At 70.6% G+C, this 54,216-nt stretch carries 49 protein-coding genes and 1 pseudogene; 22 read left to right on the top strand and 28 right to left on the bottom strand.

The features are described 5' to 3' along the window. Window positions 1-715 precede the first annotated feature (715 nt). On the top strand, window positions 716-1,789 hold the full coding sequence (locus tag H1D24_RS37230; RefSeq protein ID WP_309484586.1) for a TauD/TfdA family dioxygenase: 1,074 nt from the start codon (window positions 716-718) through the stop codon (window positions 1,787-1,789). A gap of 102 nt (window positions 1,790-1,891) precedes the next feature. Here the strand turns inward: H1D24_RS37230 and H1D24_RS37225 are convergent. The 5 genes and pseudogenes from H1D24_RS37225 to H1D24_RS37205 all read right to left on the bottom strand — a co-directional run. Beyond that, window positions 1,892-2,392: pseudogene (locus H1D24_RS37225) on the bottom strand (RNA-guided endonuclease TnpB family protein); the annotation flags it as partial. 232 nt (window positions 2,393-2,624) lie between these two features. Next, on the bottom strand, window positions 2,625-3,788 hold the full coding sequence (locus H1D24_RS37220; protein ID WP_181662162.1) for a hypothetical protein: 1,164 nt from the start codon (window positions 3,786-3,788) through the stop codon (window positions 2,625-2,627). Next, window positions 3,785-4,996, bottom strand: coding sequence for a Dabb family protein (locus H1D24_RS37215; protein ID WP_181662161.1), 1,212 nt, complete (start codon window positions 4,994-4,996; stop codon window positions 3,785-3,787). Before H1D24_RS37215 ends, H1D24_RS37220 begins: the two co-directional genes overlap by 4 nt. Before the next feature lie 21 nt (window positions 4,997-5,017). Beyond that, entirely contained in the window at window positions 5,018-5,542 is a 525-nt protein-coding gene (locus H1D24_RS37210) for an aromatic-ring-hydroxylating dioxygenase subunit beta (RefSeq protein ID WP_181662160.1), read from the bottom strand. Then, entirely contained in the window at window positions 5,539-6,891 is a 1,353-nt protein-coding gene (locus tag H1D24_RS37205; RefSeq protein ID WP_181662159.1) for an aromatic ring-hydroxylating oxygenase subunit alpha, read from the bottom strand. The genes H1D24_RS37210 and H1D24_RS37205 overlap by 4 nt, the downstream gene beginning before the upstream one ends. 175 nt (window positions 6,892-7,066) lie before the next feature. Between H1D24_RS37205 and fdxA the strand changes: the two genes are divergently transcribed. The 3 genes from fdxA (at window position 7,067) to H1D24_RS37190 (ending at window position 9,455) form a co-directional block, all read left to right on the top strand. Further along, window positions 7,067-7,414 (top strand): ferredoxin, encoded by a 348-nt coding sequence (gene fdxA / locus H1D24_RS37200; protein ID WP_220137663.1) that lies wholly within the window; start codon window positions 7,067-7,069, stop codon window positions 7,412-7,414. Next, the gene (locus H1D24_RS37195; protein WP_181662158.1) at window positions 7,411-8,409 is read left to right on the top strand and encodes an NAD(P)/FAD-dependent oxidoreductase; all 999 of its coding nucleotides are present in this window, start codon (window positions 7,411-7,413) and stop codon (window positions 8,407-8,409) included. Before fdxA ends, H1D24_RS37195 begins: the two co-directional genes overlap by 4 nt. 260 nt (window positions 8,410-8,669) lie before the next feature. Next, window positions 8,670-9,455 (top strand): IclR family transcriptional regulator, encoded by a 786-nt coding sequence (locus H1D24_RS37190; RefSeq protein WP_181662157.1) that lies wholly within the window; start codon window positions 8,670-8,672, stop codon window positions 9,453-9,455. A gap of 280 nt (window positions 9,456-9,735) precedes the next feature. Here the strand turns inward: H1D24_RS37190 and H1D24_RS43830 are convergent, their stop codons facing one another. The 6 genes from H1D24_RS43830 to H1D24_RS37160 form a co-directional block, all read right to left on the bottom strand. After that, window positions 9,736-10,092 (bottom strand): cupin domain-containing protein, encoded by a 357-nt coding sequence (locus H1D24_RS43830; RefSeq protein ID WP_181662156.1) that lies wholly within the window; start codon window positions 10,090-10,092, stop codon window positions 9,736-9,738. Further along, window positions 10,089-10,862 carry an HpcH/HpaI aldolase family protein gene (locus tag H1D24_RS37180; protein WP_181662155.1) on the bottom strand — a complete coding sequence of 258 codons (774 nt, stop codon included), beginning with the start codon at window positions 10,860-10,862 and terminating at the stop codon, window positions 10,089-10,091. The genes H1D24_RS43830 and H1D24_RS37180 overlap by 4 nt, the downstream gene beginning before the upstream one ends. 27 nt (window positions 10,863-10,889) lie before the next feature. Beyond that, on the bottom strand, window positions 10,890-12,053 hold the full coding sequence (locus H1D24_RS37175) for an amidohydrolase family protein (protein WP_181662154.1): 1,164 nt from the start codon (window positions 12,051-12,053) through the stop codon (window positions 10,890-10,892). A gap of 27 nt (window positions 12,054-12,080) precedes the next feature. After that, on the bottom strand, window positions 12,081-12,944 hold the full coding sequence (locus H1D24_RS37170) for a fumarylacetoacetate hydrolase family protein (protein ID WP_181662153.1): 864 nt from the start codon (window positions 12,942-12,944) through the stop codon (window positions 12,081-12,083). Between the two features lie 157 nt (window positions 12,945-13,101). Then, window positions 13,102-13,497: a nuclear transport factor 2 family protein gene (locus tag H1D24_RS37165; protein WP_181662152.1), complete on the bottom strand. Its 396-nt coding sequence runs from the start codon at window positions 13,495-13,497 to the stop codon at window positions 13,102-13,104. After that, complete coding sequence (locus H1D24_RS37160) at window positions 13,482-13,934, bottom strand: VOC family protein (RefSeq protein ID WP_309484585.1); 453 nt, start codon at window positions 13,932-13,934, stop codon at window positions 13,482-13,484. The genes H1D24_RS37165 and H1D24_RS37160 overlap by 16 nt, the downstream gene beginning before the upstream one ends. Before the next feature lie 188 nt (window positions 13,935-14,122). On the opposite strand from H1D24_RS37160, the gene H1D24_RS37155 reads away from it, so the two are divergent. Continuing rightward, window positions 14,123-15,157: an aldo/keto reductase gene (locus H1D24_RS37155; protein ID WP_181662150.1), complete on the top strand. Its 1,035-nt coding sequence runs from the start codon at window positions 14,123-14,125 to the stop codon at window positions 15,155-15,157. 80 nt (window positions 15,158-15,237) lie between these two features. On the opposite strand, the gene H1D24_RS37150 is transcribed toward H1D24_RS37155, so the two are convergent. From H1D24_RS37150 to H1D24_RS37110, 9 genes are all read right to left on the bottom strand, one after another. Next, window positions 15,238-16,152 carry an ABC transporter permease gene (locus H1D24_RS37150; RefSeq protein WP_181662149.1) on the bottom strand — a complete coding sequence of 305 codons (915 nt, stop codon included), beginning with the start codon at window positions 16,150-16,152 and terminating at the stop codon, window positions 15,238-15,240. Then, window positions 16,149-17,327, bottom strand: a complete 1,179-nt coding sequence (locus H1D24_RS37145) for an ABC transporter permease (RefSeq protein ID WP_181662148.1) — start codon at window positions 17,325-17,327, stop codon at window positions 16,149-16,151. Before H1D24_RS37145 ends, H1D24_RS37150 begins: the two co-directional genes overlap by 4 nt. Next, window positions 17,324-18,880, bottom strand: coding sequence for an ABC transporter ATP-binding protein (locus tag H1D24_RS37140; RefSeq protein WP_181662147.1), 1,557 nt, complete (start codon window positions 18,878-18,880; stop codon window positions 17,324-17,326). Before H1D24_RS37140 ends, H1D24_RS37145 begins: the two co-directional genes overlap by 4 nt. Before the next feature lie 34 nt (window positions 18,881-18,914). After that, on the bottom strand, window positions 18,915-20,009 hold the full coding sequence (locus tag H1D24_RS37135; protein WP_181662146.1) for a BMP family ABC transporter substrate-binding protein: 1,095 nt from the start codon (window positions 20,007-20,009) through the stop codon (window positions 18,915-18,917). 102 nt (window positions 20,010-20,111) lie between these two features. Next, the gene (locus H1D24_RS37130; RefSeq protein ID WP_181662145.1) at window positions 20,112-20,780 is read right to left on the bottom strand and encodes a flavin reductase family protein; all 669 of its coding nucleotides are present in this window, start codon (window positions 20,778-20,780) and stop codon (window positions 20,112-20,114) included. After that, window positions 20,777-22,174, bottom strand: a complete 1,398-nt coding sequence (locus tag H1D24_RS37125; protein ID WP_181662144.1) for an amidohydrolase family protein — start codon at window positions 22,172-22,174, stop codon at window positions 20,777-20,779. The genes H1D24_RS37130 and H1D24_RS37125 overlap by 4 nt, the downstream gene beginning before the upstream one ends. Continuing rightward, on the bottom strand, window positions 22,171-23,193 hold the full coding sequence (locus H1D24_RS37120) for an alcohol dehydrogenase catalytic domain-containing protein (RefSeq protein ID WP_181662143.1): 1,023 nt from the start codon (window positions 23,191-23,193) through the stop codon (window positions 22,171-22,173). The genes H1D24_RS37125 and H1D24_RS37120 overlap by 4 nt, the downstream gene beginning before the upstream one ends. Before the next feature lie 318 nt (window positions 23,194-23,511). Further along, window positions 23,512-24,711, bottom strand: a complete 1,200-nt coding sequence (locus H1D24_RS37115; RefSeq protein WP_181662142.1) for a PucR family transcriptional regulator — start codon at window positions 24,709-24,711, stop codon at window positions 23,512-23,514. Window positions 24,712-24,722: 11 nt separating this feature from the next. Then, window positions 24,723-26,171, bottom strand: a complete 1,449-nt coding sequence (locus H1D24_RS37110; RefSeq protein ID WP_181662141.1) for an aldehyde dehydrogenase family protein — start codon at window positions 26,169-26,171, stop codon at window positions 24,723-24,725. A gap of 73 nt (window positions 26,172-26,244) precedes the next feature. Here H1D24_RS37110 and H1D24_RS37105 point away from each other — a divergent pair, with 73 nt between their 5' ends. Together H1D24_RS37105 and H1D24_RS37100 are read left to right on the top strand one after the other, a co-directional pair. Beyond that, the gene (locus H1D24_RS37105; protein WP_309484584.1) at window positions 26,245-27,327 is read left to right on the top strand and encodes an NAD(P)-dependent alcohol dehydrogenase; all 1,083 of its coding nucleotides are present in this window, start codon (window positions 26,245-26,247) and stop codon (window positions 27,325-27,327) included. A gap of 131 nt (window positions 27,328-27,458) precedes the next feature. Beyond that, window positions 27,459-29,660 (top strand): cytochrome P450/oxidoreductase, encoded by a 2,202-nt coding sequence (locus H1D24_RS37100; protein ID WP_181662140.1) that lies wholly within the window; start codon window positions 27,459-27,461, stop codon window positions 29,658-29,660. Between the two features lie 154 nt (window positions 29,661-29,814). Here the strand turns inward: H1D24_RS37100 and H1D24_RS37095 are convergent, their stop codons facing one another. Next, window positions 29,815-30,561 carry a sulfite exporter TauE/SafE family protein gene (locus tag H1D24_RS37095; protein WP_181662139.1) on the bottom strand — a complete coding sequence of 249 codons (747 nt, stop codon included), beginning with the start codon at window positions 30,559-30,561 and terminating at the stop codon, window positions 29,815-29,817. Window positions 30,562-30,700: 139 nt separating this feature from the next. Between H1D24_RS37095 and H1D24_RS37090 the strand changes: the two genes are divergently transcribed. Next, the gene (locus H1D24_RS37090) at window positions 30,701-31,843 is read left to right on the top strand and encodes an acetamidase/formamidase family protein (RefSeq protein ID WP_181662138.1); all 1,143 of its coding nucleotides are present in this window, start codon (window positions 30,701-30,703) and stop codon (window positions 31,841-31,843) included. A 354-nt stretch (window positions 31,844-32,197) separates the two neighbouring features. On the opposite strand, the gene H1D24_RS37085 is transcribed toward H1D24_RS37090, so the two are convergent. Then, on the bottom strand, window positions 32,198-33,469 hold the full coding sequence (locus H1D24_RS37085; protein ID WP_220137662.1) for a DUF3500 domain-containing protein: 1,272 nt from the start codon (window positions 33,467-33,469) through the stop codon (window positions 32,198-32,200). Between the two features lie 2 nt (window positions 33,470-33,471). Next, window positions 33,472-34,167 (bottom strand): FadR/GntR family transcriptional regulator, encoded by a 696-nt coding sequence (locus H1D24_RS37080; RefSeq protein ID WP_181662137.1) that lies wholly within the window; start codon window positions 34,165-34,167, stop codon window positions 33,472-33,474. A gap of 70 nt (window positions 34,168-34,237) precedes the next feature. Between H1D24_RS37080 and H1D24_RS37075 the strand changes: the two genes are divergently transcribed. Next, window positions 34,238-35,119 (top strand): fumarylacetoacetate hydrolase family protein, encoded by an 882-nt coding sequence (locus H1D24_RS37075; RefSeq protein ID WP_181662136.1) that lies wholly within the window; start codon window positions 34,238-34,240, stop codon window positions 35,117-35,119. Between the two features lie 333 nt (window positions 35,120-35,452). Then, complete coding sequence (locus tag H1D24_RS37070; protein WP_181662135.1) at window positions 35,453-36,049, top strand: TetR/AcrR family transcriptional regulator; 597 nt, start codon at window positions 35,453-35,455, stop codon at window positions 36,047-36,049. Between the two features lie 36 nt (window positions 36,050-36,085). Here H1D24_RS37070 and H1D24_RS37065 read toward each other — a convergent pair whose 3' ends face one another. The 3 genes from H1D24_RS37065 to H1D24_RS37055 are packed head-to-tail and all read right to left on the bottom strand — an operon-like array spanning window position 36,086 to window position 38,794. Beyond that, the gene (locus tag H1D24_RS37065; RefSeq protein WP_181662134.1) at window positions 36,086-36,526 is read right to left on the bottom strand and encodes a nuclear transport factor 2 family protein; all 441 of its coding nucleotides are present in this window, start codon (window positions 36,524-36,526) and stop codon (window positions 36,086-36,088) included. Then, a complete protein-coding gene (locus H1D24_RS43825; RefSeq protein ID WP_181662133.1) occupies window positions 36,523-37,485 on the bottom strand; it encodes a PDR/VanB family oxidoreductase in 963 nt (320 codons plus the stop codon). Before H1D24_RS43825 ends, H1D24_RS37065 begins: the two co-directional genes overlap by 4 nt. 7 nt (window positions 37,486-37,492) lie before the next feature. After that, the gene (locus H1D24_RS37055; protein ID WP_181662132.1) at window positions 37,493-38,794 is read right to left on the bottom strand and encodes a Rieske 2Fe-2S domain-containing protein; all 1,302 of its coding nucleotides are present in this window, start codon (window positions 38,792-38,794) and stop codon (window positions 37,493-37,495) included. Window positions 38,795-39,250: 456 nt separating this feature from the next. Between H1D24_RS37055 and H1D24_RS37050 the strand changes: the two genes are divergently transcribed. The 9 genes from H1D24_RS37050 (at window position 39,251) to H1D24_RS37010 (ending at window position 48,390) form a co-directional block, all read left to right on the top strand. After that, window positions 39,251-40,921, top strand: a complete 1,671-nt coding sequence (locus H1D24_RS37050; protein WP_181662131.1) for a GMC family oxidoreductase — start codon at window positions 39,251-39,253, stop codon at window positions 40,919-40,921. Next, window positions 40,918-41,340 carry a GlcG/HbpS family heme-binding protein gene (locus tag H1D24_RS37045; RefSeq protein ID WP_181662130.1) on the top strand — a complete coding sequence of 141 codons (423 nt, stop codon included), beginning with the start codon at window positions 40,918-40,920 and terminating at the stop codon, window positions 41,338-41,340. The genes H1D24_RS37050 and H1D24_RS37045 overlap by 4 nt, the downstream gene beginning before the upstream one ends. A gap of 38 nt (window positions 41,341-41,378) precedes the next feature. Beyond that, window positions 41,379-42,455 carry an amidohydrolase family protein gene (locus tag H1D24_RS37040; protein ID WP_181662129.1) on the top strand — a complete coding sequence of 359 codons (1,077 nt, stop codon included), beginning with the start codon at window positions 41,379-41,381 and terminating at the stop codon, window positions 42,453-42,455. Further along, window positions 42,452-42,850, top strand: a complete 399-nt coding sequence (locus H1D24_RS37035; RefSeq protein ID WP_181662128.1) for a metal-sulfur cluster assembly factor — start codon at window positions 42,452-42,454, stop codon at window positions 42,848-42,850. Before H1D24_RS37040 ends, H1D24_RS37035 begins: the two co-directional genes overlap by 4 nt. Then, window positions 42,840-43,850 (top strand): alpha/beta hydrolase fold domain-containing protein, encoded by a 1,011-nt coding sequence (locus H1D24_RS37030; protein ID WP_309484583.1) that lies wholly within the window; start codon window positions 42,840-42,842, stop codon window positions 43,848-43,850. The genes H1D24_RS37035 and H1D24_RS37030 overlap by 11 nt, the downstream gene beginning before the upstream one ends. Next, the gene (locus H1D24_RS37025) at window positions 43,843-44,289 is read left to right on the top strand and encodes a DoxX family membrane protein (protein WP_181662127.1); all 447 of its coding nucleotides are present in this window, start codon (window positions 43,843-43,845) and stop codon (window positions 44,287-44,289) included. Before H1D24_RS37030 ends, H1D24_RS37025 begins: the two co-directional genes overlap by 8 nt. A gap of 293 nt (window positions 44,290-44,582) precedes the next feature. After that, entirely contained in the window at window positions 44,583-45,467 is an 885-nt protein-coding gene (locus H1D24_RS37020; protein ID WP_181662126.1) for an FAD binding domain-containing protein, read from the top strand. Then, entirely contained in the window at window positions 45,464-45,991 is a 528-nt protein-coding gene (locus H1D24_RS43820; RefSeq protein WP_181662125.1) for a (2Fe-2S)-binding protein, read from the top strand. The genes H1D24_RS37020 and H1D24_RS43820 overlap by 4 nt, the downstream gene beginning before the upstream one ends. Next, window positions 45,991-48,390 carry a xanthine dehydrogenase family protein molybdopterin-binding subunit gene (locus H1D24_RS37010; protein ID WP_181662124.1) on the top strand — a complete coding sequence of 800 codons (2,400 nt, stop codon included), beginning with the start codon at window positions 45,991-45,993 and terminating at the stop codon, window positions 48,388-48,390. The genes H1D24_RS43820 and H1D24_RS37010 overlap by 1 nt, the downstream gene beginning before the upstream one ends. Before the next feature lie 152 nt (window positions 48,391-48,542). Here H1D24_RS37010 and H1D24_RS37005 read toward each other — a convergent pair whose 3' ends face one another. Together H1D24_RS37005 and H1D24_RS37000 are read right to left on the bottom strand one after the other, a co-directional pair. After that, window positions 48,543-51,440: a SpoIIE family protein phosphatase gene (locus H1D24_RS37005; protein WP_309484582.1), complete on the bottom strand. Its 2,898-nt coding sequence runs from the start codon at window positions 51,438-51,440 to the stop codon at window positions 48,543-48,545. Window positions 51,441-51,589: 149 nt separating this feature from the next. After that, window positions 51,590-52,174 carry a helix-turn-helix domain-containing protein gene (locus tag H1D24_RS37000; RefSeq protein WP_181662123.1) on the bottom strand — a complete coding sequence of 195 codons (585 nt, stop codon included), beginning with the start codon at window positions 52,172-52,174 and terminating at the stop codon, window positions 51,590-51,592. Window positions 52,175-52,292: 118 nt separating this feature from the next. Between H1D24_RS37000 and H1D24_RS36995 the strand changes: the two genes are divergently transcribed. The 3 genes from H1D24_RS36995 to H1D24_RS36985 form a co-directional block, all read left to right on the top strand. Beyond that, on the top strand, window positions 52,293-53,129 hold the full coding sequence (locus H1D24_RS36995; protein ID WP_181662122.1) for an EamA family transporter: 837 nt from the start codon (window positions 52,293-52,295) through the stop codon (window positions 53,127-53,129). A 47-nt stretch (window positions 53,130-53,176) separates the two neighbouring features. Next, on the top strand, window positions 53,177-53,824 hold the full coding sequence (locus H1D24_RS36990) for an FMN-binding negative transcriptional regulator (RefSeq protein ID WP_181662121.1): 648 nt from the start codon (window positions 53,177-53,179) through the stop codon (window positions 53,822-53,824). A gap of 36 nt (window positions 53,825-53,860) precedes the next feature. Next, the coding region (locus H1D24_RS36985) for a phenylalanine--tRNA ligase beta subunit-related protein (protein WP_309484581.1) at window positions 53,861-54,216 on the top strand (356 nt) is incomplete at its 3' end.

Below are 54,216 nucleotides of genomic sequence, written 5' to 3'. Positions count from 1 at the left end.
CAGCTTCGGCGGCATGGATCCTAGAACCCTGCGTGGTCTCCCTGCGACCGCTGGCGCTCGAACGGCGGGCGGCGACTCCGGCCTGCTGGCTGAGGTGGCTGTCCGTCGACCTAGCCGGAGGGGGACGGAGCGAGGAACCGAGCCTGGTTCCTGCGGCTCGTCCAGTCCTGCAAGGAGGTGGCGGTCACGGATCTCGGGCTGTGCGACCAGGGTTGCGACGGGACCGGGCAAAGACGTTGTTCCCCTGCGCCTTCCGGCCCGCAGCCTGGCACTGGATTGCGAGGACGGCTGCGCGCGGCACGGCAGGCCGGGAACGCGCTCGCCACAGAACGGCACCGCGAGCGGAGTCGGCCGGCAGAGCCGCCGGATTCACCCGGGGTGTACTGCATTACAAGATGCCATCTCGTCCATTGACTAGGCTCCAAGCCTCTCCTATCGTGGAGACACTTCTTGAAAGGACGGGACCCGCATGAGGCCAGTCGCCCTGATCGGCGCCTTGCTCGTGTCGTGCGCTGGCCGCCGGACCTACGACGAACCGCTCAGGTACTCCCCGCCCCGGGAAGGACTGCGCCCCGGCACGGCTGTCGGCGAACCTCAGACCCCCTTCTGAGTACCTGCGTCGCGGCGCGGCGAATTGCTGCCGCACCGAGACCTGCGTCGTCCGCCGTGTTATGGCCGGCAGGCCTTTTCCATCACATACGAGGAGTGCATCACCGTGACCACCACTGCCCCCCTTCAGAAGATCTCCGGGCCGTCCGCCTGGCGCGGCGACGAGCTGTCGAAGTCAACCGAGTGGATCTACGTCCTCAGCGACGCTGAGCGCGCCGAACTGGAGGAGCTGGGACGGCGCTTCGTCGCCGACGACCCGGACCTCCGCACCGTCACTGCCGCCGACTACCCGTTCGACGCCTGTCGTGCTCTCAACGACGGCTGTGCCCGCCAGATGGACACCGGCCGGGGGTTCATCCTGGTGCGCGGCCTGCGCACCGAGCAGTACGGCGACACCATGGCTGCGGCCATCTTCTTCATCATGGGTCTCCACCTCGGCCAGCCGATCGGGCAGAACCAGAGGGGCGACCTGCTCGACCACGTGATCGCCACGTCGAACATGACGCTGTCCGACGAGGGCGCGCTGCCCTCCCGCGTGCGGGACCGGCTGCCGTTCCACTCCGACAGCTCCGACGTCGTCGCGCTCATGTGCCTGCGCGGCGCCAAGGAGGGCGGAGCCTCCAGCCTGGTCAGCGGCACCACGATCTACAACGAGATGCTGCGCCGCCGGCCGGACCTCGCTCCGCGGCTGTTCGACACCTACCACTGGGACTGGCGGCGCCAGGACCCCGACTCCCCGGAACTGACGTACACCTCACCGATCATCAGCTACGTCGACGGTGTCTTCAGCACCTACGCGGGCAACTCGATGATCTTCAGTGCCCAGGAGTATCCCGGTGTTCCGCAGCTGACGCCCGACCAGGCCGAGGCCATCACCCTCTTCGACGAGATCTCGCAGGAGACCGGCCTGCCGATCGACATGGACTTCCAGCCAGGAGACGTGCAGTGGCTCCTCAACTACGCCGCGCTGCACTCGCGCACCAGCTACATCGACCACCCGGAGCCGGAGCGTCGTCGGCACCTGCTGCGTCTGTGGCTCAAGCGCGACGTCGGCCGCCCGCTGGCCCCCAAATTCGGCAAGCACGTCGTCGAAATAGGTGAGCCCACCACACCGCTGGTGCCCGGCGGCCGGTTCCACATCGCCGACGCCGTCACCGTCAACGACGACTGGGGAGTTTGAATCCTCCCCTCCCTGAAGGGAAGGGGATTCCTGGCTCAGGCCGCCTCCTGGAGCAGCGCTCCAGGAGGTCTTCCGCCATCAGCACCAGCCGGGTTGAGACCAGCCGAGTGCGCGTCCGGTCTGCGGCAGGGGCTGGACCTGGGCGGGGACGACGAACGAGGCGTACCAGTGCCCAATGCTGTCCTGGCACACGCGCACCGAGGACGGCTGGGCCGGCAGTTCCCGCGACCACACCACCGCCACGACGATGCCGCCCCCCAGGTGCAGCCGGCCGTCCTTCAACCGGAACCCGCGCCGGGTGTAGTTGAGCGTCGGCAGCGCCTCGCGCTTCTTCTTGTACGTGGGCATCCCGGCCCGGCGCGCCATGGGCAGGCGCTCTGTGATGTCCTTCTGCGCCTTGGCGCGGGAGCGGCCGAAGTCGCGGATGATCTGCTGCTGGACAACCGATGAGCCCTCACGCAGCCATGGCGTACGGGCGCGGGCCTCGGTCAGCATCCTGTCGAGCTGAGCCGGGCCACACGTGGCCTTCTGACCGGTGGACTTGTTGTGCAGGTGTACGGCCTTGGATTTGGCGACACCGCACCCCGATCGCACAGCCACCATCCCGACCAGCGATCACAGGCACGCGTGTTCGGACCACTTCGGCGATGCCAACAGCGGTACGGGCACTCCGCGCCCCCGGGGACGTCCGCCACCGCCTCGGCCGCGGAGGCAACAACCCTTGGCCATCCGCTGCCCACTTTTCTGCAGGACGCTTGCGTCGTGCGCTGATTGTTCGCTGGGTGGACTCGATCGAGTTCATAGTTCGTTGAGGTAGACGCCGGGATCTGCGGCTTTACGCCGGCAGCTCGGTCAACAGCCGGCGGTAGACGCGCGCGTAGGCGGTCAGCTGTGCCAACGACAGTGCGTCGCGACGCGGATCGTCGGCGGCCGGTTTCGCCTGCGGGCCGAGACGTACGGTGTCGACGCCGCGGGCGCGCAGTACGACGCCGTCGGTCGAGCCCGTCCAGCCGGTGATCGGCGGCGGCTGCGTACCGAACTCGTCGAGCCAGGCCGCCTGGGCGGCCGTCACCACGGGGGCGTCGGCCGGCGTCGCCGCGGCTGCCGCGACCGGCTCGGCCTCCACCTCGACCGCGCAGTCCCGCAGCACTGACCGCCCGCACCGTGCCCGCAGCCGGTCGGCCAGCTCGTCCGCCAGTACCTTCGGCTCGACCAGGTCACCGGTGACGACGTACAGGTCGATCCGCAGCTGGGCCGGCAGCAGGTCCGGCTTGTCCGGCCATCCCCCGCTGATCGCGCCGATGCCGCACGCCCGGCCGGTCTGCCCCGCCCGCGGATCGGCGGCCAGGTAGGCCGTGCGCCAGCGGGCCAGCTCGTCCAGGACGACGCCGGCCGAGGCGAGGACTCCCCCGGGCGGCATGGCCGACTCCGGCATCATCGCCGCCCCCGAGCGGCCGGTCACCCGGACGGTCAGGTAGAGCGCGCCCGGTTCGTGCCAAAGCAGGGTAGGCGGTCCGCACTTGGCGACGATCGCCGATCGCGGCAGCGGGTGTGTGTCGGCGTAGGCCTCCAGGCCGGTGGTCCCGCCGGAGCGGCGGTGCGTGCCGGACCCGGCGAGCAGCAGCCGCCCGGCACCCGCCTCGGCGAACGCGACCAGCGCGGCGGCCGCCGGCCCGCGGGCGACCCCGAGACCGAAGCCGGCCACCCGGTCGCCGTCCACGCCGAGCGGACCGACCGGTGCGGCGTTGCCGGTGACGAACCGGCTGCCCGCACCGCCGTCGTCCAGCGACGTGTCGAGATGGGAGTACAGCAGCGGCCCGGCCCCCTGGGCGGCGACCAGGCTGCCTCCGGCGGGGCCGTGCTCCAGCACCTGCCACTCGACGTGCGGCCACCGGTCCGCGCACCAGGTGCGCAACCGGTGGGCCGCCGTCCGCTCCTCCCCGCGCGGGGCGGGGGTCGCGTCGAGCAGGTGCAGCACATCAAGCAACTGCTGTCTCAAAAACGTCCCCAGTCGTCGGAAGCCGGACGCCACACGTCGATATTGCGCGGGTCGGCCGGCATCCTGCGGGGCCGGTGCGTCTCGTGCTCCTCCGGCGTGAACACCCGGTGCCGGTCGCACAGTTCGTAGCGCGGACCGAAGCGCGGGTCGTGCATGTAGAACGCGATCGATGTCGACGCCGAGTGGTTGACGATGTCGGAGGCGATCGGCGCGCCCTTGTACAGCGCGCGGGCGCGCATCCGCATGACGTGGTCGAGGCTCTTCATCGCGAAGCACAGGTGGGCTGTGAAGTGCGCCTTGTTGTTCTGAATCGCGAGGCTGTGGTGGTAGCGGTCCTCGCCGCGGAAGAACGTGGTCGAGCCGACGACGTAGTCCGAGGGCTGGAACTGCAGGACGTTCTGGTAGAAGTCCACCGTCTCCTTGTACTTCGCGGTGGCGATGAAGGGGTGCACCAGGTCGAGCGGCCGGATCTCGATGTGCGGCGGCTCGGCGTACTCCTGGAACTCGGTGAACAGCTCGACGATGAGGCCGTTGGGGTCCTTCACCGCGAAGCCGTTGTCGCACAGCGCCTGCTGCCGCTCCTGCAGCTCGAGGATCTCCAGGCCGGCGTCGGCGACGGTCTTGCGCAGCTGCTCGAGGACCTCCTCGCTCTCCACGCTGTAGCCGACCGCGGTCGTCCAGCCGTCGGTGCGCTCGGGCGTGTTGATCAGCTCGATCGCGTGGTGCTCGATGTCGGCACGCAGGTAGGCGTATTCGTCGGTGCGCTGCTCCAGCTGCAGACCGACGTGGTACTCGAGGAAGTCGATCGTGGCCTGCATGTCCGGAACTTCGATCCGGGCGTACTCCATGCCGTACGGACCGTGCGGGCGGGTGCTCACCGGCTGTGTCCTTCCTGCAGCGAGCGAGGGACGCTCGGTGAACTCGAACGAGGTGATGGCCTGTTGGGCGATGACCGGTCGCCAGCGGTTGCGCACGAAGCTCTCGTGGGACTCGCTGCCGAGATAGGCGAGCAGGTCGTCCTGATCGTCGAAGTCGACGGCCATCGTGTGGGCGAAGGTCTGGTCGCGGGTGCTGATGTTCTCGCCGAGGACGAAGCCGCGCATGGCCGGGTACCGGTCCGGGAAGGTACGCAGCTCGGCCAGCACGGACTCCCGCGTGTCCTGGTCGATGCCGTCGGCGAAACGGAAGGACAGGGTGTGTCGGATCATCGGGTCACCTTCCGTCGCCGACTAGAGGATGAAGCTGAGCCGGGCGCCTGCCGCCAGCGACTCGTGGCCGAGGATCGAGCGCCGCAACCGGAAACGGAGTCCGTCCTCGGTCGGCACCAGCAGATGGTCGTACCACCCGACGTAGGCGTCGAAGTGCCCGTCGCGGGCGCGGTGCACCACGAAGGACGCCGACACCCGGAAAGAATCCTCCGATTCCCCGGACAACCGCACGTTCGAGACCAGCCGGTGCGTGCGTGAGTGCGGGTTCTCGGCGTGCGCCTTGCGGGACTTCAGGCGCTTGACCCGCGCGCGGAGCAGGTCCCAGTCGTCGTCGACGAACGATCCGGTCTCGTGCGGCGACCAGCCGGGGCGGTAGTCGGTGGTCGGGATTTCGTAGCGGGCACCGGGCTCGAAGAGAGCCAGCCAGCCGTCGTAGTCCCAGTGATCGAGGATGTCCGCCTCGGCGTAGAGGAAGTCCTCCACCTCCTGCCGGGTGACGGTGCGTCCCGCACACTGCACCAAGCCGCGGTTGCCGATCCCGGTCATCGCACGTCCCTTCCCACCAGGAAGGACGCCGGTCGCTCGCCGTGGATCTCGAGGCCGTCATCGAGTCCTGTGGCTTCGATCCATTGCCGCCAGAAGCCCCGCATCGCGCCTTCGTCGATCGACCTGCCCTGCACAGCCTTGACCTCGTCGGCCATGCCACGCGACATGTCGCTGTAGTCCAGCTCGGGCGCACCGGTGCCCGCGGTGGCCTGGATGCCGCGCTGGACCGCCTCGTACGCCTCGATGTCGTCCGGCGTGGCGAGCCCGCCCGGGCCGACGAAGCTGACGACCGTCTTCATGCGCAGGGCGCGAGCGGCCGGGTCCTCGTTGCGCGGGACCAGCTGCCACGCACGCACATCGGTCTGGTCGGGCGCCACCGGCTCCAGCTGCCGGATCGACAGGCCCTCGATGTCGAACAGCAGCAGGTTCGGGAACACGAACAGGATGTGGCTCTCGTCGGCCACGTGGTGCGCCCGCTTCTCCCCCAGCCGCTGCGTCATCTCGGCTCGGTGCCGCTCGGTGCGGACACGCTCGTCCTCGCCGAAGCGCGGTTCCCAGACCATGCTGATCCGCCCGCCGTGCCCGGTCAGGACCAGCAGCCCGTGGCCGTTGCCGAGGTTGTACGCGTACTGGTTGTCGTCGGTGACGGCGAAGCCGCTCTCCCGCAAGTAGCCCACGAACGTGTTGTGCGTCGGCGCGAAGTGGTACCCGTCCATGGCGTTCTCGACGGCGAGTTTCCAGTTGCCCCGCACGCTGTAGAGCTGCGTGCCGGGCAGCGTGGTCATGCCGCCGACGTGCTGCTGTTCGATCATCGTCATGTAGTCGGCCGCATCGCCGAGGTGCTCGAGCAGCGGCGGCATATCAGGGTCGAAGGAGACGAAGACGAACCCCTCGTGGATCTCCAGGCGCGGCATGCTGCGCAGTGCCATCGACGCCCGGAACTCGTCGCTCGACTCGTACGCGCTGGCATCGGGGATCGCGGCGACCTCGCCGTTGTTGCGGAACGTCCAGGCGTGGTAGAAGCACTGGAAGAGCCTGGCCGAGCCTTCGTTCTCGCGGCAGAGCACGGTGCCGCGGTGCGGACAGGAGTTCAGGAACGCGTGCACCTCGCCGGCACTGTCCCGGCAGAAGATCAGCGGTCGACCGCCGAGGGTGCGCACCTTGAAGTCGTTGGGGTTGGGGATCTCCGTCTCGTGCCCGAGGTAGAGCCAGGTGTGCATCCACACCCAGCCGCGTTCCCGGGTGAAGATCTCCGCGCTTCGGTAGGCCTCGCGGTTGACCCGGAAGGTGAGTTGGTCCCAGTCCTCGACGATCATCGGTGCTGGGACGGTCCGGGGGTTGCTTCCCATGGGGAGTTTGCCTCTCACAAGTCCCGACCCGAGTGACGTGCTCTGTGAGACGCCATCTCGTATGTCGCGCTAGCGTCGCCCAGCACACACGACGGTGTCAAGCATTCATCTCGCGGTTGACACCCCGGGCCGGCGCCGTCATCATCCTATTCCACAATGAGATACACCGTCTCGCATGCTGTGCGACCGTGTGAAGGGCAACAAGCTCGTGCCGTACGTCATAACTCAGGCCTGCGTCGACGTCATGGACAAGTCGTGCATGGAGGAGTGCCCGGCCGACTGCATCTACGAGGGTGACCGGATGCTCTACATCCAGCCCGACGAATGCGTCGAGTGCGGGCGCTGCGAACCCGTCTGCCCGCAGATCTCGATCTTCCACCACGAGGACCTGCCGGAGGAGAGCAAGCAGTTCGAGCGCATCAACGCCGAGTTCTTCACCCTCGGGACCGAACCGCTCGGCTCGCCCGGCGGGGCACGCAAGGTGGGCAAGGCCGGCCACGACCACCCGGAGGTGGGCGCGTGACCGGCCTCCCCACCACGGGCGCCGGCCCCGAGGTCTCCGTCGACCTGCTCGTCATCGGCGCCGGCCCCACGGGGTTGTACGGCGCGTACTACGCCGGCTTCCGCGGCATGAGCGTCGCGGTCGCCGACGCCCTGCCTGAGGTGGGCGGCCAGATCGCCGCGCTGTACCCCGAGAAGTTCATCTACGACGTGGCCGGCTTCCCCGCCGTCCGAGGTCAGGACCTGGTGGACCGGCTGGCCGAGCAGGCCGGGCGGTGGAACCCCGCCTACCTGCTCGGGCACGGGGTGACCCGGCTGGACGACACGGGCCGGGGCATCGTCGCCACCACCGACGCCGGCGCACGGATCACCGCGGGTGCGGTGCTCGTCTGCGGCGGGATCGGCAATTTCATCCCCCGCGAGCTCCCGGTGGGCTCCGAGTACCTGGGCCGGGGGCTGCGGTACTTCGTGCCGCGGTTGAACGAGCTCGCAGGACAGGACGTCGTGGTGGTCGGCGGTGGGGACTCCGCGCTGGACTGGGCGCTGTCGCTGGAGCCGATCGCCTCGTCGGTGACGCTGGTGCACCGACGTACGCGGTTCCGGGCCCACGAACGCACCGTCGAGCAGGTGCATGCATCCTCCGTGCGGGTCCTGACGCCCTACGAGGTCGAGAAGATCTCCGGCGACGGGGCGGTGTCGGAGGTCGTGGTCGCGAGCTCCGACGGCGACCGGATCAGCCTGCCCGCCCAGTCCGTCGTGGCAGCGCTCGGCTTCATCGCCGATCTCGGCCCCATCGAGCAGTGGGGACTTGAGCTGCGCCGCCGACGCATCCTCGTCGACCCCACGATGCGCACCAGCCGGGAGCGGGTCTTCGCGGCCGGTGACATCGCCGACCACGACGGCAAGGTCAGCCTCATCTCAATCGGCTTCGGCGAGGCCGCCCTCGCCGTCAACCACATCGCCGCCCTGCTGGACCCGGCGCGCTCGATCACGCCGGGGCACTCATCGGATGCGTGAGGTCGCCACACTGGGCGACGCGCTGAACGGGCGGGCTTCCGCGGCCACCACCCGTGACAACCTCCTACCGGTTGGTCGATGTCGCCCTCGGCGACATAAAGCCGGCATGGAGCCTCCCGTTCAGCGCCCTGGCTCGCCGTGGATGGCCCCTCAAGCCTCTTCACGCACAGTTGCACGCCCCGTTACCATTGCTTTATTCAATACGGCGTTTCACTTGACGTTTATCGGTCTGACTGAACACGGACAGGAGCGAGAAATCCATGCCCATGAAGGCGCAGCGCGGCACCGGCGAGCAGGACGGCCCGGACACGACCGCGCCGACCATCCAGACGGTGCAGCGTGCGGCGCTGATCCTCGGCTCGTTCACGGTCGGCAAGCCGCACATGAGCCTCAACGAGATCACCGCGCGTCTCGGGGCGAGCAAGGCGACCGCGCACCGCTACACAAAGGCGCTGCGGGCGGCGAACCTGCTACGGTACGACGAGCGCACCTCGCTGTACTCCCTCGGCCCCCAGGTGCTCACGCTCGCCACGGCCGCGCGTGCCGGTCTGCCGATCGTCGCCGCCGCCGAGCCGTACATGGAGGATCTGGTCAGGCGCATCGACGAGACGATCGTGCTGTCGGTCTGGGACGGCGAGTCGCCGACCGTGGTGCGCTCGGTGGACAACACCGACCACATGGTGCGCATCAGCGTCCGGGTCGGCTCGCGTCTGGACCTCACGTCCTCGGCGCAGGGACGGATCTTCCTCGCGTTCCTGCCCCCGGACCAGGTACCGACGTTGCCGCGTTCGGTCCGCAAGTCGGCCGAGCTCACCGAGGAGCTCGAGGCCATCCGGCAGCACGGCCTGTCGGTCAACTCCCCCGCCGTCAACGGGGTCCGCACCATCGCAGCGCCGATCTTCGAGGGCGACAAGATCAGCGGGACGCTGGCGGTCGTCGGCACCACGGCGACCGTCTCCGACGACGTCAAGTCGCCGATGGCCCAGGCGCTGCTGGAGACCGCCCGCGCGTTGTCGCAGCGGCTGGGCACCTCCGACGGCGGCTGACCCGATTGCAGCGACAGTGGATGGCTCACCGTGAAAGCGGTGGGCCATCTGTCGTGACGCGCACGCTGTCGGGGACGGGCATGGCGGATACCGGACGAGCGCGACGCACCTGTGCGGGATTCCCACCGCGCTGCGGCCTGGTCCGCCACCCACGGTGTCACCGTGGGTGGCGGACGCCGCGTACGCCCGAGCCCGGAGCGGCAGCACCCCCGCCGCCCGGCTCACCGTCCGATCAAGAATGTTCCGCTCAACAATGTTCCGCGCGGCCGTCCGTCGCCGGTCAGGGAAGCAGGTCGGCCCGCGGTGGGACGAAGAAGTCGATGTTCACGCAAGGGGCCTCCGTCGGCTCCACGTAGTGCTCACTGCCGCGGGGAACCAGCAGGAACGATCCCGCACGCATGTCGTGCGCGACGCCGTCCACGTAGTAGTTCGCACGCCCCTGGGCGATATGGACCAGCTGGTCGAACTCCTCGTGCCGGTGCGGGTTGAGCGTCATGCCGATCTCGAGCTCGTGGTGGCAGATCATCACCTCGTCCGTCGCGTAGACGCGACGGCGGACCCCCGGCCGCACCTGGGTCACCGGCAGCTCGTCCCAGTTGACGACGGTGTTGAACAGCGCTGTGTTGCGTGTGCTCACTGCTTTTCCTCTCCGGCGGCCGCCCGCAGGCCGGCCGCCAACATCTGCAGGTCCGAGCCGACGACCAGGTAGTCGGCGTCACCGAGACCCAGGTCCGCCGCGGCGCCCCGGGTCGGCGCCCAGCCGCCGAACGCCACCGCCGTGGAGCGGGCTGCGCCTCTCACCCGGTCCACGGCGGCGCGCAGCACCGCCGGGTCCGCCGGCAGGCCCAGGTCGACCGCGAGGTCGGTGCTGCCGACGAAGCACACGTCGAGAGCGGCGACCAGATCCGGCAGCGGATCCGTCCGCGCCGTCTCGATCTGGCCCACCAGCACCGGTGGGTCGTCCTGCTCGGCGCGCAGGAACCCGGCCAACGGGGCCGCACCGAACCGGGCGGCCCTGTTGGCCAGGCTCACCGACCGGCGGCCGGCCGGCGCGAACCGGGTCGCCACCACGAGTGCCTCGGCCTGGGCGACGCGGATAAGCATCGACAGCTGGATTCCCGCCGCCCCGGCCTCCAGAAGCCGGTTGACGGCGGCGGCGTCCACCTCGGGCACGCGGACCAGGGCCGGCAGGCCGCACGCGTCCGCGTGGCGCACCAGGTCGACGGCGTTCTGCTCGGTGAGGGTGGAGTGTTCGAGGTCGACGACCACGAACGCGAACCCGGCCGCCTCGGCCAGTTCCACCACGTCGGGCGACGCCAGCTTGACGAAGGTGCCGACGGCGGGTTCCGCCGCCGTCAGGGCCGCGCGAAGCCGGCGCCGCAGCAGATGGACGTCACCGGCGGTCATCGCATCCTCCCCGGGACGGGCGGCGTCTCACGCCGCCGGCAGACCGCGCCACGGCACGATGTCGACCTCGGCGCCGGCGTGCAGCACGACGGTCGGCTCCAGGCGCGGCGCGACGATGGTGTTCCCCGCGGCGTCGGGCAGGGTGACCTCGTCGGTCCAGTTGACGACCGTGACGTCGGCCCGTCCGCCGACCACCAGGCGGCCGTAGCCCTCGGTGTCGAGCCCGAGCAGCTGTGCGGGGGCGACGGTGGCCCGCCGGATGCACTCCTCGAGCGGCGCGCCGAGCGCGACCAGCTTGGAGATGCTGGTGAGCAGGTCGAACACCGGGCCGCGCCAGTTGCGCGCACTGGTGTCGGAGCTGAGGACGTCGGGCAGGAAGCCGTCGGCGATCGCCCGGCGCGCCACCTCGAAGCTGAGGTTGCTCTTGCCGTGGGCGGAGTCGAACAGCACGCCGCGCTCCCGGGCCGCCATGACGGCGGGGTGCACCTGGTCACCGTCGAGGATGCCGTTCGGCTTGCCGGTGTAGCAGTGCGCCACGATGTCGCCGGGGCGCAGGTAGTCCAGGACGACGGGCACCGGCTCCTCGGTCTCGCCGATGTGCACCATCAGCGGGAGCTGGGCCTGCTCGGCCAGCGCCACGGATTTCTTCAGCAGCGACTCCCAGTGTTCGCCGACGACATCCTCAGAAAGACGGATCTTGAAGCCGCGCACGATGTCGGGGTGGGCCTCGGCGGTCGCGAGCGCGTCTTCGGGGACCAGGGTGTCGGGGTTGAGCAGCTCGCCGAACCTGAAGTCGATCAGGCCGAGCACCGAGACGTTGAGGAAGTTGACGATGCGCAGCGGGTTCGCCTCGACCACCAGCTTGCGGAAGGCCGCGAACGTCGAGGCGCCGGCCGTGCCGGCATCCGCCGCGGCGACGACACCGCGGCGCAGGTGGGCTTCTTCGGCCGGGGCGCCGACGGCGGAGACGTACTGGAAGATGTGCGTGTGGCCCTCGACGAGGCCCGGCAGCACGGTGGAGCCGGTGACGTCGATCGTGCGGGCCGCGTTCGCTGCCAGACCCTCTCCGATCGCGGCGATACGGTCACCAGTGACCGCCACGTCGAGCCGGGCGTTGGTGCCCGACGCCGGATCGATGACGGTGCCGCCCGCCAGGACGAGGTCGTAGGACGACGCGGAGGAGATGGGCATCGGTGTGTGCTCCAGGGTGAGGGGAGGTCAGCTGACCGGTTCGGTCAGCCGGTGGTCGCGCAGTGCGGCGTCTTCCGCAGGACGTACGACGCGGGTGACAAGGGGCAGTACGCCGTCCACCTCGACCCGTACCTCGTCGCCGTCGGCGAGGAAGCACGCGCGGTCCTGGCCGGTGCCGGCCGGGGTTCCGGTGAGGACGACGTCGCCGGGTTCGAGGGCGGTGAACCACGACAGCCGGCTGAGCAGGTCGGGGACCGGGAAGATCATCCCGGCGCTCGTGTCGTCCTGCACAAGCTCGCCGTTGACCCGGGTCCTTACGCGGATCGCGTCCCGGTCGGGGAGGTCGTCGGGAGTGCAGATCGACGCGCCGAGCGGCGTGAACCCCGGGTAGCTCTTGGCGAGCGCGGGCACCGCCGTGGTGCGCATGACGTCGCGCGCCGTCATGTCGTTGGCCGCGGTGATGCCGGCGATCGCGGGCCAGACCTCCGACTCGGTCGCCTGGTACAGCCGGCGCCCGACGACGACCGCGATCTCCCCTTCGTAGTCGGGTTCGGTCGCGGCCTGCGGGATCACCACCTGCGCGCCGGGGGCCAGAACGGCGGACGACGCGGCCAGGTACAGGATCGGCTGCTCGGGGAGTCCCCGGCCGGCCCGGGCGGCCTTCGACAGGTAGTTGAGCCCGACGCCCCACACCGCGCGGGGACGGGCCAGCGGCGCCACGAGCGTGGCCTCGTCGAGCGGGATCCGCCGGCGCACCGCGCAGGACGCCAGGTACTCCAGCGAGCCGTCCTGTTCGAGGACCGCGCCGACGTGTGGAAAAGCCGTGTCCAACAGGGCGATGGCCCCGTCCTCTATTCGGCCCAGGCCGGCCTGTGTTGTCACCAGTCGCATGACGGCATCTTTCAATGCGAGACGGCGCCCTGTCAAGCAATACGAGATGGCGTCATGCACAGCGATACGCACTCAGGCGGCGGACACACCGGCACCCCGTCCGCACGAGAGGCGGACGGGGTGTCAGGGGTCCGGCTCCGGGCTGCCGACGGGGTCGTCAGGCGAGCTGCCGCTGCACCTCTCCGCTGTCCCAGTAGTCCGTGCGGCGCGTGATGAGGCCGCCTGCGACGGTGAACACGAAGACTCCGCGCACGCGTACGGGGCGGTCGCCCGCCGAGCGCATCCGGAACGTCATGACGTAGGGCACCGCGGCCGACTCGCCGTCGACGAGGATGCACTCGGGCGCGTAGCGCAGGTCCCCGAAGTCCTCGAGGAACCCGGTCAGCGCGGCGCGGTACTCGGCGCGGCCCCTGCGGCTCTGTCCCGTCGACGACGTGTGCTCGTTGACGAAGTCCTCGGCCACGCAGGCGGCCACGGCGTCGGCGTCGTGCGCGTTCAGCGCCGCGAGATAGGCCTCGACGGCGGCGCGGGTGTCCTTCAGGACGAACCCCACTTCGCGCGTACGGAGTCGAACACCCGCTGGTCGTGGGAGATCTCGACGACGTTGCCGTCGGGATCCTTCAGGGCGCAGATGTAGCCGACGGGCTCGGGCATCTGCCGGGGCTCCCAGTGCAGGCAGCCGAGCTCGCGGGCCCGGTCCGCGAGCGCGTCGACGTCCTCCCGCGCCGGCACCTCGATGCCGAGGTGCGCGAACGGGTGCAGCAGGCCCAGCTGGTTGCCCTTGTCCTTGTTGAAGGACACCAGGACGAGCACGAACGGGGTCTCGGCCTGCTGGTCGTTGGAGAGCCAGACGCTCTCGCCGTCGGCGTCCTTGAACCGCTCGACCACGACCAGCGGAGTCAGTGTGGTGTAGAACGCGATCGCCTTGTCGAGATCGCCGGTCGGCAGCGCGACGTGAGTCCAGCGTGCCGATGTGAGACCGGTGGCCACGGTACCTCCATGGTGAGTGGTTCGGATTTCTTTGAGCCTAGGTGCGCACTTACCCGCGGGTCGATGTGCTGCGGACACAACACGCAGGCCAGGGATGCTGGCCCCGCGCGACATCGGTTTGCGGCCTTCCGCCGTGCGAGCCTGCGAGAGGACAGCGACAGGGCGTCGGCTGGGAGACGAGGGCAAGCGTGCACTACCGGATTCTGGGTGGGACGGGCATCGAGGTGAGTCAGCTGTGCCTGGGGTCGATGATGTTCGGCGCCTGGGGCAACACCGACGAGGCGGAGTGCCACCGCATGGTGGCGACGGCGCTGGACGCCGGAGTGAACGTCGTCGACACCGCCGACGTGTACGCCTTCGGCGAGTCGGAGGAGATCATCGGCCGGGCGCTGAAGGGACGGCGCGACGACGTCGTCCTGGTGTCGAAGGTCGCGAGCCGGATGCCCGCCGGTCCACTCGACCGCAACCGGGGCGGCACCTCCCGGCTGTGGATCACACGTGCCGTGGAGGACAGCCTGCGCCGGCTGGAGACGGACCACCTGGACGTGTACCTCGTCCACCGTCCTGATCCCCACACCGACGTCGAGGAGACCCTCGGTGCGCTCAGCGACCTGGTGCGGGCGGGCAAGGTGCGGGCGATCGGCTCGTCGAGCTTCCCGGCCGAGGAGATCGTGGAGGCCCAGTGGGCGGCGCGGCGCGGCGGCCGCGATCGGTTCACCGTGGAGCAGCTGTCGTACTCGATCCTGGCCCGGCACGCGGAGGCCGCGGCCCTGCCCACCGCGCGACGGCACCGTATGGGCGTCATGGTCTGGAGCCCCCTCAACGGCGGCTGGCTGACGGGCAAGTACCGGGCCGGCGCGGAACCGGCGGGAGACTCGCGCGCGCTGAGGAACAGTGATCACTTCGACTTCGCCGACGAGCAGGTGCGCGAGCGCAAGCTCGCCGTGGTCGAGGAACTCGTGCGCCTGGCCGCCGAGGAGGGCTGCACACTCGTCGAGCTGGCACTGCGGTTCGTGCTCGCCCACCCCGGCGTAACCTCGGCCGTGATGGGCGCGCGCACCCACGACCAGCTCCTGTCGCAGCTCACCGCGGTGGACCGGCCGCTGTCGGCCGAGGCGCTTGACCGGATCGACGAACTCGTCGCACCGGGCAGCGTGCTCAACCCGGCCGACGTCGGCTACACGCCGCCGGCGCTGGAGACCGCGGCACTGCGCCGACGATGACGGCGATGTCGCGTACCCACGGCGGATGCCGCCCCCGTGCCTTCGCGGGGCCGGCATCCGCCGTCGCCTGGTCCCGGCCATCAGGTCGACCCGCGCTCGAAGGGCCGTCCGAGCGCGCCGGGTTCGCGGTGCTGGGTGGTGAACAGCAGCATGGCCAGGAGCGCGAGCAGGTACGGGGCCGCGACGAGCAGCTGCGCGTTGAGGGTGACGCCGAGCGCTGGGAGCGCGAGGCGCATCGCGTCGGAGAGGCCGAACACCAGGCAGCCGAGCATGGTCCGGCCGAGCCGCCACGCCCCGAAGATCACCGCGGCGATGACGATGTATCCGCGCCCGGCGGTCATGTTCTGGTTGAACGATCCGACCTCGCCGACCGCGAGGTACGCGCCGCCGAGTCCGGCCAGTGCGCCGCACCACAGCAGAGCCTGCCGGCGCCGCATGTTCACCTTGATGCCCGTGACGTCGGCGGCCTGGGGGTTCTCCCCCACCGCCCGCAGTTCCAGGCCCCAGCGGCTGCGCTCCACCAGCCACCAGGTGAGCGGTATCAGCGCGAGCAGCAGGAAGGCGGGCCAGCGTTCGGAGAACAGCGGCTTGCCGATGAGCGGGATGTCCTGCAGCAGCGGGATCGACAGCATGTGGACCTGGTGCGAGACGAACTCGTTGGTCGTGATCAGGTAGCTCGTCAGCCCGAGCACCAGCGCGTTCAGCACCAGGCCGACGACGAAGGTGTTGATCTGCGCCCGGTGGGAGAAGTTGCCGTGCACAAAGCCGAGAAGGAGGCCCGTGACGACGCCGGCCACGAGACCGACAGTGGCGCTGCCGGTCGCGCTCGCGGTGGCGATCGAGGTGAACGCGGCGCCGAGCATCATTGCCTCGACGGAGATGTTCATCGTGCCGGCGCGCTCGGCGATGTACTCACCGCAGGCGGCGAACGCCAGTGGCACGGTCAGCCGGACACCGCTGGCGAGAATGGTGGTGGTGCTGTCCAGAACGCTCACGCGGCTGCCTTCACCTTGGTCGGGACGACGGACATGTCGGGCGCCGCCTGCGGGGTGGCCCCGCGACGCCTGCTGAAGAGATCGATGAGGACGGGCGGCGCGACGAACGCGAGGACCAGCAGTGCTTTGACGACATCGACGAGGTAGTACGGCACGCCCGTGGCCGAGAGGAAATCGCCGCCCGCACGCAGCACGGCGAACACCAGCGACACCGGGATCGCGACCAGGGGCCGGTTGCGTGCGACGAGCGCGACGAGCAGGCCGTCCCACCCGAAGTTGTCCGAGAGCCCGGCCTGCAGCCGGTTGGTGCCGACCGGGCTGACCAGCAGCAGCCCGCCGGCCAGTCCGGCGAAGGCGCCGGACAGTGCCAGGGTGAAGCCGCCGAGCGCGGCCACCCGGACACCGGTGTGCTTGGCCGTCAGCGGATTCAGTCCCAGCATGCGCACCCGAAAGCCCCACCGGCTGCGGCTGAGGACCAGGGCGACGCCGACCGCGGCGACGAGGGCGATGAACAGGCCCACGTTCAGCTGCACCGACGGGTACTGCCCGAAGCCGGCGAGCCGGGCGTTGGCCGGCAGGGGGTTGGACGCCGCGTCGGCGATGCCCGAGGAGCCCTGCGCGCTCTCCTGCAGCCACGGCGTGCTGACCGCGAACGTGACGAGCTGGATGGCGAGGAACGTCATCAGCAGGGTGCTCACCGGGACGTTGACGCCGCGCAGGCGGAGCATCAGGGCGCTGAGCGCGGCCCAGGCGCCACCGCCGACGGCCGCGGCGATCAGCACCATGACGACCAGCATCGGACCGGGCAGGGCCAGCCGCAGCCCGACCCAGGCTCCGGCCAGGCCGCCGATGAGCACCTGCCCCTCCTGGCCGATGTTGAAGGTGCCGGCCGACGCGCAGATGCACGCACCGACCGCGACCAGCAGCAAAGGCGCCGCGTTGAGCAGCGTCGTCGTCCATCCCGTGGCGTCGGCCAGACTCCCGGTCCATATCGCGGCCGCCGACGCACTCGGCGAGCCACCGGTCAGCAGGAGCAGCAGCGCGGACGCGCCCGCAGCGACGGCGACCAGCACGACGGTGAGGCCCGTCGCGATCCAGCCACCGGGCCCGGGCCGAAGCCGGGCGAGAAAGCGCCGGGCGATTTCGTCCCCACTCGTCAGCGAGGCGGCACTCATGCGGCCTCACCGCCGACCAGCATGCCCAATCGCTCGGGGGTCGCATCCGAGACGGGGAGTGCTCCGGTGATCCGCCCGGACGAGATCACCGCGATCCAGGTTGCAAGGGCCATGACTTCCTCGAGTTCGGTGGAGATGAGCAGCACTCCGACGCCGTCTGCGGCCGCCTGGCGCAACCGGGCGTACATGTCCTCGATGGCGCCGACGTCCAGCCCGTGGGTGGGCTGCGCGGCCACCAGGACGCTGGTGTGACCGGACAGTTCCCGGGCGAGCACGACGCGCTGCTGGTTGCCTCCGGACAGGCTGCGCACCGGCGCGTCGAGTGAGGGGGCGACGATGTTGAACTCGTCCGCGAGGCGACGGGCCTCGGAGTGCATCGCGCGCCGGCGCAGCAGGAACCGGCCGCTGAGCCTGTCGAGCGACTTCATCGTCAGGTTTTCGGTGACGCTCATGTCGAGGACGACGCCGCTTTGGTGGCGGTCCTCCGGCACGATGCCCAGACCGGCCTTCCCGAGCGCGCCGGGCCGACTCATGTCGACCCGGCGCCCGGCGACCTCGACAGTGCCGGCAGTCGGCGCGAGCAGCCCGGCCAGGACCTCGCCGAGCACCGCCTGGCCGCTGCCCTCGACGCCGTAGAGGGCGCAGATCTCGCCCGCGCCCACGGTCAGATCGACTCCTTCGAGAACCTTCACCCCGCCTTTTTCGACGGTGAGTCCAGCCAGGCGCAGGACAGGCGGCTGCCGGTCGTGCGCCCCGCGCTCGGCCGTACGCGTCTTCCGCACCGGCAGCATGCCGAGGGCGGCGGCCTCGTCGTGCAGTGACACGTCCCGGCCCACCATCTGGCGGGCGAGTTCCGGCGCGGTGGTCTCGGCGGTGACCGCCCGGAAGGCGACACTGCCCTTACGCAGGACCGTCACCCGGTCGGTGGCCTGCACGATCTCGGCGAGCTTGTGGCTGATGAGGATGACCGCGCGCCCTTCCTCCTGCACCACGCGGCCGAGCACGGCGAACAGCTCCTGCGACTCGGCCTGGGTCAGCACCGAGGTGGGCTCGTCCAGGATCAGGATCTGCGGGTTGCGCCGCAGGCACTTGACCACCTCGACGCGCTGCCGCTCGCCCGCCGCGAGCGCGTCGACGCGCGCTTCGGGGTCGACCGGCAGCCCGTACCGCGCGGCGACCTCGGCGATCTCGGCGCAGACGGCCTGCTTGTTCACCGCGCCGGTGTCGCCGAGCGCGACGTTCTCCCACACGGTGAGCCCGCTGATGAGGCTGAAGTGCTGGTGCACCATGCCGATGCCCAGCTCGGCCGCTTCCTGCGGGCTGTCCAGCGCGACCTGTTCACCCCGCACCAGTACGGTGCCGGCGTCGCGCCGGATCAGCCCGAGCAGGACCTTCATGAGACTGGACTTGCCTGCCCCGTTCTCGCCCAGGAGACCGTGGATCTCGCCGGCGTCGACGGTGAGGTCCACGGCGTCGCAGGCCGTGACGGACCCGTAGGACTTGGTGATGCCACGCAGCTCGAGGATCCGAGCCGCTGAGGTCGTCGGTGTCATCGCGTGTGAATCTCCTGGGTCGGGGTCGGCAGGGTCAGCCGAGGCGCTTGACCTCGGCCTCCGGGTCGATCTCCTTGCTGCCGATCTTCTTCATGAAGTCCGTCAGCTGCTTGTCCTCGTCGCCCTGGGCCTTGCAGATCTTCACGGTCGGGAAGGGATCGACGCCCAGCTGCCACACGCGCGGCGTGCCCATCTTCAGCTCGTCCTTGGCGAAGTCCTCCAGCGCGGCGCGGAAGTAGTCACCCGGGCTGAAGATCACCGAGATGTCGAACTTCGGGCTGGTCGAGTCGCACCGGTCGGTGCCCGGGGTGAGGGTCAGCACGCCGTTGGCGTTCGCCACCTGCGCCGCGGCGTCGGTCGCGCCCCCGAGGTAGGGGTAGATGACCTTGGCGCCCTGGCTGATCTGGGCCTGGATGGCTTCCTTGGCCTTCGCCGAGTCGTTGAAGTCACCGGTGTAGGTGCTCACCAGGGTGGCCTTGGGGACCACCTCCCGGATTCCGGCCAGGAAGGCCTTGGCTCCGAGGACACTGAAGTCGGCCTTGATGCCGGTGACAAACCCGGCCTTGGTGTAGCCGGCCGCCTTCATCTTCAGGCCCGCGGCGTAGCCGGCGGCGAGCATCGACTGGTTGGGGTTGTCGGAGGACAGCATGATCCGCGGGGTCTGGTCGATGTTCGCCGACGACGGCACGTACCAGGCGGTCTTGGCGCAGAGCGGCTCCTCGGAGGCCGGGATGGCGGCCTTGAGCTCGCTGGCGGCGAGGGCGACCATGTCGACGTGCTGCTGGCACAGCGCGCGGGCGGCGCTGAGCGCGTCGCTCGCGGGCACGCTGCCGCGCTTGATGACCTTCCAGCCCTTTTCCTTGGCGAAGGCGTCCGCCGAGTCGACGAAGCTCTCGTAGTAGCCGTGGTCGTTGATGTCACCGGGGCTGAGGACGCCGATGACGACCTTGCCGTCGCCGTTGACGTCGGGCTCGTTGAGGCCTGAGCCGCCGGTGCCGCTCGCCGCGGGGGTCGTCTTGGCTGCCGTCGCGTCGTTGCTGGCGCAGCCGGAGAGCGCGAGGGCTCCGGTGAGGGCGAGGGCGAGGCCGAGCGGGGCCCGACAACGCCGAAGCGAGCTTCTTGCGGTCATGTGCGTTCCATTCGCTGAGTGGCACCGCCCCGTCAAGGGCGGTGGCAGATCGGGGGGCGGTCGGGGGGTGGCGGGGCGGGGGGTGGCCGTTCGGGGGGTGGGTCAGTTGGCGGACGTGTCGGCCCGGCCGAGCTCGGCGTAGGCGACACGCTCCTGGTGGAAGAGGGACTCCTCACCCGCGGTGACGAACCATGGGAAACCCATCCGCCCGACCGCTCGGACCCGGGTGGGGTCGATGCGGCCCGGGGCGGACATGACCGAGTCGTCGGTGGTGATGCAGACGACCTCGGCGAGCACGATGTGCACGCCCGAGAAGCAGGAAGTGTGGTCGCCGCGGTCGATCACCTCGTGCACCCGGCACTCCAGGTGCGCGGGGCTGTCGGCCAGCGACGGCGTGTCGACGACCTGTGAGGGCACCGACCGCCAGTCGGCGACGTCCATCTCGCTGACGCCGCGGGGGTACTCGCGGGCCACCGCCTCGATGTGCTCGGCGATCTCGGCGGTGGTGACGTTGACGACGAACTCGCCCGTGCGCTCGATGTTGAGCCAGGTGTCCTTCGGCTCCGAAGTCGCCTCCCGCTGGGCGCCGATGGTGACCGCGATGAGCGGCGGTTCGCCGCTGACCGGCATGTAGTAGCTGTACGGCGCGACGTTGACCCCTCCGTCCGGGTCGAGCGTGGTGATCATCGCGATCGGCCGCGGTACCACCAGTTGCGAGAGCAGGCCCTGCTTCTTCGCCGGCGGAAGCCCGGACATGTCGATGACGTTCAACGAGTGGTCTCCTTTGCGAGGTGGCCCACCGGCTCCGTCGGCCAAGTCGGGCGGGGCGCGATGCCTGCGCGCCGCAGCAGGGCGGCGGATCGCTCGGCGGCAGCCGCGGCGACGACCGCGAGGTCGACGCCGGTCGGCCGCCGGTCGCGGACGACCACGCGTCCGCCGACCAGCACGTCACGGACGGTGCGCGACACGTGGCCCCATACGAGCTGGCGGGCAAGGTCGCCCCGGGGCGTCCAGGCGGGGTCGCGGGCGTCGAGCACGACGATGTCGGCCGCCTTGCCCACCTCGAGGGAGCCGATCCGGTCGCCGAGACCGATCGCCCGGGCGCCGTCGATCGTCGCGAGGGCGAACGCCTGCTCGGCGCGGACCGGGTCGGGCAGATCGCGGTCGCGTTCCAGGCCGGCGAACAGGTAGGCGGCCAGGAGGACGTCCGGGGCGTCGCCTGCGTTGTGGGCGTCGCAGCCCAGTGCCACCCGGCCGCCCCGGCGCACCAGTTCGGCGTGGCGCGAGGCGCGGGTATAGCCCTGGGCGAGACGTAGGTAGGCCCCCGGGCAGGCGGCGACCGCGGTACGGGTCTCGAGGATCGCGTCGACCTCCGCGTCGTCGAGCCACACGGCGTGCCCCAGCAGCAGGCGCGGGCCGAGTACTCCCAGCTCACGGAAGTGGACGACCGGTCGGCGGGCACAGCGCAGGGCGTACGCCTCGACATCGGCGGGTCCCGGCGAGATGTGCCAGGTCAGTCCGGTGTCGAGCCGCTCGGCCAGGCTCGCCGCTCCGGCGAAGAGCTCGTCGCTCGCGAGGTCGTGGCCGACGAGCGTCACCCACCCGGTGACCGGCCCTGTGACCGGCAGGGACCGGACGATGTCCTCCTGCCGGGCGAGCACCTCGTCGGCCGGCGCGCCGAATGGCACGCCCTCGGCGTCCCAGCCCCAGCCGCCGACCCGCGCGCGGATGCCCGCGGCGCCCAGCCCCGCTGCGACTCGTTCCGGGTAGGCCACTGTGCCCGGCTCAAGCACCGTGGTGATGCCCCGGGACAGGCACTCGACGGCGGTGATGGTCGCGGCCAGTTCGTCGTCGTCACCGTCGGCGTGGGCGTGCAGCGGGACGATCCAGTCGAATATCGACTCCTGCGAGCCGATGTGGTCCGGGATCATGCTGCGCACGAGGGGGTCGACGGTCGTGTGCTGGTGGGCGTCGATCAGGCCCGGTATAACGACACAGCCCGACGCCTCGATCTCCCGCGCCCCGGGGAAGCGGGCTCGCAGGTCCTCGGCCGTGCCGAGCGCGGCGATCCCGTCCCCTGACACGGCGACCGTCGCACCGGTGAGGACCCGCCGGGCGGAGTCCATGGTGACGACGTCGCCGCCCACGATCAGCAGGTCGGTCATGGCTCGATCACGACCTTGCCGATGGTGTCGCGGCTGGCGAGCACGTCCCAGGCGTCGGCCAGATCCTCGAGGGGGAACCGGGCGGCGGTGGGCAGGTGCAGGCCGTCGGCCAAGCAGGCTGACGTGGCAGCGACGAAGTCGGCCGAGCTGTAGCCGCCGGTGCCCAGCAGTTTCAGGCCACGGTGGAAGACCTCTTGGAGCGAGAACGACACCTGGTCGCCGCTGGTGTTGCCCATCAGCAGCAGACGCCCGCGGATGCCGAGGCAGTCCAGCGAGGTGCGCCAGGTTTCGGTGCCGACGTGGTCCAGGACCAGGTCCGCCCCGGCGCCGCCGGTGAAGACCGACACCGTTTTCACCGCGTCCGGGTCCCCGTTGCGCAGCACCAGGTCCGCGCCGGCCGCGCCGGCCGCGGCCAGCTTCGCGTCACTGCCGGCGAACGCGACGACCGAGGCACCGGCCCGTTTGGCCAGCGCGATGGCCGCCAGGCTGACGGAGCTCGCGCCCGCGTGCACGACGAGGGTCTCACCGGCGGCGAGTGACCCGACGGTGTGCACCGCGTGCCACGCCGTCGCGAAGGCGGTGGGCAGGGTGACGGCCGCGGAGAGCGGGAGGGACTCGGGGACCTGGACGATCGATTCTGCAGACGCAAGTACGTATTCGGCCAACGCTCCGGGGGCGTTGCCGCCGAGGATGCGCGGGTTGACGCAGTACGCGCGATCACCCACCGCGCAGCGCGGGCAACTGCCGCAGCCCTGGGTGGGATCGGCGATGACCCGGTCACCGGGGACGACCGAGCTAACCGCGGACCCGGTCGCCACCACCGTTCCGGCGAAGTCCATGCCCGGCACGTGCGGAAGGCGGAAGCCGGGGATCAGGCCCGGCCCCTTGCGCTGCAGCAGGTCCAGGCGGTTCAGCCCGCAGTAGGCGACCTCGACGACGACGTCGCGCGGTCCGCACGCCGGCTCCGGGACATCCTGCAGGAACACGGCCTCGGGCCCGCCGAAATCGGTCTGCACCATGGCTCGCACCGCGCTGCCTCCTCACCCTGACCGTCTCGCATTGCGAGGCGGTGGAACGTAATGCGAGGTACTCTGCCGCCGCCGACCGGTGCTGTCAACGCTCCTGTGGAACATCTTGGTTTCGTCGGCGTTTCGCCTGCTCGGAAGGCTCACGGCGCAGGCTGGGGCAGGTGAGGGCGGGGGCACGGGCGGGCGCGCGGCGCCGCCCGGCGGCGCGCGCATACCGGTTCAGCGTCCGGCCGATACCGGCTCGGCATCGGCGCGTAAACCGGTGCAGCGTCCGGCCGATACCGGCTCGGCATCGCGGCGTAAACCGGTTCAGCGTCCGGCCGATACCGGCTCGGCATCGCCGCGCAGCCGCTCGTCGTCGGAGGCGAGCAGGTCCAGCGCCGCGAGCGCCAGGTGCAGTTCCGCCGAGGCGGCGGGAAGCAGGGGGTCAGTGCCGAGGAGGTTCTTGATCTGGCGCACCCGGTAGCCCACCGAGTTGCGGTGAAGGTGGAGTTGTTCGGAGACGCTCTGGCGACTGCCTCTCTCGGCCAGCCAGGCACGCAGAGTCGCCATCAGCTCCGGACGCTGCCGGATCGGCCCGAGGCGTGCCTCTGCGTACGCCTCGAGCCGCGGGCGCGGGAGGGGCAGCAGTACCTGCACGACCCCGCAGCGGTCGAAGGTGAGCAGCGGGACACGCTGGGTGCGGGCCAGGCCGAGCAGCCTTTCGGCCTCGGTGAAGGACCGGGCCAGGCCCATGGGTGAGCCGGGATGGGAGCCGCTCGCCGCGACGACGTGGTCAGCGGACTCGTCGCCGGTCATGAGGCGCAGCCGGTTCTGCAGGCGGGCGAGCTCGACCTCGCCCGGCACCACCGTCCAGGCCGTGCGCGCCTCCTGCTGCACCGGGTGCTCCAGCCAGGCGAGGGCGGTGGACCAGGCGCGCAAGCGGGGGCCGCTGTAGTGCAGTACGGCACCGGCCGGCGGTCGCTGCAGATCGATCCGCAGTCCCGCGGCCGCCGCGCACACCGAGGGGCTCACCGTCCCGGACCGCAGCGCGGCGACGATGTCGGCCGGGGTGTGCTGCGGCGAGACCTCGGCAGAGTCGTCCCCTGCGCGCACGGCATCGATGAGCAGCGCGGTGACGGCGGCACCGGCCAGCGCCTGCACGCGCGCATCACCGGGGCCGACGGTCAGCAGCACACCGGCCACCGTCGTCCCCGCACGCACGGGAAGCGCCGTGGCCCGCAGCCCGTCGAGCGTGTCGACCACCGGTCCGGCCACGTCGGCGAGCACGCCGTCCGCCACCGAGGCCGGCACTCCCGCGCCGCCGTCGGTGGTCGCCAGCGGCACGCCCTCGGCGGACAGAAGGCGCACATCCCGGCCGGTAGCCCCGCGAAGCGCGCGGAGCACCTCCGAGCGCGCGGCGCCTGCCAGCACGGCCTCGGTCAGCTCCCGCTCCAGCACGGCAGGCTCGGCGTCCGTCCCCGGTCCTTCCCGGGCCGGTCCGGACCACGCGGCGGCGGTGGTACCCATGGTGTCCAGTCTCAGCGGGCCAGCAGCCGGATGGCCACGCCCTTCTCCTGGGTGTACTCGCGCAGCGCCGTGTACCCGCCGCCCCGGCTGAAACCGCTGTCCTTCTGCATGTTGAACGGGAAGCCGATCACTCCCGCGTCGTGGAACTGGTTGACCGCCACCTGCCCGGAGCGAACGTCCTTCGCCAGCCGAAGCGCCCGGGAGACGTCGTTGGTCCAGATGCAGGCCAGTAGTCCGAAGTCCGTCGCGTTCATCAGCTCGGTCGCCTCGGCGGTGTCGCGGAAGGACTGTACGGCGAGAACCGGGCCGAAGATCTCCTCGCGGGCGACGCGCATGCCCGCGTCCACACGGTCGTACACCGTCGGCCGGACGAACCACCCGTCGCCGGTGGGCGCGCCACCGGCGACCAGCCGTGCCCCCTCGCGAGGTGCGTCTTCGAGGAAGCCGCTGACGCGGGCGAACTGCGCGGCACTGACCAACGGCCCCATGTCCAGGTCGGCTTCCCAGGGCCCGGTCTTGACCGCGGCCATGGCACCGGCGACCCGTTCCACAACCTCGTCGTGCACCGAGGCCTCCACGAGCAGCCGGGAACCGGCATAGCAGTTCTGCCCGGCGTTCTCGGTGATCGAGGCGACGATCGCTGGGATCGCCGTGTCGAGATCGGCGTCGGCGAAGAGCACGTTCGGCGACTTGCCGCCGAGTTCCAGCTTCACCGGGACGAGGTTCTGTGCGGCGGCCGCCATGATCGCCCGCCCGGTGGCGGTGGAGCCGACGAAGCTGATGTGGTCGACGTCCGGGTGCGAGGTGAGCGCGACGCCCGCCTCCGGGCCGAGACCCGCGACGACGTTGATCACCCCCGGCGGGAAGCCGGCGCGGCGGGCGAGTTCGGCGAGTGCGAACGGGGCCAAAGGCGCGATCTCGGACGGCTTGAGGACGACCGTGTTGCCCGCGGCGAGCGCCGGCGCGACGTTCGCGGCGGTGAGCACGGCAGGAACGTTCCACGGGATGACGACGGCGCACACGCCGTACGGCTCGGGAACCGTGTAGCCCAGGTAGTCGGGGCTGCGGGTCGGCAGCGTGACCCCGGTGAGCTTGTCGGCCGCGCCGGCGAAGTAGTCGATGATGCCGTGGGCGATGTAGATGTTCGTCCGGCCCCCGGACAGTGGCTTGCCCACGTCCTGAGCCTCGACGGCCGCGAGCGACTCGACCTCGGCGATGATCAGGTCGGCCCAGCGCCGGATCAGTGCCCCGCGCTCGCTCGGGTTGGTTGCCGCCCAGCCGGGGAAGGCGCGGCGCGCCGCGGCGACCGCGTCGTCGACGTCGGCTCCGCCCGCCCGGGCCACCTTGGTGATCACTTGCTGGGTGGCCGGATCGACGACATCCAATGTGCCGCCGTCACGGGCCGCAACCCACTCGCCGTTAAGGAAATGCTGGGAAGAAGGGAAGTCAACAGCCGCCATAGGGGGAACCTTGACCGACCTTATCGCGCATGTCAATATGCGATCTCGCTATGTGAGTCACTGAGGAGGCCCCGTGCGCGCCACCGCCGCTCTGCTGGAGCAACCCGGACAGCCGTTCGTCCTGACCGAAGTGGACCTGGACGAGCCCCGCCCGGACGAGGTGCTCGTCCGCGTCGCCGCCGTCGGCATCTGCGGTACCGACCTGGAGTTCGCCGGCTTCTTCCCCACGCCCGCGCTGCTCGGGCACGAAGGGTCGGGCATCGTCGAGAAGGCCGGCGCGCACGTCACCTCCGTACGTCCGGGCGACCACGTCGCCATGTCCTTCGCGTCGTGCGGCACGTGCGCGCTGTGCCTCACCGGCTCGCCCGCCTACTGCCGCAGCTTCGACGCGGTGAACTTCTCCGGCCGCCGGCCCGACGGCTCCACCGCGGTGACCCACGAGGGGCGGGAGGTCAATGCCCACTTCCTCGGCCAGTCGTCGTTCGCCAGCCACGTCGTCGCACCGGAGCGGGCGGTCGTCAGGATCGACCCTTCGTTGGACCTGCTGCGGGCCGGCCCCTTCGGCTGCGGCTTCCAGACCGGGGCCGGCGGCGTGCTCAACGTGCTGCAGCCGCGCCCCGGCTCGTCGATCGCGGTCTTCGGGGCAGGGGCTGTCGGCGTGGCCGCCGTCATCGCCGCCTCGCTGAGCGGCTGCGAGGTCGTCGCCGCCGTCGACGTGAACCCGGCCAAGCTGGAGGCGGCCCGCGGCTTCGGAGCCACGCACACCGTCGACTCCTCGGCCGGGGACACCGCCGAGCAGCTGGCCGCCCTGGTCCCCGCGGGCTTCGACTTCGTGATCGACACAACCGGGCGCGAGGACGTCCTGCGCACCGCGGTGGAAGCTCTCCGGCCGCTCGGTCGCGCCGGTGTCATCGGCGTCGGCCCCAGCGAGTCGATGAGCTTCGAGTGGCGCAGCATCCTGAACGGGCGCAGTGTCACCGGCATCATCGGCGGGTCCAGCCTGCCGCAGCTGTTCCTGCCGCAGCTGCTCGAACTCAACGCCAAGGGCCGGTTCCCCGTCGAGAAGATGATCACCTACTTCCCGTTCGAGCAGATCAACGAGGCCGTCGCGGCGGTCCGGTCCGGCTCGGTCAGCAAAGCCGTGCTGACCTTCTGAGCGTCGTCCACGGGCGTTGTCACACACGGCGGCGACACCTTAGGGTGACCGACGCCGCTGAGGCACCAGACATCCGGTGGCGCGGCCGGACAACACCGCGCACAGGTCCGAGCACGTGGAGCGTGCCCACCATGTCCGCCGACATCGACTTCGACCACCACTCCGACGAGGCCAACGCCGATCCGGTCGCCTACTACACGCGCTTCCGTGAGAGCTGTCCGGTAGGCCGCTCCGCCGCCCACGGCGGCTTCACCTACACGACGCGGTACGCCGACGTGGCCCGCATCGCCCGCGACGACGAGACGTTCTCCTCGGCCCGCAGCGAACACGGCGGCCAGGGGGTCGGCATCGTCATCCCCAAAGGACCGGGGCTCGAGCAGTATCCGATCGAGCTCGACCCGCCGCGTTCGACCGAGTACCGGCAGCTGATCAACCCGCTGCTGACCCCGGAGGCGGTCGAGCGACTGGTACCCATGATCGAGCGCCACGCCGCCCGCGTCGTGGACGACTTCATCGAGCACGGCTCCTGCGACTTCGTCCGCGACCTCACCAACCCGCTGCCGGCCGCGGTGACCTTGGACTGGCTCGGTTTCCCCGAGGAGGACTGGGCGAAGCTGGCCGGGCCGATCCACGACATCTTCGCCGCACCGGCCGGCAGCGAGCGGGCCGTGCGCGGGGCCGCCGGACTGGCCTACATGGATCAGCGCATCCGCGAGCTGATCGCCGAGCGCCGCTCCACGCCACGCGCCGACGCAGTCAGCGAGCTGGTGGCCGGCCGGCGTGCCGACGGCAGCGAGTTCGGCGAGGACGAGCTGGTGTCGGTGATCGGCCTGCTCATCGCCGGCGGCGTCGACACCACCACCTCCCTGACCGGCTCGACCCTCGTCCACCTCGCTCGCCACCCCGAGCAGCGGCAGCGGCTGATCGACTCCCCCGATCTGCTGGACACCGCGACCGAGGAGTTCCTCCGCGCGTTCGCCCCGTCGCAGTCGATGGCGCGGACGGTCACCCAGGACGTCGAGGTCGGTGGCTGCCCGATGCACACGGGTGACCGGGTGCTGATCCCGTGGGTCGCCGCGAACCACGACCCCGCCGTGTTCCCCGACCCCGAGCAGGTACGACTGGACCGCGACGCCAGCCGGCACCTCAGCTTCGGGATCGGATCGCATCGGTGCGCCGGCGCGCACCTCGCCCGAGCCATGTTCCGCGCGATGATGACGCAGGTCCTGACCCGGCTGCCCGACTACCGGGTGATCGAGGAGGGGCTCGTTCCCTACCCGACGCGCGGCAACCAGTCCGGCTGGGACGCGGTCCCGGCGGTCTTCACGCCCGGTCCGCAGGCGACCGCGGCGGCAGGCCGGGTCCGTGCGCTGAGCACGCCCACCCCGCTGCGGGTGACCGCGGTGCGCGCCGCGGCCGAGGGCGTCGTCGCCGTCGACCTCGGCCTGCCGGACGGCGGCGAACTCCCCGCGTGGCGGGCCGGCGCGCACGTCGAGCTGCGTCTGCCCTCGGGCAGGCTGCGTCAGTACTCACTGTGCGGTGACCCCGCCGACGCCACGACGTGGCGCATCGGCGTCCTGCGCGAGCCCCAGGGCCGGGGCGGGTCGGTGGAACTCCACGAACTGGCCCGCCAGGGAGCCACGTTCGCGGTACGCGGGCCGCGCAACCACTTCCCGCTCACGCAGGCGCCGTCCTACCTGTTCCTCGCCGGTGGCATCGGTGTCACACCGATCATCGCCATGGTCCGCGAGGCCGCCGGACGCGGCACGCCCTTCACCGTCGTGTACGGCGGGCGCACCCGCTCGACGATGGCCTTCGCCGACGAGCTCGCCGCCGTCGCCGGCGACGCGCTCACCCTGCTCCCGCAGGACGAGGCCGGGCTGCCGGACCTCCCCCGGCTGCTGGGCGGGCTGGACCCGGACACCGCCATCTACGCGTGCGGGCCGGCGCCTATGCTGGCGGCCGTCGAGCGCGAGTGCGCACGTCTGGATCTCACCGACCGGCTGCACCTGGAGCGCTTCGCCGCCGGCGACGACCTCGAGACGGCGTTCGACGCCGCGGAGAACCGGACCTTCGAGGTCCAGCTCGCGCGCACGGGAGTCACGCTCACCGTGCCGGCCGACCGCCGCCTCATCGAGGTCCTGCGCGACGCCGTGAGCGGCCTGTCCTACGACTGCGAGAAGGGGTACTGCGGGGCCTGCGAGACCCGTGTGCTCGCCGGTACGCCGGAGCACCGGGATTCCGTGCTCAGCGAAGAGGAACGCCTTGCCAGGCGTTCGATGATGATCTGCGTCGGCCGCTGTCAGGACGACCGGCTCGTCCTCGACCTCTGAGCCCCGGTTCGGCCGGCGGACCGCGTCCGTCGGCCGGCCTCCTGGCACCCGCCGGCTGCCGCATGGGTCCAACAGCGGGCGCGATGTTGGCCGTTGGACCCGCGCGGTCGGCGCACGGCCCGAGCACCCACCGGCCCTCCCCGCAGCGGCGGGGTCAGCCGAAGGCGCGGATGCCCAGCCAGACGCCGGCCAGCACGCCGAAGCCGACAACGGCGACACGCAGCACCGGCTCGCTCAACCTCCTCGCCAGTCGGCCTCCGAGCACTCCGCCGGCAAGGGACGACGGAGCGACCACGAGCGCGATCGCCCAGTGCACGGGGCCGAGCAACGCGAACACGACGAGCGACACGGTGGCCACGACGAGCTGCAACGTCCCCTTGAGTACGTTGACCTCGGCCAGCGGAGCGGACAGCGTCAGGCCGAGCAGGGCCATCAGGATGACTCCCAGCCCGCCTCCGAAGTAACCGCCGTAGACCGCGCCGGCGAGCATGCCGGCGTAGAGCTTCACGCGGTGGTCACCGTGAGCGGCGCCGAGCAGTTCCCGCAGCCGGGGCTGGAAGGCGAGGAGGGCAGTGGCGCCGAGCACGAGGAACGGCACCGCGACCGAGAAGACCCGCGTCGGGGTGAGCAGCAGCAGCGCGCATCCGGCGGCGGCTCCCACTGCGGACACGACCGCCAGCGACGTCACGGAGGACGGGCGGGAGGACCCCCGCAATGCCGCGACATTGCCCAGGTAGCCCGGCCAGAGCGCCACGGAGTTGGTGACGTTGGCAGCCACCGTACCCAGCCCGCCGGCGACCAGAGTGGGGAAGAGGAGCAGTGACCCACCGCCGGCTATGGAGTTGACGAACCCCCCGACGAAGCCGGCACCGCCCATGAGAACAACGTCGCCGACGTCCATCCAGGTCCCCTCCACGGCAACGAATTACGAGATGCCATGTTGCCATACGAGACAGCGTTACTGCACAGACCCCCACGCGAAACACCACGGCAACGAGACGTTCCTAGCGTCGGGCCATCCCTTCCACGAAAGGTGGGCCATGACAGCGACCGACTCGCCCCTCCTCGACATTGCCGCGACCGGCTTCCCGATCCTCCAGCCCGGCCACGGAGCGATCGCGTCGACGACCTACGTCCCGGCCACGCCCGGGAACACCCTGTGGGGTCGCCTTCCGTGCGAGGCGGACTCACCGTGCGCGGTTGTGCAACCGGGCTCCGTCGTCACGGTCGACACGATCAGCCACGAGGGAGTCCTCGAGGATCAGGGCCGCAACCCGCGTGAGTTCTTCGCCCGTTACGGCGTCAGCGGCGCCCATGTGCTCGACGACGCCCAGCAGATTGCGGACTCCGGCATGCCGCACGACTTCGACGATGACGGGCCGCACCTCGTCACCGGTCCGATCGCTGTCGCCGGCGCCCGCCCTGGCGATCTGCTCGCCGTGACCGTCCTCGGCCTCACACCGAGGGTTCCGTACGGCATGGTCTCCGCCCGGCACGGCTTCGGCGCACTCCCCGGCGAGATGCCGTCGCTGCCCGGTCCCGTGATCACCTTCGCGACCGCACACGCGGATCGCCACGGCGCTTGGGGCCGGATGGCGGTGGACCGGACGGACGCCTCCCGCGGCTCACTGCGCTTCCCCCTGCGGCCGTTCCTCGGCGTGATGGGCGTGGCGGTGCCCGGGAGCGAGCGGCCTCACTCGGTGCCGCCAGGGCGTCACGGCGGCAACATCGACGTCTCCCTGCTCGGCGAGGGCAGCACACTGTTCCTTCCCGTACAGGTCGACGATGCGCTGGTCTACTTCGGGGACCCCCACTTCGCGCAGGGCGACGGCGAGGTCGCCCTCACCGCGTTCGAGGCGTCGTTGCGCGCCACCGTGAAGCTCGAGGTGGTGCCCGGCGGTGCGGCTCTGCGGCCCGGCCACGGCCGCGTCGCCCCGTTCGCCGAGACGGACGACTACCTCGTACCGATCGGGCTGGACGAGGATCTGGACAAGGCGATGCGCGACTGCGTGCGCTGCGCGCTGGACCTGCTCGTGACCGACTACGGCATCGACCGCCATCTGGCGATGGCGTACCTCAGCGCCGCAGGCGACTTCGCGGTCTCCCAGGTCGTCGACGGCGTGAAGGGTATCCACGGAAAGATCCGCAAGTCCGACTTCCGCGAGGTCGACCCGCCGCGCTGACCGGCAGACGCGCCGGTTCGGCGCCGGGGCACGGCCACACCGACGTAGGCGGGCGTGATCAGGTCCAGGAACAGAGCGCTGCGAGATGCACATGGCAGGCGGCCGCGGTCAGGGTCTGGACGCAGGCCGGGTTCACAGATCGCGGTGTCGCCTCGGACTCGCCCCACGTCAGGTCCCCCGATATGCCCCCGCAGACAGTCGCCAGTGCGGTCAACGCGACGGAGCGATAGCAGGAGTCGGCTGTACATCCCCTCGCCCGCACAGCCCTGTAACGAGGCAGCCGTCATGAATCACCGCACCGCGCGCCGCTACCTGTGTCAACGGTTCCGGCAAAGCCGCGAGGCACTTCCGTGGTCAGGCGTTCCGTGTCTGCCAGGCGCGCACGTAAGCGCGGCCGTAGTCGTTGCCGTGGGGAGTGCGCACCACGGTGTGGATGTGGAAAGGCTGCGGTGTGTCGTAGTCGAGGAAGACACCGCAGTGGTGGTCGAGTTCGGCGATGAGCACCGGCGACTGGAGGCGGTAGTAGAAGACGTCACCCGCCTCGTGCCCGCCGATCCAGCTGAACCAGGTCTCGTCGAGGTGGTCGCGGATCTCGCGCATCCGGGCCGTGCGGGGACCGTCGGGCAGCAGGGACACGAACGACTCGGCGATCTCCAGGAGGATCTCCCGGGCCCGCTCGGGCATGTCCGCGGCCCGGACGCCCTCGAGCGGGATCACCCGGTTGTCCTGGAAGGCGCCGGCGAGATGCCGTTCGTCGCCGGGGTGGATGCGGCCGGGCGGCATCTTGGGATCGACCATTCGCCGGTACACGGTCGCGGCGTCACGGAGGTCCGCCGGCAGCGCGGCCATCAGGTCCGTACCGAGCCGGATCCGGTCGGTGAACGCCGATGTGCCCGCATGGGGGCCCTCGTCGATCTCGTTGGGTTCGGCGCCGAGGAAGACGGGGCTGACGACCATGCGCCCCTCGATGACGAGGCAGTTGACGGCGCAGTGGTGGCCGAACAGCTGCCAGCCCCATGGTGCTTCGGGGTCGGGGTCCCCGTAGAGCGCGAAGTTGTAGCTGTACTCGTTCAGGATGGTCGGCAGTCCCACGACCTCGCCGAGAAAGCCGTTGATCAGCATCGTGTCGTGCACCAACTGGAAGCCGTCGGGGCTGAGCGACGCCTCGACCAGTGCAAGGGCCTTCTGCCGGACCTCGGCAGGCTGGAACTCCAGGCGGATGCCGGTGTCGAACTGCAGGAACTCCGGGTTGGCCCAGGTCTGCCACTCGACCGCGTCCACCGGGTGGCTCAGCTTGGCGCGGCCGTCCTCGTCCAGCGCGTCCAGCAGTTCCCGCGCCGCGGCGACCATGTCGGCGACGGGAGCTTCCTCACCGGGGCGGGCGGGCTCCCAGACATGCACCTCGGGCCGGAGTGTGCCGTCCTCGGTCACTCCGCGGAACTCGGCGAGCTGCAGGGGCTTCCAGCCGCGGATGAGCCCGCCGGTGAACGGGGCAGCCTTGGCCGCCTCACGGTACTCGTACGCGTCCAGGCCCCTGATCGAGGCCAGGCGCGGCGACTCCGGCGGGTAGAGGTATGTGCGGTACTCGGCCGGTGGCATGAAGGCTCCCGTGTCCCGTGCGGTCATGTTCAGTCGGTGTGGTTGTGGCGCGCGACGGCGGCGCGCACGGCGTCCTCGTCCCCGGCGGCGATCGCCTCCACCAGGTCGGCGTGGATCCGCAGCCGCCGAGCCCGGTAGGCGTCGGCGTCCCGGTCCGCTGCGCGGGCGGTGGACGACGTGAGGTGCCCGAGCGTGCCGCGATAGACCGCGCGGGCCATCGCGTTCGGGCACAGCTGCGCGATGCGCTCGTGCAGCGCCCAGTTGGCCCGCATGAAGGCGTCCCAGTCCGGTGCCGCCTCCATGTCGTCCAGGCATGACCGCAGGGGTGGGAGGTCGTCCTCGCCGCGGCACCGGGCGGCGCCGACGGCGATCAGTTCCTCCAGGTGGTTGCGGAGCTCGATGGCGTCCGCGACCGTGCCGGGCTCCCCCGCGACGCCGAGGAGGGTGTGGCGCAGCCGGACCACCGGGCTCTGGTCCGCGACGAACAGTCCGCCGCCGCGGCCGGGGCGGATCACGATCACCCCGCGGTCGCGCAGGAGCCGGACGGCCTCACTGACGGTGGCGCGCGCCAGGCCGGATTCCTGCCGGATCTCCTCGATGGTGCCCACCGGAGAGCCGGGATTCAGTCCGCGGATGCGGCTCTCGAGTGCCGCGGCGAGCTGCTCTGCTCGCGTGCCACCGGGGGCCCTCAGGCCGGCCAGCAGAGGCCGTTGCTCGTCAACCATGGCGCCATCGAACCATAAACGTTATAACCTTTCTAGACTTTGAAGGTGATTCGAAGGGGCGGAGGTCCGGATGCGGATCGTGGGAGTGGAGTACAACGGCGAGGTCCAGGTGGCGAACCTGTCGCCTGACGGCGCGCGGCTGACCGTGGTGGCCGGACTGCGGGAGTTCTGGTCGGACCCTGAGGTATGGCTGCGCCGCCCGCCGGCGGGTGGGAGGGTGCCGGTGGGTGAGGCGCGCCTGGTGCCACCGGTACTGCCCGGGGCGCAGGTGCTGTGCGTCGGGCTGAACTACGTCGAGCACGCCGCCGAGGGGTCCTACCGGGACGAGGAACTGCCCGTGTTCCCCACGCTGTTCGCGCGGTGGCCGCGGTCGCTGACGGTCGGCGGCGCCGAGATCCCCGTGCCCGCCACCGAGGACGGGCTGGACTGGGAGGGCGAGATCGTGGCCTGGGTGGGCCGCACGCTGGTGGACGCCGATCCCGGCGAGGCGCTCGCGGCGGTGGTCGGCTACTCGACGTTCAACGACGTCACCGCGCGCCGGGCGCAGAAGCTGACCTCACAGTGGACCCTGGGCAAGAACGCCGACCGTTCCGGCCCACTGGGTCCTCTGGTGCCGGCCGACGAGGTCGGTGACCTGCGGGACGGGCTGGGGGTTCGGACCCGGGTCAACGGCGTGACCGTCCAGGAGGGGTCCACCAGCGACATGGTCCACCACGTGGGCGAGACGCTGGCCCACATCTCACGCACCGTCACACTGCGCCCCGGTGACCTGCTGGCCACCGGCACCCCGTCCGGTGTCGGCTACGCCCGCACGCCGCCCTGGCTGCTGAGGCCGGGCGACGTGGTGGAGGTCGAGGTCGAGCGCCTCGGGGTCCTGCGCAACACGATCGTCGGCAACGAACACCGCTCCCGTCCCCTGTCCCGGACAGCCGGACGTGAGGGAGCCGTCTGACCGGCCGCCGCGGCGCCACGGCCGGCAGCCCGCTTCCTCTGTGTGGGCATGGTGCTCTGCCCGGCCGCCGGGCGAACCCGACCACAGGACCAGGTCGGGTGCGAGCGGTACGACATGGAGGTCCGGGACCCGACCGGCCCATCGGGACCGGAGCTGGCCGCGAACTCGGCACCGGATCCGCCCGCGGGCACTGTCATTGCCCGGTGCAACAAATCCGCCGGTAAGGTCATCCGTGTGGCAGACAAGGAGACCTCATCGGGAACGCCGGCAGCCGAGCCGGGCAGGCGTCAGCGCCGGAGGCGCCCCAATGATCCTGACCGCCAGCGGGACCCCGTGGGTACCCGGCGGGCCATTCTGGCCGCGGCCGGCGCGGAGTTCGGCGCCCACGGATTCGACGGGGCCCGGGTCGTCCGTATCGCCGAGGCGGCCGGTGTCAGCCATCAGCTGATCACGTACTACTTCGGAGGAAAACGCGGGCTTTACGAGGCGCTCAGCGAACAGTGGCTCGAGGAGTCCATGCGTGTCAGCCAGACCCACACCTTCGCGGAGGCCGTGCGGCGCTACGTGCACTGGGCAGGGGAGGACGCGGCGTGGGTGCACACGCTGACGCGCGAAGAGCCCGGCAAGCGCCCACCCGCCGAGGACGAGCGGGCTGCCGAGCTGTTCAAGCATGTTGAGGAACTCCGCGAGCGGCAAGGGCGCGGTGAATTCCGCAGTGATCTCGACGTCGGGGCCGTGGCTCTCGTTTTCTTCGCCGCCTCGATCGCTCCTGCGGCCATCCCGTGGATCGCTCGTGAGCTCACCCAGCAGGACCCCGCCTCACCGGAGTTCATCGACCACTACGCGGAGCAGGTGGGCCGGATCATCTCCGCACTCGCCGAAGCGACACAGGACGAGGGCTCGCCGGTGAACGGCGAGCCCGAAGACTGACGACGACCGGTTCCCGGGCTCCGGGAGCCCGAATGCTCAGCCCGGCGGAAGCCGCCGGGCCATCTGCAGGTGCACCAACTGCCAGCCGCCCGATTCACCCGCAACCCACACCCGGCTGACGGCGGCCTGGATGACGAAGGGAGACAGCTCGGGCACGAAAGCCACGCGCATCTCCTGCAGACAGCTGACCACGGCCGTGGTGCCGAATCGCTGGACGGTCACGTCGTAGGTGTCCACCTGACTCGTCCGGCCCAGACGTGCCGCGTACCGCAGCCAGTCGTCCACACCGTGGATATGACCGACCGCCGAGTGCACGATGACGCAGTCGGGATGCATCAGGGCACGAAGGCTCTGCTCCGGGTCAGGGAGCGTCTGTGCGGCGAGCCATGCGGCCTCGGCCTCCTCGACCGTGGCCGGGGCGGGCGCGGGGCGGGCGGTCGCCGCCGTCGATGAGGTGGTCGTCGCTGAGGTGCTCACAGTTCCAGCTCCAGGATCGGGGACCTCGACCGCGACGAGCACGGGGTGAACAGGCCCTCCGCGCGCTCGTCGTCGGTGAGGACGTCGTCTCGGTGATCGGGGTCGCCGGCGCGCACCCGTACGATGCACTCGCCGCAGATGCCCTGCCCGCACGAGTAGGGGGCCTCGACTCCGTTCGCCAGCAGGACGTCGAGGACGCTCTGGTCCTCGGGGACGAGGTACTCGGCTCCCGTCGAGGACAGCCGCACCGTGAATCCGCCCTCTCCTCCCCCGTCGGGCTCGGCAGCGGGCGTCGAGGCGCTGAAGCGCTCCTTGTGCAGGGCGGAGGCGGGCCATCCCAGCTCCGCCGCCCGCCCCAGTGCGTAGTCCATGAACCCACCGGGACCGCAGACGTAGACCGCGGTGTCAGGGTCGGGTTCCCCCAGGTCACGTGCCAGGTCGAGGCGTTGCTCCGGGGCCTGGTCGTCGAAGTGGAGGGTGACCCGTGGATGGTTTTCCAGATCGGCGACGAAGGCCGCGTCGGTCCGGCTGCGGGCGCAGTAGTGCAGGTGGTAGTCGCCGCCGGTCGCGTCGAGCGTCTGGGCCATCGACAGCAGCGGGGTGATGCCGATGCCGCCCGCGAGGAGCAGGTGCCGGCGCGCGGGCGTCAGACCGAAGCGGTTCCTCGGTGCGGCGATCCGGAGCGTGTCGCCCTCGGTGAGGGTGTGCATGGCTCGTGAACCGCCGCGCGACTCGGGCTCGTTGAGGACCGCGAGCCGGTACTGCTTGCGGATGCCGGGAGGTCCGCACAGGGAGTACTGCCGGACCAGTCCGTCTTCGCCGACTTGTACGTCGATGTGGGCGCCGGCCTCGTACTCCCACAGCTCCCCGCCGTCGGCCCGGGCGAGGTCGAAGACCGCGATTCTCGGCGTGGTGTCGTACCGGGCCACGACGACCGCGTCCGTCCAAGTGGTGCTCACGCCTCGGTCACGCCCCTGCCGCCGTGTCCGCGGCGGTCGGGTTCAGGACGTCGTCCCCTGCCTCCCGCCGGATGAAGACACCGGCTTCCACGTGCCGGACCGGCTCACCGGTGGTGCCGACACCGAGCGGGTTCCTGCCGGCTTCGACGTCGTCCATCATCGTGCGCAGCATGCGCCGGAGCATGACGACCCCCTTGTCGGACGGGGCCAGGGTCTCCTCCGAGTGCTGGGTGATCGGGCCCTGCGACCACTGGGCTTCGAAGTCGCCGGGGAAGCGCTGACGCTCCTCGTCGGTCAGCAGCCAGCCGTCCTTGCCGTTCTGCTTGATGCCGAAGACGAAGGACTCGCGCCGGCTCGGGTCGGCGGAGCGGATCGAGAAGACCAGCCGGTGGTGTGTGTCGTCGACGGGGACCACCCAGATCAGCATGTCGTGCCGGGCGTCGGGGGTCACCCTGATGAAGTCGGGCAGGCAGATGATGTTCGGCAGCTGGAGCTCCACCGACCAGTCGATGTCCACGAGCTCCCCGTCGGGGCCCTTCTTGTCCTGGTAGCGCTGGATGTACTTCACACCGTGGTCGGTGCGGTGGTACGTGACGCGCTCCGCGACGGTGGAGGGGTCGTAGTAGCTCTCGGGGAATCCGGTGGTGCCGGTCCCCTGGAACTGGAATCCGCTGTGGTTGGAGTGCAGCCACGACGCATGCACCGGGTCAACCGCGTTCTCGAAGATCTGAAGCCAGTTGAAGTCCTGCTCCAGGCCGACGACCTCGGCGCCGGGCACCAGCCAGCTGCTGAAGTAGCTCTCGCCCTCCTCCAGCGGCTCCAGGCTGTCGAAGCGCGGCAGCGGGGGCTTGAGCTCGGGCGGGCCCATGTAGACGAAGACCAGGCCGTAGCGCTCCTCCACCGGGTACCAGGGCTGGCGCGCGAGGTTGCGGCGGCGGCCGCCGTCGAGTTCACAGGCCTGTTCCACGCAGTGGCCCTGCACGTCGAACTTCCAGCCGTGGTAACAGCAGCGGATGCCGTCCTCCTCGATACGGCCGAAGAAGAGGCTGCTGCCGCGGTGTGCGCACCGCTCGAAGACGACGCCGGGGCGGCCTTGGCCGTCCCGGAAGACGATCAGGTTCTCGCCCAGGAGGCGGGCGCGGTGCGGAACGTCGCTGGTCAGCGCGGTGGAGCTGGCGATCGGGTGCCAGTAGCGACGCAGTGCCTCGCCCATCGGCGTGCCGGGGCCGACCTCGGTCAGGCGGGCGTCGTGAGAGGAGGGCCCCCGGCCGTAGCCGGTTCCCGTGTCGGTCACGGTCGTGTCGGTCATGCTGAACCATCTCCTCGGCGTTGAGGCAGCGGGGACGCGTATATGAAGGCCACTGGCGGGGTCGAACAGTTTGCGGCGAAGCCTGCGGTCGAGGCTTCTTCGTGCTGTCGCCGGTGTGGTCGGACGAGCGTGCGGCGGCTCTTCCTTCACGGCTCGGACAGGCGCTGTGAGCGGTACGGACCACATGGCACTCCTGCCGTTGTACGACCCTGATGAAAAACTGTCAATGAGTCTGACCTGCTTTGATGAATTACTTGCAGGCCTCTTTCGGATCGCCGAGCGCGCTGTTACGTTGACCCGGCGCTGAGGTGACGGGGCCGCTCACCCGCTTCCCGCCACCTCACGATCACGACTCAGAACGCGCCGCGCGAGCGACCGCCTCCCCGCGCCTTTCGCAGCGCCTCCACCGCGCGTTCGTCCAGAGCCGAAGGAGACGATGATGTCTGGACCTTCCATATGAGCGCCGGGCACGGCGCCGAGTACGACTACGTCGTCGTCGGCGCGGGTACGGCCGGCTGCGTCCTCGCCACACGCCTGTCCGAAGACCCCTCGACACGCGTGCTGCTGATCGAGGCCGGCCCGCCCGCGGACCGCGGCCTGCTCGTGCAGCTGCCGCTCGGGGTCGGGCTGCTGTCGGGACGCAAGAAGATCAACTGGGGATACGAGTCGGAGCCCGAGCCGGGCCTGAACGGCAGACGTATCCCCATCCCGCGCGGCCGGCTGGTCGGCGGCACCGGTTCGATCAACGGATCGACCCATGTCCGTGCACACCGCCTCGACTACGACGACTGGGTCAAGTCCGGTGCGACGGGCTGGGGTTGGGACGACCTTCTGCCGTACTTCCGCCGCTCGGAGAGCAGCTGGCGCGGGGACACCGAGCACCACGGCGGGTACGGACCCGTCGCCGTGTCGACCTCGGTCCGGAGAAGTCCGTTCGGTCAGCGTCTGGACCGCGCCGCCCGATCACTGGGCATCGAGTTCCCCGACGACACGCAAAGTGGTGACCCCACCGGCGCCGGCCAGATCGAGAACGCCATCCACCGCGGCCGACGCCACAGCACCGCCGCCGCCTATCTGCGTCCCGTGCTGCGGCAACGGCCCAATCTCACCCTGCTCACCGGGGTGCTGGTGGACACGCTCGTACTGGAGCAGGGACGCGCGACCGGCGTCCGTGTCGTGGAAGGCGGACGGAGCCGGGTGATCCGGGCGGCCCGCGAGGTCGTGCTCTGCGCCGGCACCTACAACTCGCCGCAGCTGCTGATGCGTTCGGGTATCGGACCGGCGGATCACCTGCGCGAGCTCGGCGTCGACACGGTGGTGGACCTTCCCGGAGTCGGCGCCAACCTGCAGGAGCACCCGGCGGCGCCCGTGCTGTTCGACGTCAAGGATCCGGTGACCTTCCACGAGCACCTGCGCGCCGACCGGCTGGTGCTGGGCGCGGTCCGCTGGTTCGCCACCGGGAGCGGTCCGCTGGCCGGGATGCCCGAGTTCCTGTCCGCGTACGTCCGCACCCGCGCCGACCTGGACCGTCCCGACGGGTTCCTCGGCATCCTGGCCGGCGGCTTCGACGCCCGACCCTGGTTCCCCGGCATCCGGCCGTTGAAGGACCGCCACTGCGTGGCCCTCAACGCCGTCGCGACCCCCCGCAGCCGCGGCGAGGTCCGACTGGGCTCCGCCGATCCGACGGCCGCTCCGCGCATCACGTTCAACCTCCTCACCGAGCCGGAGGACGTCGCCGCCCTGCGGGAGACTGTGCGCACCACGCTGGCCATCCTGCGCAGTCCCGAGGTCGCTCCGATGATCGGGGCGGAACTCGCACCAGGCCCCGACGTGCGCACCGACCAGGACTTCGAGCGCTATCTGCGCGAGACCGGTTACTCCGCCAACCACGCCTGCGGCACGTGTGCCATCGGCACCTCCGAGACCGCCGTCGTCGACCCCGACCTGCGGGTGCGCGGCATCGACGGGCTGCGCGTCGTCGACGCGTCGGTGCTGCCGAGCGTGCCCGGAGCGAACGTCAACGCCACCGTCATCGCCGTCGCCGAGAAGGCGTCGGACCTGATCCGCGGGGTCCCGGCCGCCTCCGGCGCCACCGTCACCCCGCTCAGTGAAAGGACCGCGGGATGAGGGAACCCCTGACCTACGCCATCGCGTACGGGGCAGCCGAGGCCGCGCTGGAGGCGGCCCGGGCCGAGGGCGCGCGCATCTGCGTGGTGGTCGTCAACCGCAGCGGCGTCACCAAAGTGCTCCTCAGCGACGACGGAGTCGGCCCCATCGGGGTCGAGACCGCGCGCCGGAAGGCCTACACCGCCGCCGTCACCGGCATTCCGACCTCGACGTTCGCCGCTTTCGCGGCGTCCCCCGCGATGGCGGTCGCGCCCGTGCACCTCGTCGACGCCCACCTCCTCCCGGTGCCGGGCGGAGTGCCGATCACCGTGGACGACGGCGAGGTCATCGGTGCCGTCGGCGTCGGCGGAGCCGACGGCGAGACCGACGACCGCCTCGCCTCCCGCGCCCTGGAAGGGCTGAAGGACCTGCTCGCCTGATCGCCCGTATCACCCGTGACAACCCAAGGAGAACGACCGTGATCGAGGACTTCCTCGTCGTCGAGGGCGTGGCCCACAACTACAACTTCCGGCCCGAGAACTGCGTCAACCCGCATGTCGGGGCGGCCATCGGCGAGCACCTCTACGGCCTGCACAAGCGGGTCAGCGGCCCCGAATACACCCTCGAGCGCTCCACCTACATGCAGGGTGCGGGCGCGGACATCATCGGTCGGGCCCTGCTGGCGGAGAGCCAGACCGACGTGATCGCCTACCACGAGACCCCCATCTACGGGCACTTCCGCGACGGGGGCTCGGCGCTGAGCTTCGGGCTGGAGATGCGCGAGAAGTGGCCGGAGCGCGTGCTGATCTACGGCGCGGTGTCCCCGCTGCGCCCCGGAGCGCTGGACCGCGTGGACGAGCTGGTGGAGAAGCACCGCGTCAACGCTCTCAAGCTCTATCCGATCGACGTCGTCGAGGGACGGGCGACCGCGCTCGACATGGGTGACCCGGAGATCTGCTTCCCGGTGTTCGAGCGGGCCCGTCAGCATGGTCTGAAGGTCGTGGCCATCCACAAGGCCCTCCCGGTCGGACCCGGCCCGACCTCCGCCCTCGGGATGGCCGACGTCGAGGCAGCCGCGCTGGCCTTCCCCGACCTCACCTTCGAGGTCGTCCACGGCGGCATGGCCTTCGTCGAGGAGACGGCACTCCAGCTCGAGGCGTTCCGCAACGTGTGGGTCAACCTGGAGGCCACGTCATTCATGGCGGTCTACGCACCCCGCCGCTTCGCACAGGCGATGGGTGCCTTCCTGCAGGCCGGTGCCGCCGACCGGATCATCTGGGCGACCGGCTGCGACGCGGTCCACCCCCGGCCGGCGATCGAGGCGTTCTGGAACTTCGAGATGCCCCGTGACCTGATCGAGGACTACGGGCTGCCCGAGCTCACCAAGGAGATCAAGGCCGACATCCTCGGCCGCAACTTCCTGCGCATGCACGGCATCGACGAGAAGGACCTCCGCGAGCGCATCCGCGGCGACGAGTTCGACACCACCGAACTCCAGGAGCCCTGGGGCGGGCGGGTCGCCCCGGTCGACAACGCGCTGGCCGGTGCCCGGTGACGGTCACGGAAACCCAGGTCCGCGCGATGCTCAACGAGATCCTCGATCCGTGCAGCATCACTGCGGGAGTCCCCGCGGGGCTCGACGACATGGGACTCGTCAGTGACATTCACGTACAGGACGATGGCGCCGGCGGTCAGCGCATCGCGGTCACCGTCGGCGTGACCGAGCCCAGCTGCGTACTCATCGGCTCTTTCGCGAACGAGGCGCAGGTCCGGCTCACGGCTCTGACCGGTGTGTCCGCGGTGGACGTGCGGCTGGCGGACGACTTCGACTGGACCCCGGACAGGCTCGCACCGCACTACCGGCAACGGCTCGCCGAACACCGTGAAGAGAAGCGCCGTTCCCTCCCCCTCCTCGCCGTGACCGGGACGGGACGAACCGGTGACGAGTGAGACCTCACAGCAGCCGGACGCCTTGGACCTCACGGCCGTGCTGGCGAACAACGCCGCCGTCATGGGGCGTTTCATGGAAGGGCTCAGCCGGGCGCCGCGTCCTCCCGAGAGGGTCGACCCGGCTCCCGTCCGGGTGGTGCGCGACATCGCATACGGCGCGGCACTGGGTGCGGACCTGCGGATGGACCTGTACCTACCGCCGTCCGCAACGGCCCCCACCCCCGTGATCGTATGGCTGGCGGGTGGCGGCTGGCGGAATCAACGCCGGGGCTACGGGCCCCGCTTGCCCCGGCTCTTCGCCGAACGCGGATACGCCATGGCGGACATCGAGTACCGGTCCTTCGAGGCTTCCGTCTGGCCGGCCCAACTGCACGACGTCCTCGCCGCATTGCGCCATCTGCACGACATCGCGGACACCCACGGCCTGGACCCGACGTCGATCGGCCTGTGGGGCAGCTCCGCCGGTGCGCACCTGGCGCTGCTCGCGGCCTTCGCGCCCAACGCCGACGGCTCCCGCACGGCGCCCGGCGTACGAGCCGTGGTGGCGGGCTATCCCCCGACGGATCTGCTGAGTCTCAACGACGACGCCCTGCCCGGCGGAGTGCTGGGCGTGGACCCATCCGATCCGGCGTGGGGGCTGATGGGCGGACGTCCGTCGGACCGGGCCGCCACGGCCGTCGAGGCCAGTCCGGCCCGGCAGGCCCACCCGCGGGTTCCGCCCGTACTCCTGCTGCACGGTGACGCCGACCTCCTCATCGGACCGGCACAGAGCCGCCGGCTCCACGACGCCCTGAGCGCCGTGGGCGCCGAGTCCCATCTGCTGCTGGTCCACGGAGCCGATCACGGCTTCCTCAACACCGGCGACTGGGAGCTGCACCCCATGACGGCCACCGTGCTGTCCTCCCGCACCCCGGACACCGAACGTTCCGCGCTGCTGACCCCCGCGCTGATCGAGCGCTTCTTCGACCGCCACCTGCGAACGGATCCTTGGAATGCCTGAGACACCACCGCGCTACGACGACGTGGGCCGCGCCCTCTCCCGTCTCGCGCTGGCCGCCGTCTTCGTCTCCGGAGGCCGCCACGTCTGGCAGCACCCGGACGGCCCCGCGCAGGGGGCGGAGAACTTCCTCAAGCGGTGCCGCCGTGCGGTGCCGCTCCTGGACCGGTTCACGGACCGCCAACTGGTACGCGCCAACGCGGCCGTGCACATGACCGCCGGAGCGGCACTCGCGGCGGGCATCGCGCCCGCGGCCTCCGCGTCGGCGCTTGTCGGCTCGCTGGTGCCCACGACCCTCGCCGCCTTCCCCTTCTGGACCCAGCCGGAGGGTCCGCAACGCGCCCGTCAGCAGGGCGACTTCCTCAAGAACCTCGCCCTGGCCGGCGGCCTGCTCGCTGTCGTCGTGAGCGAGGGGCGGCACTCCCGGGGCGCTCCCAGGTAGGCGGTCGTCAGCGTGTCCAACGTCCCCGCACCGGACGCGCGGGGCAACCAGCCCGGCGCCCCGGGAGAACAAGAGGCGGCACGGCATTCGCCGTCCCGGCGGCGCACCCCCGAGGCGCTCCGGGACACTTCGTCGTCACTGCCCCGGGTGTGGTGCACTGGGGAGAGAACGGCAACGACACCGAGCCGGTGCGGATACTCGCGCGACGCGACCTCGGGGTAACCGTCCGTATCCCACTTCGGCTCCGGGCCCTGTCACCCGCTCTTCCCAGGAGCCGCAACAAAGGACAGGCGATGAAGCCGCCTCCATTCACGTACTGCGATCCCGAATCCGTCGACGAGGCCGTCGGACTCAAGAGCGAGTACGGCGCCGACTCCCTCGTCCTCGCGGGAGGACAGAGCCTTCTCCCCCTGCTCAACATGCGGCTTGTCAGGCCGGAGGCGCTGATCGACATCAACAAGATCGGTGACCTGCAGAAGATCGAGGGCCGGTCCGACATCCTGGAGGTCGGCGCCGGGGTTCGCCAGTACGAGCTGGAGGACCACGCGCTGGTCGGCGAACTGGTCCCGCTGCTACCGGAGGCCGCCGGCTACATCGGCCACATCGAGACCCGCCACCGCGGCACGGTCTGCGGCAGCCTGGCCCACGCCGACCCCGCCGCCGAACTGCCGTGCACGGCGGTGACGCTCGACGCGACGGTGGTCGCGCGAAGTCCGTCGGGCACCCGCACCATCGAGGCCCAGCACTTCTTCCAGGGCCGGATGGCCACTGCCCTGGAGCCCGAGGAGGTCCTCGTCGCCGTCCGCTACCCGGTGACGCCACAGGCCGCAGGCCACGGCTTCGTGGAGGTGGCCCGGCGTGTGGGCGACCTCGCGCTCGCCGGCGCCGCCGCGGTGGTGAACCTCGACGAGAACGGCCACTTCACCTCCGTCTCGGTCGGCGTCTCGGGCATCTCCGACACGCCGGTCCGCGCCCGGGCGGTGGAGAACGCGCTCATCGGTGAGGCCCCGACCGAGGAGAACATCACCAGGGCGGCCGACGAGATCGTGCCCTCGGTGACCGCGGGCGACGACATCCACGCCACGCGCGCCTACCGCCGGCACCTCGCCACCGTCGTGGTGCGGCGCGCGATCACCGCAGCCGTGGCCAGCGCCCACGAGAGGAGCGACGGGAAGTGACGACCTCCACCGCCGCCAAGTACGGCACCGCCCGCCGGGCCGTGACGGTGCGTGTCAACGGGCGGCATGTGACCCGCGAGGTGTCGACGCGCACCACGCTCGCCGACTTCCTGCGCGACGAACTCGACCTGGTCAGCGTGCATGTGGGATGCGAGCACGGCGAGTGCGGATGCTGCACCGTCCTCTTCGACGGCCTCTCCGTGCGTTCCTGCCTGATGCTGGCCGTCCAGGCGGACGGGCACGCGGTCGAGACCGTCGAGAGCCTCTCCGCCAACCCGGCGGAGCTGCACCCCATCCAGGAGGCCTTCGCCGAGGAACAGGGGCTGCAGTGCGGCTTCTGCACGCCCGCGATGCTGCTGCGCACCAAGGAGATCATCGATGCCGGTCGTGAGATGACCGATGCCGAGGTGCGCCATGAGATCTCCGGGATCCTGTGCCGCTGCACCGGCTACCAGAACATCGTCAACGCGGTCCAGTCCGCCGGCGCCAAACTGCGCGGCCCCACCGCGGGAGGTCGTGACTGATGACCTACACGTACATCGGCAAAGACCGCAGGCGGATCGAGGACCCTCGGCTGCTGGTCGGCCGCGGCGGGTACATCGCCGACCTCAGACTGCCGGGCATGCTGCACGCCGCGATCCTGCGCAGCCCCGTACCGCACGCGTGGATCAGGTCCATCGACGCCACCGAGGCACTGAAGCTGCCGGGAGTCGTCGCCGTGTTCACCGGCGAGGACTGCAAGGAGAAGATCAACCCCTGCATGAGCTTCGGCCCGGCCACCATCACGCAGTACCCGATGGCCGTGGACAAGGTCCGCTACGTCGGCGAGGCCGTCGCGGCCGTCGTCGCGGAGAGCAGGTACCTCGCCGAGGACGGCGTGGACCTGCTGGAGGTCGACTACGAGGAGCTCCCGCCGGTCACCGATCCCATGGCGGCCATGGAGCCCGACTGCGTACTGCTGCACGAGGAGCACGGCAGCAACATCGGCTATGAGCGGACCTTCGAGTTCGGCGATGTGAACGCCGCGTTCGCCGGGGCCGACCTGATCGTCGAGGACACCCTGCGGTGGGGCCGCTCGGCCGGAATGCCGATGGAGACCACGGGCGCGGTGGCCCAGCCCGGCTTCAACGGCGTGCTGGAGATCTACTGCAACTCGCTCAACTTCAGCTACTTCGTCTTCCTGATCGCGGCCACCCTGAGAATTCCGTCGAACAAGCTGACCCTGAAGCCGGTTCCGGCGGGCGGCAGTTTCGGCAGCAAGCTCGCGGCGCACAAGGTGCCCGCCCTCGCCGGCTTCCTGGCCCTACAGGTGGGTCGCCCGGTGTCGTACATCGAGGACCGGATCGACCACCTGATGAACTCCGACCACCACGGCTGCGACCGCACCTACGAAGCCCGCATGGGTTTTCGCGCCGACGGCACGATCGTCGGTCTCGACATCGACGTCGTCGACGACTACGGCGCCTACATGCAGTTCGGCGTCGGCCATCACGGCAACGCCTTCTCCCAGGTCGTCGGCCCGTACCGGTTCCGGGACGTGAAGTACCGCCTGCGGGCCGTGGTCACCAACAAGTGCCAGCAGGGCGCCTACCGCGGCTTCGGCTCCGAGGTGCACAACTGGGTGCTGGAACGGCTGGTCGACCAGGGGGCGACCCGGCTCGGGCTCGCCCCGGAGGAGATCCGCCGACGCAACTTCATCCAGCCCGACCAGTTCCCGTACAAGATCCCCGGCGGCAACCTCTACGACAGCGGTGACTACCCCGCCGTGCTGGACAAGGCCCTGTCGATGATCGACCTGGACAGCTGGCGCGCCGAAAAGAAACGGCTGCGGGAGGAGGAGGGCCGCCACATCGGCATCGGCCTGGCCACGACCCAGGAGCGCAGCGTCTTCAGCGCCACCGAGTTCTGGTTCCTCGTGGAGAAGCCCGCTTTCCCCCTCACCTCCAGCCCGGAGAGCGCGACGGTGACGATCGACCCGACCGGCCAGTTCCAGCTCCTGCTGCACTGCCAGTCGATGTGGGGCAACAGCCCGGAGACGGTGGGCGCCACCGTGCTCGCCGAGGAGTTCGGGATCCCGCCGGAGAGCGTCAATGTCCGGTACGCAGACTCCGCGCACGCGCTTCCTGGCACCGGCCCGGGCGGCAGCCGCTACACCGCCATGGTGGCAGGTGCGATCCGGGGCGCGTCGCGCAAGCTCCAGAAGAAACTCCTTCACATCGCCGCGCACCGCCTCGAACTGGCCCCGGAGGACCTGGAACTCGTCGACGCGCGCGTGCAGGTCAGGGGGGCTCCGGAGACGGGACTGACCATCGCCGAACTGGCGGGCACCGCGTACTTCTTCGCGCTCAGCCTGCCCGAGGGCATGACGAGCGGACTGGAGGAGTCCTACACCTACGACCACCCCTACACGACGCCCCCGGCACCGGACGGCTCGGACCTCGGCGTCTTCTATCCGATCATGGGCCATGCCTGCCACATCGCGGTCCTGGAGGTCGACCCCGACACCGGGATGCCCTCCTTCCTCGATTACGTGGCCGTGCACGACGCCGGGACGATCGTGAACCCCCGTAGCCTGGGCGGCCACGTCACCGGCGGAGCCACGCAGGGCATCGGGACCACGCTCTACGAGGAGCTGGCCTACGACGAGGACGGGCAGTTCCAGTCCCTGACGTTCAGGGACTATCTGATCCCCACCGCCAGCGAGGCCCCGGTGTTCCGCATCGGACACGTCCAGACGCCCTCGCCGTTCACCGAGTACGGCATCAAGGGCGGCGGTGAGGGCGGCCGTATGGTGGCTCCGGCGGCCGTGTCGGCGGCCATCGACGACGCTCTCCGGGAGTACGGGATGCGGGTTCGCCGACTGCCGGTCAAGCCCGCGACGATCGTGGCGACGGTGCAGGCGGGGCGCGCTGCGGAAGGGTAGCTCTGCTGCCCGCCACCGCCGCGATCTGCGCCCACCCCGGACACAGCACAGCGCCGTCGATCACTCGCCACATCAGGCCGATGCCGCCGCGCGGCAACCCGGTCGGCCGGCCGGAGGCGGAGGGATCGGCCGGCCCGCCGCAGACACAGGGATCAATGGGCCAGGGGAAGGTCCTGCTCGGTCCAGATGCATTTGCCCTCGGCGAGATGGCGAGTGCCCCAACGCTTGGAGAGAGCGGCCACCAGGTGCAGGCCCCGGCCGCCCTCGTCGGTGTACGCGGCGCGCCGGATGCGCGGGCTGGTGAGGCTGCCGTCATAGACCTCACAGATCAGCGACCGGCTGCGCAGCAGGCGCAGGCGTATGGGGCCGCTGGCATGCCGGATCACGTTGCCGATCAGCTCGCTCACCAGCAGCTCGGTGGTCATGGCGAGCTCGTCCAGACCCCAGACGGCCAGCTGGCTGCGGACGTACTCCCTGGCCTGGCCGGCTGCCCGCGGGTCGTCCGGCAGGCTGCACGCGGCCACGCTGTCCACAGGTGTGCCCCGAGTGTGGGCCACGAGGAGGACCGCGTCGTCGTTTGTCTGCTCGCGGTCGGGCAGCAGAGCCGAGACGATGGCGTCGCACAGGTCATGGAGACGCCGGGTGTCATCGCGCTGGGTGCCGGTCGGGAAGTACGAGGTCCGGTCCACGGCCCAGGTCAGCGTCTGCCTGAGCTGAGCCAGTCCCTGGTCGATGTCCCGGGTGGCGGATTCGATGAGGCCGTCCGTGCAGAACACGAGAAGGCTCTCCTCCGGCAGGCGCAGCTCGTGGGTCTCGAAGGGAGGTTCGGCGGCGCCCAGCGGCGGGTCGACGGCCAGCTCTGGGCGGTGGACCGTCCCATCGGGATGGACGATGGCGGGCGGGAGATGACCGGCCGAGGAGAGCGAGCAGGTACGGGTGACGGGGTCGAACACGGCGTACGAGCAGGTGGCGTACTTGTCGGGGCCGAGGTCGGAGACGAGTTCGTTGAGGTGGACGAGCAGCTCATCCGGGCTGAGTTCGAGGTCGGCAAGGGTGCGGACGGCCGTGCGCAGCCGTCCCATGATGGCGGCCTCGGCGATGCCGTGCCCCATGACGTCGCCGATCACGATGGCGACCCGATCGCCGGACAGCGGGATCAGGTCGTACCAGTCGCCGCCCACCTCTTCGCCCTTCCCCGCCGGCATGTAGCGGGCGGCGGCGGAGACGGCCGGCAGGGAGGGCAGTGTCCTGGGGAGCAGGCCGCGCTGGAGTTCCTGGGCGCGGGTGTGCTCCGCGTCGTACAGCCGGGCCCGCTCCAGCGCCTGTGCGATCAGCCCGCTCAGGGCTATCAGCAGAGTGCGTTCCTCCTCACTGAACGAGCGCGGCCGCGAGAAGGAGACGATGCAGCAACCGATCGCGTGCCCGGAGGCGATGAGAGGAAGGAACGCCCATGCGTTCTTGGCCGAGGCGGCCACAAAGCTCTCAAACCGCGGATAGAGCCGGAGGTAATCGGCGGTGGATTCGAGGAACAGGGGGGTGCGAGTGCGGAGCGTGTCGGTGACCGCCATGTGGGTCGTGCGCGCGACCCCGTCGATCTGACGCAGGAATTCCTCTGTGTATCCGACGGATCCGACCACACGCAGCCAGCCGCCTTCAAGCGCGTGGACCAGCAGCCCGTCGGCGCCGAAGGGCGGCAGGACATGCTGCGCCACGGCCTTGGCCACGTCGCTCGATGTGACGGCTTCGGCCAGCGCCGCGGTCAGCTCGCTCATCCGGGCGGTCCGCTCGGCCGCGATCCGATCGCCGGCCGATCGCTCGGCTCCCCTTGGCCGCTCGTCGGTGACGTCGGCGATGTAGATCGTCAGCCCGCCGCCCGGCATGGGGACCAGCCGGACATGGTGGATGCGCTGATCGGCAGGCCGGTGGAGATCGAAGCCGATGGGCTTCCTCTCGGCGGACGCGCGTCGGCACTGGGCTTCGAGACCGGGGGCGCGTCCTGCGGGAATGTCCCAGAGAGTGCTGCCCAGCAGCGTCCGGCCGGAGCCCAGGAGACGCTCGGCCTCCTTGTTGACGAAGGTGATCCGCCAGTCATCGGCGACCGTCAGGAAGCCGTCGCCCATATCACGGAGGGCTGCGACGACTGGACCGCTCGCGACGTGTGTGTGCGTCGGGCCCCACAGCGTACCGACCATGCGTGCGGAGGTGCCGTCCTCATCCGGCACGATGTGGCCGAGCGCCCGCACCCACCCGACTGTGCCGTCCCTGTGGTGCACTCGGTATTCGGTGTCGTACGCCGTCCCCCTGTCGAACGCCTCGCGGATGTCGGCCGTGAATGCCGGCAGATCCTCGATGTCCGAGAGGTGACAGCTGAGGTCCGCGCTGTCGTCGAACGCTTGAGGCGTCTCACCGGACATGTCGATGAGCGGTCGGGTGAGCGTTACGGAACCGGAGGCGGCGTCGTATTCCCAATGCCTGATCGCAAACACGCGGGGCACCTGCCCGCCGGGCGCATCGCACGAGGGTGGCCACCTGGGCGGTGAGACGGCATCCGTCGGCGTGCTGGGACGTTGTTCCAGGCGTCCGGCCGCCCACGCCACCACCGAGCCGAAAAAGGACCGCTGGGCGGGATCGGGCTCGTCGGGCCCTGCCGTGAGCACGGAAACCACACCGATGCGCCCGCCGGTGCCGAGCAGCAGAGGTGCCGCGGCAGTGCCGGAGGCCCCGATCCCCATGCTGTCCTCGGCCACCCAGAGGAAGGCACCTGTGCGCATGGCGCGTGCCGGGGCGACGTCCTCGTCCTCGTGGAGATCCGCCCATGCCTCGGCGATCTCCGGCGCGAGTCCGCTGGCCGCCAGCAGCCGCAACAAGCCAGAACCGGGATCACGCCAGTGCACGAAGCCGCCGAGGCCGCCAAGGGCGGCTATCGCCTGCTGAAGTGCCACGTTCAGTGTCTCGGCCATCGACAGCTCGTCGTTGGCTGCGAAGAACCGGGGCCGCGCCTCTTCCAGCCGCCCGATGCGGCTCCCGGGCCTCGCGTTCCCAGCCGCCACCTCGTCTCCTGAAAGGTCGCGTTCAAGCCGCGGTCGTGCAGTGACCCGTCATCGGATACCCGCACGGCACTGCCGTCGTACGCATGGGAGATTCTCTTGTCGGCAGTACTGACACTGTATCCCTGACATGCCCGGACGCGATCAGAAAGTCAGGTTGTGGAGCCGGGGCCCGGCGGCAGGTGGACCGTCATGATCAGGTGGCAGGTTTCGGTGCCGGAGCCGCGGTAGGTGTGGTAGGCGTCGCCGTCGAAGGTGGCGGTCTGTCCTGCTTCGACGGTGTACTCGGTGCCGTCGACGGTCAGCGTCATCCGGCCGGAGGTGACGCTGACGGTTTCGACGACTCCCGCCTGGTGGGGGTGGCTGGGGTATTCCTCGCCCGGTTGCAGTTTCCAGCGCCAGACCTCGACCGGGGCCGGGCCCGAGGTCGTCAGCATGAGGCGGGCCTCGCTGCCCTGCGTTCCGGTCCACAGCGGCGCGACGGTGTCGGCGGTCACGACGCGGACGCGACCTTCGGCCGGGCCCTCCATCAGGGCGGACACCGAGATGCCGAGAGTGTCGGCCAGCCGGACCAGAGTGGCGAAATTCGGGTTGCCCTGGGCTTTCTCCAGTCCCACCAAGGCGCCCTTGCTGACCTGAGCTCGCCGGCTGAGTTCATCGAGGGACAGGCCTGCGCGGTTGCGGGCCGTTCTGACGTTGTGCGCGAGCGTCCGCAGGGCTGCCTCTGTCTCGGCCATCCGATCACCGTCCTCGCGAGTGGACCACTGTAATGCACCGTCCGGTCGTTTGATTGACAAAGGCCGGTCGATCCGTTGTACGGTTTAGTCGTTCCATTGCAATACTAAGGGATGTGCCGTGATCGCTCTGCTGCTGGCCCTGGGCAGCTCACTCGCCTACGGGTGCGCCGACTTCCTCGGCGGCCTGGGAGCCCGTAAGGCTCATGTGCTGCGCACCGTGATGATCGCGGCCCCGGCCAGTCTCGCGGTCGAACTGCTGCTGTGGCCGGTGCTCGGCGCCTCGTTCAGCACCGGCGCCCTCGGCTGGGGTGCCGCATCCGGGGTCGCCTCCGCCGCCGCGTTCGCCCTGCTCTACCGCACCCTGGCAATCGGTCCGATGAACGTGCTCTCACCCGTGACCGCGCTGGTGTCCGCAACCCTGCCCGTCGGTGTGGGCCTGCTGCAGGGCGAGCACCTGGCCACCGCCGGACTGGTGGGCCTGCCCCTCGCACTGGTGGCGGTGGTCCTGGTCAGCGCCGGACACGGCGCCGGGGCGGCGCGCCCCTCACGCACGGCGCTGCTGCTGGCCTTCGGTGCCGGCGCCGCCATCGCCCTCCAGCTGATCTTTCTCCACCAGGCGCCCACCGACAGCGGGGTGGCCCCGCTGATCATCGGCAGGGCGGTCTCCTCGGCCGTCACCCTGACCGCGGCGGGGTTGCTGCACCGCAAGCTGGGCCCCGAGCGGCCCGCCTATGCGATGTCGGCAGCCGCGGGTGTGCTGGACTCCGTGGCGAACCTGCTGTTCCTGCTCGCCGCTCGCAGCGGTGACCTCGCCGTCGTCGCCGTGATCACCGCCCTCTACCCGGCCGGCACCGTCCTGCTCGCCCGGGGCGTGCTCGCCGAACGCATCCACCGCGGCCAGCTCGTCGGCCTGGGCACCGCCGCCGTCGCCGTCAGCCTCCTCGCCCTGACCTGAGCAAGCCCCGCCACCCACCACACCACCGCCTACGCAAGGAGACCAGCATGTTCATCCAGCCCTGGGACGCCGGCCTGGACGAAGCCGAATGGCAGAGCTGGATCGCCGAAGGCCACGACTTCGGACAGCTCAACGTCAACGGCCTGCCCGGCCACCCGCCCGTCGCCGTTCCCACCCACTTCACCTGCGACGGACCCGACCTCCTGATCCACCTCGCCCGGCCCAACCCGGTCTGGAAGGCGATCGAGAACGACCCGAACGTCCTCTTCACCGTCTTCGGCGACTACGCCTTCATCCCCGGACCCTGGCGCGCCAAGGCCGGCACCCCGCCCAACGGCGGCGTCCCCACCAGCTACTACACGGCCGTCCAGTTCACCTGCCGCGCCCACATCGTCGACGACCCCGAGGCCAAGGCCGACCTGCTGCGCCGCCAGCTCGCCCACTTCCAGCCCGACGGCGACCACTCCCCCGTCGCCGTCGACCAGCCGCCTTACGGCCGGATGCTGCCCGGCATCCGCGGCCTGCGCCTGGAAGTCACCGAGGTACGGGCCAAGTTCAAGTACGACGACCACAAGCCCGTCGAGCACCGCACCGCCGTAGCCGACCACCTCACCACACGCGGCCAGGGCCTCGACGTCCCCACCGCACTCCAGCAGCGCCGCCGCCTGGACCGCATCGGCCCCTGGCAGTCCTGACCCCCCAGGCCCCGACACAGAAACGGAATCCCTCCCGTGGCCGCCTTCCGCCTCGCCCCCGCCATCGCGGACGCCTTCCCCGACACCCTCATCGCCCTGGTCACCGCCACCGGCCTGCGCGGCCGTGAATCCTGGCCCCACACCGCCGCCGCCGTGGAGGAACTGGAGCAGCAACTCGCCGACGGCACCTGGCACCCCGCCGACGAGACCGACCCCCGCATCGAGGCATGGCACACCGCCTACCGCTCGTTCGGCACCAACCCCCGCCGCATCCGTCCCAGCGTCGACGCGCTCGGCCGCCGCCTCGCGAAGAAGGGAGCCCTGCCGCGCATCAACCCGGCCGTCGACTCCTACAACGCCGTCTCCGTCCGTCACGGCCTGCCCCGCACGAG

This window comes from Streptomyces himalayensis subsp. himalayensis (assembly GCF_013778455.1).
Taxonomy (GTDB): domain Bacteria; phylum Actinomycetota; class Actinomycetes; order Streptomycetales; family Streptomycetaceae; genus Streptomyces; species Streptomyces himalayensis.
This window is presented reverse-complemented; position numbering and strand designations above follow the sequence as displayed.

Coding starts and splice junctions, on each gene's coding strand:
- H1D24_RS37025 (WP_181662127.1), top strand. CDS start 43,843: ATGCCTGAGACACCACCGCGCTACGACGACGTGGGCCGCGCCCTCTCC.
- H1D24_RS37170 (WP_181662153.1), bottom strand. CDS start 12,944: ATGCGACTGGTGACAACACAGGCCGGCCTGGGCCGAATAGAGGACGGG.
- H1D24_RS37190 (WP_181662157.1), top strand. CDS start 8,670: ATGCCCATGAAGGCGCAGCGCGGCACCGGCGAGCAGGACGGCCCGGAC.
- H1D24_RS37055 (WP_181662132.1), bottom strand. CDS start 38,794: ATGACCGACACGACCGTGACCGACACGGGAACCGGCTACGGCCGGGGG.
- H1D24_RS36990 (WP_181662121.1), top strand. CDS start 53,177: ATGTTCATCCAGCCCTGGGACGCCGGCCTGGACGAAGCCGAATGGCAG.
- H1D24_RS37115 (WP_181662142.1), bottom strand. CDS start 24,711: ATGGGTACCACCGCCGCCGCGTGGTCCGGACCGGCCCGGGAAGGACCG.
- H1D24_RS37210 (WP_181662160.1), bottom strand. CDS start 5,542: ATGACCGGGATCGGCAACCGCGGCTTGGTGCAGTGTGCGGGACGCACC.
- H1D24_RS37085 (WP_220137662.1), bottom strand. CDS start 33,469: ATGACCGCACGGGACACGGGAGCCTTCATGCCACCGGCCGAGTACCGC.
- H1D24_RS37050 (WP_181662131.1), top strand. CDS start 39,251: ATGAGCGCCGGGCACGGCGCCGAGTACGACTACGTCGTCGTCGGCGCG.
- H1D24_RS37125 (WP_181662144.1), bottom strand. CDS start 22,174: ATGACCGACCTGCTGATCGTGGGCGGCGACGTCGTCACCATGGACTCC.
- H1D24_RS37010 (WP_181662124.1), top strand. CDS start 45,991: ATGACCTACACGTACATCGGCAAAGACCGCAGGCGGATCGAGGACCCT.
- H1D24_RS37000 (WP_181662123.1), bottom strand. CDS start 52,174: ATGGCCGAGACAGAGGCAGCCCTGCGGACGCTCGCGCACAACGTCAGA.
- H1D24_RS37180 (WP_181662155.1), bottom strand. CDS start 10,862: ATGACCGCCGGTGACGTCCATCTGCTGCGGCGCCGGCTTCGCGCGGCC.
- H1D24_RS37020 (WP_181662126.1), top strand. CDS start 44,583: ATGAAGCCGCCTCCATTCACGTACTGCGATCCCGAATCCGTCGACGAG.
- H1D24_RS37175 (WP_181662154.1), bottom strand. CDS start 12,053: ATGCCCATCTCCTCCGCGTCGTCCTACGACCTCGTCCTGGCGGGCGGC.
- H1D24_RS37045 (WP_181662130.1), top strand. CDS start 40,918: ATGAGGGAACCCCTGACCTACGCCATCGCGTACGGGGCAGCCGAGGCC.
- H1D24_RS37100 (WP_181662140.1), top strand. CDS start 27,459: ATGTCCGCCGACATCGACTTCGACCACCACTCCGACGAGGCCAACGCC.
- H1D24_RS37090 (WP_181662138.1), top strand. CDS start 30,701: ATGACAGCGACCGACTCGCCCCTCCTCGACATTGCCGCGACCGGCTTC.
- fdxA (WP_220137663.1), top strand. CDS start 7,067: ATGCTGTGCGACCGTGTGAAGGGCAACAAGCTCGTGCCGTACGTCATA.
- H1D24_RS37120 (WP_181662143.1), bottom strand. CDS start 23,193: ATGGTGCAGACCGATTTCGGCGGGCCCGAGGCCGTGTTCCTGCAGGAT.
- H1D24_RS37140 (WP_181662147.1), bottom strand. CDS start 18,880: ATGACACCGACGACCTCAGCGGCTCGGATCCTCGAGCTGCGTGGCATC.
- H1D24_RS37075 (WP_181662136.1), top strand. CDS start 34,238: ATGCGGATCGTGGGAGTGGAGTACAACGGCGAGGTCCAGGTGGCGAAC.
- H1D24_RS37215 (WP_181662161.1), bottom strand. CDS start 4,996: ATGATCCGACACACCCTGTCCTTCCGTTTCGCCGACGGCATCGACCAG.
- H1D24_RS37080 (WP_181662137.1), bottom strand. CDS start 34,167: ATGGTTGACGAGCAACGGCCTCTGCTGGCCGGCCTGAGGGCCCCCGGT.
- H1D24_RS37135 (WP_181662146.1), bottom strand. CDS start 20,009: ATGACCGCAAGAAGCTCGCTTCGGCGTTGTCGGGCCCCGCTCGGCCTC.
- H1D24_RS37095 (WP_181662139.1), bottom strand. CDS start 30,561: ATGGACGTCGGCGACGTTGTTCTCATGGGCGGTGCCGGCTTCGTCGGG.
- H1D24_RS37205 (WP_181662159.1), bottom strand. CDS start 6,891: ATGGGAAGCAACCCCCGGACCGTCCCAGCACCGATGATCGTCGAGGAC.
- H1D24_RS37145 (WP_181662148.1), bottom strand. CDS start 17,327: ATGAGTGCCGCCTCGCTGACGAGTGGGGACGAAATCGCCCGGCGCTTT.
- H1D24_RS37110 (WP_181662141.1), bottom strand. CDS start 26,171: ATGGCGGCTGTTGACTTCCCTTCTTCCCAGCATTTCCTTAACGGCGAG.